Source organism: Streptomyces sp. NPDC002125 (genome assembly GCF_053593715.1).
Genome location: NZ_JBSFDD010000006.1, coordinates 279,229 through 335,593, shown reverse-complemented (window position 1 = coordinate 335,593; position 56,365 = coordinate 279,229). Strand labels below are relative to the sequence as shown.

The window sequence follows — 56,365 nt, the reverse complement described above, 5'->3', positions numbered from 1 at the left end:
GGTTCGGGTCCGCTGCTGGCGGCGGTGGCATCCACCGCGCTGCCCGCCGCGCTCACCAGGGGGCTCCACCTGGACGGGCTCGCGGACACCGCCGACGGGCTCGGCAGCGCGAAACCCGCCGAGGACGCGCTGCGGATCATGAAGCGGTCGGACATCGGCCCGTTCGGCGTGATCACCCTGCTCTTCGTGCTGCTGGCCCAGACCGCCGCGCTCTTCGAGCTGTACGGCCGGGGCTGGGCCGAGGGCGCCCTGGGCACGGTGACCGCCGCCGTCACGGCCCGGCTCGCGCTCACGCTGGCCTCGCGCCGCGGCGTCCCGCCCGCCCGGCCGGAAGGACTCGGCGCGGCGGTGGCGGGCACCGTCCCGCCGGCCGGCGCGGCCGTGGTCGCCCTCGCGGTGGCCGTGTGCTGCGCGGGGGCGGGAGCGCTGCTGGGCGGCCCCGGCGGCGCGCTGCACCACTGCGCCGCCGCCCTCGCGGGTGTCGCGGCCGCGCAGCTGATGCTGCGTCACTGCGTACGGCGCTTCGGCGGGGTGACGGGCGATGTGTTCGGTGCACTGGAGGAGACGGCGGCCACGGCGGCCCTGTTGGCCCTGACCCTGGGTTAGAAAGGGTCCGGCCCGGAGGCGGGGCACCCGCCCCCGATGCCCCGGACGGCCTGCCCCCGTGAGCCGGGCGCACGGGCGCGCGTAGGCTCGTTCCCGGCACATTGCGGCGGCGTCTACGATGCGCCGGGCACGGTCGGCCCACCCCTCGACCGGCACATCACTCAACGGAAGCGAGAAATCACCACCGTGACAGCTCTCACTCTCAGCACCTCAGGTGCGGCGACGCTGCGCGCCGACGCACTCGTCGTCGGCATCGCCAAGGGCGCCAAGGGCCTGGTCGTCGCACCGGGCGCCGAGGCCGTGGACAAGGCGTTCGACGGAAAGCTCGCCACCGTCCTGGAGACCCTGGGCGCCTCCGGTGCCGAGGGCGAAGTGACCAAGCTCCCCGCGCCGTCCGGCCTCAAGGTCCCGGTCGTCGTCGCGGTCGGCCTCGGTCAGGTCCCGGCGAAGGACGACGCGTACGACGCCGAAGCGCTGCGCCGTGCCGCGGGCAGCGCCGCGCGTGCGCTGAAGGGTTCGAAGAAGGCCGGCTTCGCGCTGCCGACGGAGTCCGCCGAGGACGCCGGGGCCGTCGCGGAGGGCGCCCTGCTGGGTGCGTACGCCTTCACCGCCTACCAGGGCGGCGAGAACAAGCTCGCCCCCAAGGCCGCGAAGTCCGCCAGGAACGACGCGAAGCTGCCGCTGGCCGAGGTCGCCCTGCTCGGCGCCAAGCCGCGCGACAAGGCGTTCAAGGCCGCCGCCGAGCGTGCCGTCGCGGTGACCGAGGAGATCAACCGGGCCCGCGACCTGATCAACACCCCGCCGAACGACCTGTACCCCGAGTCCTTCGCCGCCGTGGCCACCGCCGCGGGCAAGGAGCACGGCATCAAGGTCCAGGTCCTGGACGAGAAGGCGCTCGTCAAGGGCGGCTACGGCGGTCTGCTCGGCGTCGGCCAGGGCTCCACGCACGGCCCGCGCCTGGTCAAGCTGGCCTACACCCACCCCAAGGCGGAGAAGACGCTCGCCCTGGTCGGCAAGGGCATCACCTACGACTCGGGCGGCATCTCGCTCAAGCCGGCCGGGCACAACGAGACGATGAAGTGCGACATGAGCGGCGCCGCCGCCGTGTTCGCCGCCGTCGTCGCGGCCTCCCGCCTCGGCCTCCAGGTCAACGTCACCGGCTGGCTGGCGCTCGCCGAGAACATGCCGTCCGGCAACGCGACCCGCCCGGGTGACGTGCTGCGCATGTACAGCGGCAAGACCGTCGAGGTCCTCAACACCGACGCCGAGGGCCGGCTCGTCCTCGCGGACGCGCTGACCCGCGCCTCCGAGGAGAAGCCGGACGCGATCGTCGACGTGGCGACCCTGACCGGCGCGATGGTCCTCGCCCTGGGCAACCGCACCTTCGGTGTGATGTCCAACGACGACGCGTTCCGTACGTCGGTCCACGAGATCGCCGAGGAGGTCGGCGAGGCGTCCTGGCCGATGCCGCTCCCCGCGGACCTGCGCAAGGGCATGGACTCCCCGACGGCCGACATCGCCAACATGGGCGAGCGGATGGGCGGCGGCCTGGTGGCCGGTCTGTTCCTCCAGGAGTTCGTGGGCGAGGGCATCGCCTGGGCGCACCTGGACATCGCGGGCCCGGCCTTCCACGAGGGCGCGCCGTACGGCTACACCCCGAAGGGCGGCACCGGCTCCTCGGTCCGCACCCTGGTGCGGCTGGCGGAGCGCACCGCGGCCGGCGACCTCGGCTGACCCGCGCCCCGGCGTCCGCGCGGCCTCCGCGCGTGACGTTCGCTCACGGCGTTCGCGCGTCGTGCACGGCCCCGGGCATACGTCCGGGGCCGTGGGCGTTCACCCCAGTGGCCCCGACCGGCTTTTTTCCGGAAATCTGTACGCATCGGTAACCGTGCGGGGCCGGTCTTTGTCGTGCCCGGAGCAGGGGCCCGCGTCCCGTCCGCCCGCAACAAGTGCGAAGATGGGTTCTCGGCAGGACAGGGCCCCCACCACAGGGCCGAATAACGCAAGCGGCCGAACACCAGCCGACCGGCCGGTCACACCCCAGCGACGGGGCCCGGCGTACGGCGCACATGCATGGAGGACGTGACGTGGCGAACGACGCCAGCACCGTTTTCGACCTAGTGATCCTCGGCGGTGGCAGCGGCGGTTACGCCGCGGCCCTGCGCGGAGCTCAGCTGGGCCTGGACGTCGCACTGATCGAAAAGGGCAAGGTCGGCGGCACCTGCCTGCACAACGGCTGCATCCCCACGAAGGCGCTGCTGCACGCCGGCGAGATCGCCGACCAGGCCCGCGAGGCCGAGCAGTTCGGTGTGAAGGCCACCTTCGAGGGCATCGACATGGCGGCCGTCCACAAGTACAAGGACGACGTGATCTCGGGCCTGTACAAGGGTCTCCAGGGACTCATCGCCTCGCGCAAGGTCCACTACATCGAGGGTGAGGGCCGGCTCTCGTCGCCCACCTCGGTGGACGTCAACGGTCAGCGCGTCCAGGGCCGGCACGTGGTACTCGCGACCGGCTCCGTGCCGAAGTCGCTGCCCGGCCTGGAGATCGACGGCAACCGCATCATCTCCTCGGACCACGCGCTGAAGCTGGACCGCGTGCCGAAGTCCGCGATCGTCCTGGGCGGCGGCGTCATCGGCGTCGAGTTCGCCTCGGCGTGGAAGTCCTTCGGCACCGACGTCACCATCGTCGAGGGCCTGAAGCACCTGGTCCCGGTCGAGGACGAGAACAGCTCGAAGCTTCTTGAGCGCGCGTTCCGCAAGCGCGGCATCAAGTTCAACCTCGGCACCTTCTTCGACAAGGCCGAGTACACGCAGGACGGCGTGCGCGTCACCCTCGCCGACGGCAAGACCTTCGAGGCGGAGGTGCTGCTGGTCGCGATCGGCCGCGGCCCGGTCTCGCAGGGCCTGGGCTACGAGGAGGCCGGCGTCGCGATGGACCGCGGCTACGTCCTCGTCGACGAGTACATGCAGACCAACGTGCCCACGGTCTCGGCCGTCGGTGACCTCGTCCCGACCCTCCAGCTCGCGCACGTCGGCTTCGCCGAGGGCATCCTCGTGGCGGAGCGCCTGGCCGGTCTCAAGACCGTGCCGATCGACTACGACGGCGTGCCGAAGGTGACGTACTGCCACCCCGAGGTCGCCTCCGTCGGCATCTCCGAGGCCAAGGCCAAGGAGATCTACGGTGCGGACAAGGTCGTCGCGCTCAAGTACAACCTCGCGGGCAACGGCAAGAGCAAGATCCTGAAGACCGCGGGCGAGATCAAGCTCGTCCAGGTCAAGGACGGTGCCGTGGTCGGCGTCCACATGGTCGGTGACCGTATGGGCGAGCAGGTCGGCGAAGCCCAGCTGATCTACAACTGGGAGGCGCTGCCGGCCGAGGTCGCGCAGCTCATCCACGCCCACCCGACGCAGAACGAGGCGATGGGCGAGGCGCACCTGGCCCTGGCCGGCAAGCCTCTCCACTCCCACGACTGATCCAGTCCCGGGGACAACCGACCACTTCCGCACTTTCGTAAGGAGCAACTGAAACCATGTCGGTTTCCGTAACCCTTCCGGCGCTCGGCGAGAGCGTCACCGAGGGCACTGTCACCCGTTGGCTGAAGGCCGAGGGCGAGCGCGTCGAGGCCGACGAGCCGCTGCTCGAGGTCTCGACCGACAAGGTCGACACCGAGATTCCCGCACCCGCCTCCGGCGTGCTGGCCTCCATCAAGGTCGCCGAGGACGAGACCGTCGAGGTCGGCGCCGAGCTGGCCGTCATCGACGACGGTTCGGGCGCGCCCGCCGCCGAGGCGGCTCCGGCCGCCGAGCCGGCCCCGGCCCAGGAGGCTCCGGCGCAGGAGGCTCCGGCGCCCGCCGCCGAGGCCCCCGCGGCCGAGGCCCCGGCCCCCGCCGCCGCTCCGGCCGGTGGTGCCTCCGGCACCGACGTCACCCTCCCGGCGCTCGGCGAGAGCGTCACCGAGGGCACCGTCACCCGCTGGCTGAAGGAGGTCGGCGAGGAGGTCACGGAGGACGAGCCCCTGCTCGAGGTCTCCACGGACAAGGTCGACACCGAGATCCCCGCCCCGGCCTCCGGCGTGCTGCTGGAGATCGTCGTCGGCGAGGACGAGACCGCCGAGGTGGGCGCCAAGCTCGCCGTCATCGGCGCTCCCGGTGCCGCCCCGGCCGCCGCTCCGGCCCCCGCCGCCGCTCCGGCTCCGGCCCAGGAGGCTCCGGCCGCTCCGGCTCCGGCTCCGGCTCCGGCTCCCGCTCAGGCGGCTCCGGCCGCTCCGGCCCCGGCTCCCGCCGCCCCTGCTCCGGCCGCTCCCGCCCCGGCGGCGCCGGCTCCGGCCGCCGCCGCTCCGGCTCCGGCCGCGACCGCCGGTGACGACGGCGCGTACGTCACGCCGCTGGTCCGCAAGCTCGCCGCCGAGAACGGCGTCGACCTGGGCTCGGTCAAGGGCACCGGCGTCGGTGGCCGTATCCGCAAGCAGGACGTCGTCGCCGCCGCGGAGGCCGCCAAGGCCGCAGCCGCTCCGGCTCCGGCCGCCGCCGCTCCCGCGGCCAAGGCCGCGCCGAAGCTGGAGGCGTCGCCGCTGCGCGGTCAGACGGTCAAGATGACCCGCATGCGCAAGGTCATCGGCGACAACATGATGAAGGCGCTGCACTCGCAGGCCCAGCTGACCTCGGTCCTCGAGGTCGACATCACCAAGCTGATGAAGCTGCGCAACCAGGCGAAGGAGTCCTTCGCCGCCCGTGAGGGCGTCAAGCTGTCCCCGATGCCGTTCTTCGTGAAGGCGGCGGCCCAGGCGCTGAAGGCCCACCCGGTCGTCAACGCCCGGATCAACGAGGACGAGGGCACCATCACGTACTTCGACTCGGAGAACATCGGCATCGCCGTGGACGCCGAGAAGGGCCTGATGACCCCGGTCATCAAGGGTGCGGGCGACCTGAACATCGCCGGTATCGCCAAGAAGACCGCCGAGCTGGCCGGCAAGGCCCGCGGTGGCGGCCTCACCCCGGACGACATGTCGGGTGCGACCTTCACGGTCAGCAACACCGGTTCGCGCGGTGCGCTGTTCGACACGGTCATCGTGCCGCCGAACCAGGCGGCCATCCTGGGCATCGGCGCCACCGTCAAGCGTCCGGCCGTCATCGAGACCGCCGAGGGCACCGTCATCGGCGTCCGCGACATGACGTACCTCTCGCTCTCCTACGACCACCGTCTGGTGGACGGCGCGGACGCCGCCCGTTACCTGACCACGGTCAAGGCGATCCTCGAGGCGGGCGAGTTCGAGGTCGAGCTCGGCCTCTGAGCAGTACAGCTGTAACCAGCCTCACCAGCGGCGCCCCCGTCCGGAACACCTCCGGGCGGGGGCGCCGCCGTATTGTCTAGACACCACCGGTCACCTCCGGCCGCCGCGTCGGCCCCGGCAGCACCGGTTCGCCCTCGAAGGAGCACCTCATGACCCCGCCCGTCGTCCACTCGCTGCGCGAACAGATCCGCGAGCACATCGTGGAAGGGATAGTCAGCGGGCGCTGGAAGCCGGGCGAGCGGATCGTGGAGCGCCGTATCGCCACCGAGCTGGAGGTCAGCCAGACCCCGGTGCGCGAGGCGCTGCGCGAGCTGGAGACGCTGCGGCTGATCGAGTCGGCGCCCAACAAGGGCGTCCGGGTGCGCAATCTCACCGCGGCGGATCTGGAGGAGAGCTATCCCGTACGGGCCGGGCTGGAGCAGATCGCGGCGGAGCTGGCGGCCCCGGCCCTCGCCGAGGACTGCTCGGCGCTGACCCCGCATGTGACGGCCCTGTACGAGGCGGACCGGCTGGCCGACGGCGAGGCGCAGGTGCGGCACACGGTGGCCTTCCACCGGGAGATGGTGCGGGCCGCCGGGAACGCCGTGCTGCTGCACACCTGGGAGGGACTGGGCATCGAGGTGTTCACGGCCCTGTCGATCCGCTGGCTGGGCACGGTGCAGAAGTCGTACGCGGAGGAGCACGAGGCGCTCATCGAGGCCTTCCAGCGGCGCGACCCGCAGATCTCCGTGCTGGTGAAGCAGCACGTCCTGGGCTGCGCGCCGCGCGCCTGAGCACGGTTCGGGCAGGGCGCCCATCTGCGTCGCCGGGTGCTCGACCGTGCAGGTCAGCGCCCGTTTCGCCCCCTTGATCCCGTCACTCCGTGCCCCGTTTCGAGGCACCGCATGCCACTTTTCTTCATATCGAGAAGTTTTCCCCTTCACCCTTTGATCGATCATCGATCGGCGACTTACAGTTCATCCGCGGGCCCACCGGCCCGATCGCCCTGTCCTGCCAGTCAGGGCCTTCTCCACCCCCTCCCACTCCGGAAGGCGGCGATCATGACCGACCCCGTAGCAAAGCTTCCGAGCGAGCTCGACCAGCTCCCGGACCGCGACCCCGAGGAGACCGCCGAGTGGGCGGCCTCCCTGGACGCCGTCACCAAGGCCGCGGGCCCGCACCGCGCCGCGTACCTGATGCGGCGTTCGCTCCAGCACGCGGAGGGCGCCGGTATCGCGCTGCCCAAGCTGCTGGAGACCGATTACGTCAACACCATCCCGACCTCCGCCGAGCCCGCGTTCGACGGCGATCTGGAGATGGAATCGAAGATCACCGCGTGGAACCGCTGGAACGCGGCCGCGATGGTCACCCGGGGAGCCCGGTACGGCGTCGGCGGGCACATCGCCACCTTCGCCTCCGCCGCGTGGCTCTACGAGACCGGCTTCAACCACTTCTTCCGCGGCAAGGAAGGTGACGGCTCCGGCGACCAGCTCTACATCCAGGGCCACGCCTCGCCCGGCATCTACGCCCGCGCCTTCCTCGACGGCCGCATCAGCGAGCAGCAGCTCGACAACTTCCGCCAGGAGTCGGGTGGCAACGGCCTGCCCTCCTACCCGCACCCGCGGCGGCTGCCCTGGCTGTGGGAGTTCCCCACGGTGTCGATGGGCCTCGGTCCGCTCTCGGCGATCTACCAGGCGCGCTTCAACCGTTATCTCGCGAACCGCAACATCAAGGACACGTCGAACTCGCACGTCTGGGCCTTCCTGGGCGACGGCGAGATGGACGAGCCCGAGTCGACCGCTGCCCTCGCCCTCGCGGCCCGTGAGCAGCTCGACAACCTGACCTTCGTCATCAACTGCAACCTGCAGCGCCTGGACGGCCCGGTCCGCGCCAACTTCCGCGTGGTCCAGGAGCTGGAGGGCGCCTTCCGGGGCGCCGGCTGGAACGTCATCAAGACGCTCTGGGGCAACGCCTGGGACGAGCTGTTCCAGCTGGACACCACCGGCGCGCTGATCCGCCGGCTCCGCGAGGTCCCGGACGCGCAGTTCCAGACGTACGCGACGCGCGACGTGGCCTACATCCGTGAGCACTTCTTCGGCGCCGAGCCCGCCCTCGCGGAGCTCGCGAAACTCCTCAGCGACGCGAAGATCGCCGAGTGTTTCTACAGCTCCCGCGGCGGCCACGAGGCCCGCAAGGTGTACGCGGCCTACCGCGCGGCCGTGGAGCACAAGGGCGCGCCGACCGTGATCCTGGCCCAGACGGTCAAGGGCTACACGCTCGGCAAGGGCTTCGAGTCCAAGAACGCCAACCACCAGATGAAGAAGCTGTCGATCGACGAGTTCAAGGGCATGCGCGAGCTGCTCGGCCTCCCGATCCCCGACAGCGCCTTCGCGGACGGTCTCGTCCCCTACGGCCACCCCGGCGCCGACTCCCCCGAGGTCCGCTACCTCCAGGAGCGCCGTGCCGCCCTCGGCGGTCCGGCCCCCGCCCGCCGGGTGCACGCGGTGGCGCTGCCCGAGCCGGAGGAGCGCGCCTTCAAGGCCCTGTACAAGGGGTCGGGCAAGCAGGAGATGGCGACCACCATGGCGTTCGTACGCCTGGTGAAGGACCTGATGCGGGACAAGGAGACCGGCAGGCGCTGGGTTCCGATCGTCCCGGACGAGGCCCGTACCTTCGGTATGGAGTCGCTGTTCCCCTCGGCCGGCATCTACTCGCCGCTCGGCCAGACGTACGAGCCGGTCGACCGCGACCAGCTGATGTACTACAAGGAGGCCAAGGACGGCCAGATCCTCAACGAGGGGATCACCGAGGCCGGCGCCATGGCCGACTTCATCGCCGCCGCCACGTCGTACGCGACGCACGGCGAGACGATGATCCCGTTCTACATCTTCTACTCGATGTTCGGCTGGCAGCGGACCGGCGACCAGATGTGGCAGCTCGCCGACCAGCTCGGCAAGGGCTTCATCGTCGGCGCCACGGCGGGCCGTACGACGCTGACGGGTGAGGGCCTCCAGCACGCGGACGGCCACTCGCACCTGATCGCGTCCACGAACCCGGCGTCGCTCAACTACGACCCGGCGTTCGCGTACGAGATCGCGGTGATCGTCAAGGACGGTCTGCGCCGGATGTACGGCCCCGAGGCCGAGAACGTCTTCTACTACCTGACGGTCTACAACGAGCCGAAGCAGCAGCCCGCGATGCCCGAGGGCGTCGAGGAGGGCATCGTCAAGGGCCTGTACCGCTTCAAGGAGGGCACGCCGGCGTCCGCGGACGCCCCGCGCCTCCAGCTGATCGGTTCGGGCACGGCGATCCACTGGGCGCTCAGGGCCCAGGAGCTGCTGGCCGCCGACTGGGGTGTCACGGCCGACGTCTGGTCCGCCACCTCGTGGGGCGAGCTGCGCCGCGACGCGCTGGAGTCCGACGAGGCGCTGCTCCGCGGTGAGGAGCGCGTGCCGTACGTGACGCAGGCGCTCTCCGGCGCGCCCGGCCCGGTCCTCGCGGTCAGCGACTGGATGCGCGCGGTCCCGGACTCGATCAGCCAGTGGGTGGAGCAGGACTGGTCCTCGCTGGGTACGGACGGCTTCGGCCTCTCCGACACCCGTGAGGGCGCCCGCCGCCACTTCGGCGTCGACGCCGAGTCGGTCGCGGTCGCGGCGCTGGCGCAGCTGGCCCGCCGTGGCGAGATCCCGGCCTCCAAGGTCAAGGAGGCCCGGGAGAAGTACGGCATGTGACGTGCCCGGCGGGGCGGGTACCGGGGCTGTCCCGGTACCCGCCCCGCCGTCGTCGCCGGGCACGCCCCCACAATGGGGTGCATGCGCGCTGCCCGGCTCATCAAGATGGTGCTGCTCCTGCAGTCCCGCCCCTCCATGACCGCCGCCGAGCTGGCGGGGGAGCTGGAGGTGTCGGAGCGCACCGTGACCCGGGACGCCCAGGCGCTCTCCGAGGCGGGCGTGCCGGTGTACGCGGAGCGCGGCAGGGCGGGCGGCTACCGGCTGGTGGGCGGCTACCGCACCCGGCTGACCGGGCTGGCCCGCCATGAGGCCGAGGCCCTGTTCCTGTCCGGGCTGCCGTCCGCGCTGCGCGAGATGGGGCTCGACGACGCCGCTTCGGCCGCCCGGCTGAAGGTCTCGGCGGCCCTGCTCCCCTCGCTCCGGGACGCCTCGCACACGGTGGCCCAGCGCTTCCATCTGGACGCCCCCGGCTGGTACCAGGAACCGGTCACCCCCGAGCTGCTGCCCGCCGTCGCGGAGGCCGTCTGGGACGACCGGCCGGTCCGGGCCCGCTATCGGGGGCCGTCGGGCGAGGTGGAGCGGCAGCTGCTCCCGTACGGCCTCGTGCTGAAGGCCGGGGTCTGGTACCTCTGCGCCCGGGCCGGGGACGACTTCCGGGTGTACCGGATCGACCGGTTCACCGCCGTCGCCGCCTCGGAGACCCGCTTCGTACGGGACGAGGACTTCGACCTGCCGCGCTTCTGGGAGGAGCGGGCCGAGCAGTTCGCCCGGTCGATCCTGCGCACGGAGGTGACCGTACGGCTGTCGGAGGCGGGGGCGCGGCGGCTTCCGCACACCATGGACAGGGCCGCGGCCGACGAGGCGCTGGCCGGGGGCCCCGGTCCGGACGCGGACGGGCTGCGCACGGTGGTACTTCCGGTCGAGTCCGAGGAGGTGGCGTACGCCCAGCTGCTCACGCTCGGGCCGGAGGTGGAGGTCCTCGCACCCCCCTCCCTGCGCGAACGCTTTGCCGATACCGCCGAACGGCTGCGCGAGCTCTATCGCTGAAGTGGCCCGGAAGTGATGCCGAAGGCTTCATTTCGGTGTCTGGGCGTGCGTGGCCCCCCGGCGGGGCAGATGCTGGACCAGTGATGGACGAGACGGAGTTCTGGGAGATCATCGACAGCACCCGCGAGGCCGCCGACGGCGACCCCGAGGACCACGCCGATCTGCTCGTGGAGCGGCTGGTGCGGCTCGATCCCGACTCCGTGCTGGACTTCGCCCGACATTTCGAGGCCCGCTACAACCGCGCGTACCACTGGGATCTGTGGGGTGCGGCGGCCGTACTGCTGGGCGGGGCGAGCGACGACGCGTTCGACTACTTCCGCTGCTGGCTGATCGGGCAGGGCCGGGAGGTCTTCGAGGGCGCGGTGCACGATCCGGACGCGCTCGCCGAGCTCCTGGACGACTTCGACGACGAGCTGGACGGGGACGGCGAGGATCTCGGCTATGCCGCCGACGAGGCGTACGAGCAGCTCACGGGGGTGGTCGCCCCCGACCTGGGGCTGCCGCCGCAGGCCACGGAACCCGCGGGCACGCCCTTCTCCTTCGACGACGACGCCGCGCTGGCCGAGCGGTTCCCCGCGCTCTGGGACCGCTTCGGCCCGGCCTGAGGCTCAGTCCGTCAGCGAACGGCCCATCAGCACGTCGTCGACGTACCGCCCGCCGAGGAAGAACTCCCCGGGCAGTACGCCCTCGACGGCGAAGCCCTCCGCCGCGTAGAGCGCCCGCGCGGGGGTGTTGTGCCCCAGCACCCGCAGCGTGAGCCGCGCCGCGCCCTGGCCGCGCGCCTCGGCGTACGCGGCGCGCAGCAGCGCACGGGCGACCCCGTGGCGGCGCGCCCACTCGGCGACGGCCAGCCCCTGTATCTGGCGTACGTGTGCGTTGCAGGCGAGCGGGGTCGGCCGGGCGAGCCGTATGTATCCGGCGACGCGCGGCCCGCCGGGGCCGGTGTCGGCCTCGGCGAGCAGGAACTCCTCCGGCCGGTGGAGCGCGTCGAAGAAGGGCTCGTAGGGCGGCACCGGCCTCGGCTGCACGGCGTGGAGGGTCGACCAGGTGGCCCGGTCGAGCTCGCCCAGCGCGTGTTCGTCCTCGGGCACGGCGGGGCGGACGGGGCGGAGGGACCGGATCTGTGGCGCGGACATGCGCGCCACTGTGTCATGCGTGTCCCGTGTGGCCGGGGGCGCATGGGGCAGGATGGTCGCCATGCTGCGTTCCCGTATCGCCGTCACCGGATCGACCGGACTCATCGGAGCCGCGCTGGTGCGCTCGCTGCGAGCCGACGGGCACGAGGTGGTGCGCCTCGTGCGCCGCCCGGCCTCCACCGGCGACGAGGTGGAGTGGGACCCGAAGCGCCAGTACGTCGATGTGGCGGGCCTGGTCGGCTGCGACGCGGTCGTGCATCTCGCGGGGGCGGGCGTCGGGGACCACCGCTGGACCGAGGAGTACAAGCGGGAGATCCGCGACAGCCGGGTGCTGGGCACGGCGGCCGTCGCCGAGGCCGTGGCCTCCCTGGACACCCCGCCGAAGGTGTTCCTGGCCGGTTCCGCCGTCGGCTTCTACGGGGACACCGGGGACCGCGCGGTCGACGAGAGCGCGCCGCCCGGCGACGGTTTCCTGCCATCGGTGTGCGTGGAGTGGGAGGAGGCCACGGCTCCCGCCGAGGAGGCGGGCGTCCGGACCGTCCACGCCCGCACCGGTCTGGTGGTCTCCCGCAAAGGCGGGGCCTGGGGGCGGCTCTTCCCGCTCTTCAAGGCCGGGCTCGGCGGACGCATCGGGGACGGCCGGCAGTACTGGAGCTTCATCGCGCTGCACGACCACATCGCGGCGCTGCGCCACATCCTGGACACCGAGACCCTGTCGGGTCCGGTGAATCTCACCGGCCCCTCCCCCGCCACCAACGCCCAGGTGACGGCCGCGATGGGCCGGGTGCTGCGACGTCCGACGCTGTTCACCGCGCCGGCGCCCGCGCTGCGGGTCGCGCTCGGGGAGTTCGCCGGGGACGTGCTGGGCAGCCAGCGGGTGCTGCCGGGCCGGCTCATGGAGTCGGGCTTCGCGTTCGCCTTCCCCGGCATCGACGACGCCATCCGCGCCGCGCTGCGCTGACGCCGCCCGTCCACGCGGCGGAGGCCGCGAGCGCCCGCCCGGCCCCCGCGCCGGGCCGCCGTGCGACCCCGTGCTCCGGTGCCCTGGGTGCGTGCGACTGCGCGGGACTCGGCCGAACACCTAGCCTCGACCCGAACTCGGGCATTCCGGGGGCCTGTTGGGGGCAATAGCTCCCCACCAGTCGCACCGACTCGGGGAGGGGCACGTGCTCACGGCACACACAGCAGACCACGCGGATGTGGTCGTCATCGGGGCCGGGGTCGCCGGCCTGTCGGCCGCCCACCAGCTCATCGACGCGGGACTGAACGTCAGCGTCCTGGAGGCCGCCCCGCATGTGGGCGGCCGGATGGCCACCCACGACGTGGACGGTTTCCGGCTCGACCACCTGGGCCCGCTGCTCAGTTCCGCGTATCCGGAGCTGGACGCCACCCCGGGCCTGGAGGGCCTGGTCCTGCGGGACTTCGCCCCCGGGGTGCTCGTACACAGCGGGGGGCGGCAGTATCGCGCCGGGGACGTACGGAGCGCGCGGGGCGCACTTCGAGCCGTACGCTCCCGACCGAGCGCCCCTCGCGCGCCCCTGGGCGGGGCGATCGAACAGGCCAGACTCGGCGCCTGGCTGGCCCGGCTCGCGGCCGTCCCGGAGTCCCGCATCGCGTCGCGTCCCGACGGACCCGCGCTCACCGCCCTGTCCGCGCGCGGCCTCTCCCCCAGGAGCCTCGGCGGATTCGTGCACCCGCTGCTCTCGGCGCTGCTCGCGGACCCGGGGCTCGACACGTCGAGCCGCGTCGCCGAGCTCACCCTCCGGGACTACGCACGCGGCCGGCTCTGTGTGCCCTCGGGCGGTTCCGCGACGCTGCCCGGGCTCCTGGCGGCCTCGCTGCCGCCCGGGACCGTGCGCACCGGGGTCCATGTGACCGCCGCCGACATCACGTCCGTACGCACCAAGGAGCACGGCGAGCTCGGCTGCCGGTCGCTGCTGCTGGCGACCGGTGCGGGGGCCGCCGCCGAGCTGCTGCCGGGGCTCCGGATGCCCACGTTCCAGCCGGTGACCGTGCTGCACCACACGGCTCCCCAGGCCCCGTCGACGGGGGCACGGCTGCTGCTGGACGCGGACCGCTCGGGGCCGGTCTCGCACACGGCCGTGATGAGCGAGGTCGATCCCTCGCGGGCCCCTGCCGGGCGGTCCCTGATCACCTCCACGGTGCTCGGCCCGCCGCCGCCGGACCTCGACCGCTCGGTCCGCTCCCACCTCGCCGCGCTGTACGGCACACCCACGCACGACTGGGAGCTGCTGGCGGCCCATCAGGACCCGGAGGCCGTCCCCACGATGCCGCCGCCGCACGATCCGCGCCGGCCGGTCCGGCTGCTCGCCGGGCTGTACGTCTGCGGCGACCACCGCGACACCAGCACGGTCCAGGGGGCCCTGCGCTCCGCCAGGCGCGCGGCCTCGGCGATCCTCGACGACCTGGGGGTGGGGCCGCGGCACGGCGACGGGCCTGTGCTGCGCGTCGCGGCGTAGGAGGGTTCAGCCCAGCGCGGCCACCCGGTCGCGGTATCCCCGCACGGCGGTGGCGTCCTTGTACGGCTCCAGGCGGCGCTCGAAGTCGCGTACGTACTCGGTCGCCCGCACCGACCGCATCTCGGCCGCCTGCTGGGCCGCCTCGGCGCCCAGCAGGCACGCCTGGTCGAGCTCGCCGAGGCCCAGCCGCGCGGAGGCGAGCACCACCCGGCAGAACAGCCTGCTCCGGGCGTACACCGGCGCGCGCAGCTGGAGCGAGCGCTCGGCGTGCTGGGCGGCGACGCGGTACTGCTGGAGGTCACGGTGGCAGTGGCCGAACTCGTCGGCGAGCTGCGCCTCGTCGAAGTAGCGCGCCCAGTAGGGCACGTCGTCGCCGGGCCGGGCCGACTGCAGGGCGCGTTCCGCCCGTACGAGCGCGGCGACGCAGGCCCTGGCCTCGCCGAGCACCCCGTGCCCGCGCGCCTCGACGGAGTGCAGCAGGGCCATGACGACGGGCGGCGCGGAGGAGCCGATGCCCTGCTGGGCGACGCGTGCGAGCTGGACGGCTTCCCTGCCGTGCCCCAGATAGACCGCCTGACGGCTCATCGTGATCAGGACGAACGCGCCGTACCCCCGGTCCGCTGCGGCCTGGGCCAGCCGCAGCGCCTGGACGAAGTAGCGCTGGGCGAGGCCGTGCGCGGCGATGTCGTACGAGGTCCAGCCCGCGAGCCGGGTGAGATCGGCGGCGGCGGAGAACAGCCGGCGGCCCGTCGCCTCGCTGTAGCTGCCGCGGAGCATGGGTTCGGCCTCGTGCTCCAGATAGCGGACGAGGGCCTGCCTGGCGTGACCGCCGCCGTAGGTGTTGTCCAGCGTGCGGAAGAGCTCGCCCACGGAGCGCAGAGCGGCGACGTCGCCGCTGCCGACGCGCTGGCCGGTGCCGCGTTCGGTCTGCCGCTGGCGCGGGACGCCCAGGGGCGGTGCCGCGGCGGGCGCGGGCGGACGGGACGAGCCCGGCCCCCGGGTGCCGCCCGCCCTGACGCCCTGGAAGCCCGCTCCGGCGGGCGCACCGGGCGCCTGCTGGACGGGCGAGCCGTTGGCCCGCTGGAGCCCGTGCGGCGCCCGGGGCCCCGGCGTGTCCGAGGACGCGCGCGGGGCGGGCAGGCCGTTCGCGCGGTCCGGCGGTTCGCCCCGGCCGACCCATTCGTCGGCCCGTCCGATCAGCCAGTCCCGGCTGGGGACGACCAGCCCGGCCGGGGTGAAGGCGATCTTGCGCAGTTCGGCGTGGCTCCCGGAGTCCTTGCGCCACAGCCCGCTGACGATGTCGACGGCCTCCGCGGGCGTGGCCGCGAACTCCAGACCGGCGTAGACGGGCGCGCACGCGTCCAGCCCCAGGTCCTGGGCGGAGAGCCGGCGTCCCAGCCTTCTGGTGAAGACCTCGGCGATCAGCGCGGGGGTGGTGCCCCGGGGCTGCTGGCCGCGCAGCCAGCGGGTCACCGAGGTCTTGTCGTATCGCAGATCCAGCCCGTGTTCGAGACCGAGCTGGTCCACCCGGCGGGCCAGCCCGGCGTGGGAGAACCCGGCTTCCGCGATGAGGGCGGCGAGCCGCCGGTTCGGGGTTCGCTGCGGAGGTCGTTCCGACATCAGCTGTAAGGTCTCCTGCCTTCGGCGCCGGGCGGGCAGCCCTTACGGGCTCCCCCACGAGTGGGAGCGGGCGAGCCCGTCATGGAACGGCGCGAACTTAACCGCCCCGGCGGCGACGCCAGCGCCCTTCGCTCCACGTTCATCCGATCGTGTGAGGATTTGCGGTTCGCTGACGAAGGTCCGGTGAACGCACCGGCCGGGCTCCACCTGCCGGACCCGCTTCCCCGGAGCGGTCGTACAGTGGCTCCGGGCGCATATCAGTGCAAGGTGACGTGGCTCCGGGGAGGCTCCCCGGCCCTCCGGCACCGCGAGTAGGGAGGCACCCGAGTGAGTGAGCTGCGGTTCGACCGACTGGGCTTCGGCACGGAAGCGGTCGACTACCAGGAGGCATGGCAGAAGCAGCGCGAGGTGCACGCCGCCCGGTTCGAGGACACCGTCCCCGACACCTGCCTGCTCCTCGAGCACCCGCCCGTCTACACGGCGGGGCGGCGCACCGCCGACAGCGAACGCCCGCTGGACGGCACCCCCGTCATCGACGTGGACCGCGGCGGGAAGATCACCTGGCACGGCCCCGGTCAGCTCGTCGGCTACCCGATCATGAAGCTGCCCCGCCCGGTGGACGTGGTGGCCCATGTCCGCCGCCTGGAGGACGCGCTGATCCTCACCGCCGCGGAGTTCGGCGTGGAGACCACCCGGATCGAGGGCCGCAGCGGCGTCTGGGTCCTGGGCGACCCGGTCGAGGACCGCCCGGCGCTCGGCGGGCTCTCCCTGGACTTCGACCCCCGGCTGCACGACGAGGAGTTCGACGCCCGGCTGAACGGCCCCGAGTACGCGCCGTCCAACGCCGGCCAGCGCCGCGAGGACCGCAAGCTGGCCGCGATCGGCATCCGGGTCGCCAAGGGCGTGACCATGCACGGCTTCTCGCTGAACGTGAACCCGGACAACACCTGGTTCGACAGGATCGTGCCGTGCGGCATCAGGGACGCGGGTGTGACGTCGCTCTCCAACGAGCTGGGCCGCGAGATCACGATCGACCAGGTGCTCCCGGTCGTCGAGAGGCACCTGCGGGACGTCCTGGAGAACGCCGCGCTCGCGCCCCGCGTCATCGAGTCCCCGGAGACCGCCACCGCCTCCGCCTGAGACGCCTGTCCGAGACACCTGCACGAGCCACGGGAATAGGCCCTGTCGGCCACAGGTTGGGCAGACGTAAGACCGTTCTAACCACGGGCGTACCCTGGTGTTCGCCGAAGATTCCAATGCAGTAGAAGCTAAGGGGAGTGCCGGAGTGTCCGCTGTCGCACCCGACGGACGCAAGATGCTGCGTCTTGAGGTCCGGAACAGCCAGACCCCCATCGAGCGCAAGCCCGAGTGGATCAAAACCCGGGCGAAGATGGGCCCCGAGTACAACCAGCTGCAGAAGCTCGTGAAGAGCGAGGGTCTGCACACGGTGTGCCAGGAAGCCGGCTGCCCCAACATTTTCGAATGCTGGGAGGACCGCGAGGCCACCTTCCTCATCGGCGGGGACCAGTGCACACGGCGCTGCGACTTCTGCCAGATCGACACGGGGAAGCCCCAGGCCCTGGACCGTGACGAGCCCCGCCGCGTGGGCGAGTCCGTCGTCACGATGGACCTGAACTACGCCACCATCACCGGCGTCGCACGCGACGACCTGGAGGACGGCGGCGCCTGGCTGTACGCGGAGACCGTGCGCCAGATCCACGCGCTGACGGCGGAGCGGGAGGCGGGCGCGACCAAGGTCGAGCTGCTGATCCCCGACTTCAACGCGGAGCCCGAGCAGCTGGCCGAGGTCTTCTCCTCGCGCCCGGAGGTGCTCGCGCACAACGTCGAGACGGTGCCCCGGATCTTCAAGCGGATCCGCCCCGGCTTCCGTTACGAGCGCTCCCTGGAGGTCATCACGCGGGCCCGCGAGGCCGGCCTGGTGACGAAGTCCAACCTGATCCTCGGCATGGGCGAGACCCGCGAGGAGGTCAGCGAGGCGCTCCAGGACCTGTACGACGCGGGTTGCGAGCTCATCACGATCACGCAGTACCTCCGCCCCTCCGTGCGCCACCACCCCGTCGAGCGCTGGGTGAAGCCGCACGAGTTCGTGGAGCTGAAGGACGAGGCCGACGCGATCGGTTACTCCGGCGTCATGTCGGGTCCGCTGGTGCGTTCCTCGTACCGCGCCGGACGCCTCTTCCAGCAGGCGATCGAGCGGCGCGGCGCGACCGCGCACACGGCTCCCGCCGTGTGAATCCGCGCACAAGAAGCTACTGAGCGGTAATAGCTGCGACGACGCGGCCCGTACGGCTCCCGCAGGTCGGGGGCCCGTATGGGCCGCGTCGGCGTGCGCGGCACCGAAATCAGGGTTTCATTGGTGTTTGACCGACCGGTCATGCACTGGTAACACCGAGCAGTGACCCTAGGTACATACGCGGTGGCTCCCACAGCCGCCGTCGTCATTGCTTCCCGCTACTCAGTGCGCGCCGGGCGCGCGCATCCGCTCCGAGGGGGAACACCCACGATGCACGCCGCACCGGTACGAGCCAACGCCATCCCGACCGTCGCCACCGCGCTCCGCGCCGTCGAGTCGCTGCTGCTGAGCAGCGGCCAGCGCACGGCCCGCCAGAACGCCTGGACCGCGGTCCTGGAGGACCGTCGCCGGGCCAAGGACCGGGTCGAGGCGGAGCATGTGCTCCGGGCTGTGGCCGACCACCGTTCATAGGTCACTCCCGCGCCACGTAAACTTCTGTACATGGCGAGGAAGGCAAACACTGAAGGCGCGGACAGCGCCGAGAACGCGGGGCGGCTCAAGCAGATCGCCCTGACCTACAAGATGACCAGGCGGACGGACCCCAAGGTGGGTCTTGTCATCGCGGGCGTGGGAATCATCACCTTCGGTGTCCTCCTCGGGATCGGTTTCCTGATCGGCCACCCCGTCTACGCGGGCATCCTGGGCTTCGTCCTGGCACTCCTCGCGATGGCGATCATCTTCGGGCGGCGTGCCGAGCGCGCGGCCTTCGGGCAGATGGAGGGACAGCCGGGCGCCGCAGCGGCCGTGCTGGACCGGGTGGGCCGCGGCTGGACCACGACCCCGGCGGTCGCGATGAACCGCAGCCAGGACGTCGTCCACCGGGCGGTGGGCAAGGCCGGCATCGTGCTGGTGGCCGAGGGCAACCCGAACCGGGTGAAGAGCCTGCTGGCGGCCGAGAAGAAGCGGATGGCGCGCATCGTCGTCGATGTGCCGGTGCACGACATCATCGTCGGTGACGGCGAGGGCCAGGTGCCGCTGAAGAAGGTGCGCACCACCATGCTGAAGCTTCCGCGGGTCCTGACCGGCCCGCAGGTGACCGCGGCCAACGACCGGCTGCGGGCGATGGGCGACCTGATGAGCAACATGCCGCTGCCGAAGGGCCCGATGCCGAAGGGCATGCGGATGCCGCGCGGCGGGAAGATGCGCTGACCCGGTTCCCCGGAACATGACATGAGAGCGGCCCCGGACGATTTCCTCGTCCGGGGCCGCTCTCTTCTGTTCGTACGCTCCCGGTGTGCGTGCGCAGTCTCGCGTACGCCGGGAGTTCTCCGTCTGTCCCTACGCCCGGATTCCTCCGTGCGCTCAGATACGGACCTGGACCGCGCGGGCCAGCCGGTCGTGCAGGCCGCGGCCGTCGCGGTCCCAGACGACGGCGGGGATCACCAGGCCGAGCAGCACGGTCCGGACGACGACGCGTACGACGCCGAGCCGCCCGCCGTCCTCGCCGATGACCCGCAGGCCCAGAATCCGCTTGCCCGGTGTGGAGCCCACCGTTCCGACCGTCAGCAGGCTCATGACGAGGAAGACACCGAGCGCCCAGTTCCCCGCCGCCTGCTGGTCACCGGCTGCGAGCAGCCCGTATGCGATCAGCATGCACAGGGCCCAGTCGATGAAGAGGGCCCCGAGGCGACGGCCGAACGAGGCGACAGACCCCGGGCCCTCCTGGGGCAGACCGAGGCGCTCGCCCCGGTAACCGAAGTCGGCGCCCATCTCCTCGGCCGCCGCGCGCGGCCCCGAGAGCCACGATCCGATTGCTTGCCTGTTGTCCACCCGTCCACGGTACTGCGCCCGCGTTTGCACCTGTCCGGGCGGGGCACCGAACAGGGCGTTGAGGTGTCGCCCACAGCCGCCCCGGTTAACTTGGGCGAAACAAATGGGTCATGCTTGAGAAATCCCGTCTGCCTATGGTCGGGTCCAGCGTGTGCCACCGCACTGGCCGCACAGAGAGCTACAACCCCGCCCTTTCCCGGGTCGGGAGTAGGAGGAGTTGGATGTTCCAGAACGCCGACGAAGTCCAGAAGTACATCGCCGACAACGACGTCAAGTTCATCGACGTCCGGTTCTGCGACCTGCCTGGCGTGATGCAGCACTTCACGATCCCGGCAGCGACCTTCGACCCGGCCGAGGAACTGGCTTTCGACGGCTCGTCGATTCGCGGCTTCCAGGCCATCCACGAGTCCGACATGGCGCTCCGCGCAGACCTGTCGACGGCCCGTGTCGACCCGTTCCGCCGCGACAAGACGGTGAACGTCAACTTCTTCATCCACGACCCGATCACCGGCGAGCAGTACAGCCGTGACCCGCGGAACGTGGCCAAGAAGGCCGAGGCGTACCTCGCCTCGACCGGTGTCGCCGACACCGCGTACTTCGGCCCCGAGGCGGAGTTCTACGTCTTCGACAACGTCCGCTTCCAGACGTCGGCGAACGAGAGCTTCTACCACATCGACTCCGAGGCCGGCGCCTGGAACACCGGCGCGGTCGAGAACAACCGGGGTTACAAGGTCCGCTACAAGGGCGGCTACTTCCCGACCCCGCCGGTCGACCACTTCGCCGACCTGCGCGCCGAGATCTCCATGGAGCTGGACAAGAACGGCCTCCAGGTCGAGCGCCAGCACCACGAGGTCGGCACCGCCGGCCAGGCCGAGATCAACTACAAGTTCAACACGCTGCTCGCCGCGGCCGACGACCTGATGCTCTTCAAGTACATCGTGAAGAACGTCGCCTGGCGCAACGGCAAGACCGCGACCTTCATGCCGAAGCCGATCTTCGGCGACAACGGCTCGGGCATGCACGTCCACCAGTCCCTGTGGTCCGGCGGCTCCCCGCTGTTCTACGACGAGCAGGGCTACGCGGGCCTCTCGGACATGGCGCGCTACTACATCGGCGGCATCCTGAAGCACGCCCCGTCGCTGCTGGCGTTCACCAACCCGACGGTGAACTCCTACCACCGCCTGGTCCCCGGCTTCGAGGCCCCGGTCAACATGGTGTACTCGCAGCGCAACCGCTCCGCCGCGATGCGCATCCCGATCACGGGCTCCAACCCGAAGGCGAAGCGCGTCGAGTTCCGCGCCCCGGACCCGTCCTCGAACCCGTACCTGGCGTTCTCGGCCCTGCTGATGGCCGGTCTGGACGGCGTCAAGAACAAGATCGAGCCGCCGGAGCCGATCGACAAGGACCTGTACGAGCTGGCTCCCGAGGAGCACGCCAGCGTCCAGCAGGTCCCGACCTCGCTCCCGGCCGTCCTCGACGCCCTTGAGCAGGACCACGAGTACCTCCAGGCGGGCGGCGTCTTCACGCCGGACCTGATCGAGACGTGGATCGACTACAAGCGCACGAACGAGATCGCCCCGATCCAGCTTCGCCCGCACCCGCACGAGTTCGAGCTCTACTTCGACCTCTAGATCGCGGTAGTTCTCAGGCACACGACCGAGGGCCGCCGTCCCGTGACCGGGACGGCGGCCCTTCGGCGTGCGCGGGGTCCGGCGGCCCGGGACCGCCGAGGTGTCACGCGGGGCCCGGGGGCAGGTGGACGGTCATGATCAGGTGGCAGGGCCCGGTGCCCGATCCGCGGTAGGTGTGCGTGTGGTCGGCGTCGAAGGTGGCGGTCTGCCCCGCCACGACGGAGTGTTCGGCGCCGTCCACGACGAGCACCATTTCTCCGGCGGTGACGCTGACGGTCTCCACGACTCCGGCCTGGTGGGGGTGGCTGGGGTACTCCTCGCCCGGTTCCAGCGTCCAGCGCCAGACCTCGGTGGCCGCCGGGCCACTGGTGGTCAGCATCAGCCGGGCCTCGCTGCCTCGTTCGCCTCTCCACAGGGGCATGACGGTGTCGGCGCTCACCACCCGGACGCGTTGCCCGGGGTCGCCCTCCACCAGCAACGACACGGAGACACCGAGGGTGTCGGCGAGGCGCACCAGGGTGGCGAAGTTCGGGTTGCCCTGGGCCTTCTCCAGGGCGACCAGGGCGCCCTTGCTGACCTTGGCGCGACGGCCGAGCTCGTCCAGTGACAGGCCGGCGCGGGTACGGGCCGCGCGGACGTTGTGGGCGAGCGTCCGCAGCGCCGCCTGGGCCTCGGCCATCGCTGTCACCTTTCGAGCGGTGGGTCATTTCAATGCACCGCACAGTCGTTCAGTTGAACGAAGCGGTCGGTACGTTGTATGGTGTGGTCGTTCCATTGATGGTAAGGGATGTACCACCCGTGATCGCTCTGCTGCTGGCCCTGGGCAGCTCCCTGGCCTACGGATGCGCCGACTTCCTCGGAGGTCTCGGCGCCCGCAAGGCCCACGTCCTGCGTACGGTGATGATCGCCGCTCCGGCCTCGCTCACCGTGGAGCTGCTGCTGTGGCCCTTCCTCGGCGCCTCCTTCTCGGCCGCGACCCTCGGCTGGGGTGCGGCATCCGGCGTGGCGTCGGCCGCCGCGTTCGCCCTGCTCTACCGCACGCTGGCGATCGGCCCGATGAACGTCCTGTCCCCGGTGACCGCGCTGGTCTCGGCGATGCTGCCGGTCGGCGTGGGTCTGGCGCAGGGGGAGCGTCTCGGGGCGGCCGGGCTGATCGGCCTGCCGCTGGCGCTGGCCGCGGTGGTGCTGGTCAGCGCCGGGCACGGCGCCGGCGGTGCGCGCCCGTCACGCACCGCGCTGCTGCTGGCCCTGGGCGCCGGGGCCGCCATCGCCCTGCAGCTGGTCTTCCTGCACCAGGCGCCTTCCGACAGTGGCGTCGGCCCGCTGATCGTCGGGCGCGCCGTGTCCTCGGCGGTCACGCTGGCCGCCGCCGGCCTGATGTTCCGGCGGCTGGGCGCGGAGAAGCCCGCGTACGCGATCTCGGCGGCGGCCGGCGTGCTGGACTCGGTGGCCAATCTGCTCTTCCTGGTCGCCGCCCGCAGCGGTGACCTGGCGGTCGTCGCCGTGATCACCGCGCTGTACCCGGCCGGTACCGTCCTGCTCGCCCGGGGTGTCCTGGCCGAGCGCGTCCATCGCGGCCAGCTGATCGGCCTGGGCACCGCCGCCGTCGCCGTCAGCCTCCTCGCCCTCACCTGACCCCGCAGTCTCACCCGACCCCGCAGTCCCTGCCCCCCGTCTCAGCCCGCTTCACCGGAACGGACCCCCTTCCCGATGAACACCTTCCGCCTCAGCCCCGCCGTCGCCGAGGAGTTCCCCGGCACCCTGATCGCCGTCGTCACCGCCACCGGCCTGCGCGGCCACGAGGACTGGCCCGCCACCACCGCCGCCCAGGAGGACCTGGAGCGGCAGCTCGCCGACGGCACGTGGCAGCCCGCCGACGAGAGCGACCCGCGCGTCGAGGCGTGGCACACCGCCTACCGCTCCTTCGGCACCAACCCCCGCCGCGTCCGCCCCAGCGTCGACGCCCTGGGCCGCCGCCTCGCCAAGAAGGGCTCCCTGCCCCGGATCAACCCGGCCGTCGACTCCTACAACGCGGTCTCCGTCCGTCACGGGCTGCCCGCCGGCGCCTTCGACCTCGGCCGTGTCACCGGCGACGTGGAGATCCGTCACGCCGACGGCACCGAGTCCTTCACGCCGCTCGGCGAGCCCGACACGGTCGAGAATCCCAAGCCCGGCGAGATCATCTACACCGACACCACCGATGTCCTCACCCGGCACTGGAACCACCGCGACGCGCACCGCACCCGTGTCACCGAGGACTCCACCCACGTCGCCTTCGTCCTCGAAACCCTCCACGGCACCCGGGACGGCCACCTCGTCGAGGCCGCCGCCGCAGAACTGCGGGAGCTGCTCGCCGGGCACTGCGCCCTGAGCACCGTGCACCTTCTCAGCCCCGCACACCCGCGGATCACCGTCTGAGATCACGCCCCGCGCGTCATCGCGGAGGTCCGGCACGGCACTACCGGGAGCCGGCCCACGCCGAGAAGATCCGGGAGATGCCGGCCCGCACGGCGCCGCGGCGGGTGAGGACGGCTCTGTCGACGCCGGAGAAGAGGGCCGCGAGCGCGATGTCGGCCGGAACGGCCTGGCCCGCGGGGCGCACCGTCAGCTGCTTCCGCTTCCCGAAGCCGGACTGCGTCACCGTGACGACGGCGCCCGGGCTCTCGCTGTCCGCCGACCTGGTGAGGACGTAGTCGCGGCGGTTGACCGCGGTGAGCCGGTACCGGTCGCCCAGGTACCTCATGTGCAGGGAACGCCCGCGGCGGGTCGGCGCCCACCGGTTCCTGCTCAGGTGCACCACGGCGTCGCCCACCCGGAGCGAGGCTCCGTTCAGGGTCGGCCGGGCGAGCTCGTCCATGTGCACGCCGCGCGACTCGAAGGTGGCCACCGGCAGGAACCCGCCGCGCGCCTCAGCCCTGCCCGCCTGCGGAAGGTGCGGCGGGACCGGGTACCTCACCTGTATGTCGCCGAACTCCGGCGACGTCCCCCGCCAGCCGGAGAACGGCCGCTCGCGCGGGGGACGTTCGGTCCAGGGGTGCAGGGTGAACGAGGCGGCCGTGGTGTGCATGTGTCTCTCCCCCGTCGGTCGCCGGCTCGGCGAGCCGACGGGGCAAAGATACGTGCGCGTTCCACGACGCCGGCGGCTCGGGTCAGTCCGTCAGCAGCTCCCGCAGCTCCGCGACCGCCTCGCGGAGCCGGTCGGCGAAGGCGTCCATCTGGCCGGCCACCGCGCGCGGGGTGCTCAGGTAGAGGTTGAAGCGCTCCGGCAGCAGGACGTACGCGACGCCGATGCAGCGGCTGCTGGTGGAGCCGAAGCCGAAGTACTGGATGTTCTCCGACGGCGCCGAGCTGGTGCTGAGGTAGTCGTCGCGCATGGTCAGCCAGCCCGGGGAGCGGTACAGGGCGGGCTGCGCGGTCACACCGAGCTCGTCACCGCGGCGGCGCTGGATCAACTCCAGTTCCCAGAGGTGCTGTTCGGGGGCCTCGCCGGCCTGGCACTCCTTGGCGCGGGCCACATGGGCCCCGGCGGCGGCCCGGAACGCGGCGCGGCGGGCGTCGCGGCCGGCCGAGGGGTCGTCCATCGCCGCGACGAAGGCGGGCATCTCGGGGGTGACGACACGCATCGCCTCGGTGCGGCCGTGGCGGTACTGGCGGGTGGCGATCGACTCGTACGTGGCCCCGAGGTGACCCTTGGCGCGCTGGTGGGCCAGTTGGTAGGCGGCCTGGACGAAGGCGTCCGGGGAGACTCCGAGGGCCTTGGCGGCGGTGCTGCCGAAGTCGTCGAACGACACGGTGCTGGTGGCGGTGTCGTTCCCGTACGCCTCGAACGCCTCGGCGGCGGCGCGCACCTGGGCGCGCAGGGGCTCGTCCAGTGCGAAGGAGAGCGGGTGCGGGACGGGTACGCCCTGCCCGCGTGCCCCGGAGGCCCGGGAGTGCTCGTCGGGCGAGGTGCCCAGCAGCGCGTCGGTGAAGCTGAGGATGGTCGTCCCGTCCAGCTCGCAGTGCTCGACGTTGATGCCGGCCCGGCCGTCGGCGAAGACGACGAAGGAGACGGCCTTGTCGAACCAGCGGTTGCCCCGGTCGCCGTACAGCAGCTCGTCGCAGGCGGCCTGGGTGTCCCCGGGTGCGAAGTCCTCCAGGCAGACGCAGAAGAGGGCGGTCTCGATGTCGTCCAGGGTCCGGGCGTTGCCGGGGTGCGAGGCGAGCAGGGACTGCCGGGCGTCCGCCCACTCCGCGCGGGCCATCGTGGTGAGGTGGCCCGCCCGGTCCTCGTCGGGCGTAAAGACATCGGCCTTGGCCACCGCACGCAGCCCGGCCTCGATCTCGTCGAGGCTGTGCGGGACGCCGTCGGGGCCGAGCACGTCGAGCCGGAACGCGGTCCCCCGGAAGAGGACCACGATGTGCCGTGCGGTGGACGGACCGGGTTCGCTCTCGCTGTACGGGGCGCGCACACCGTCCAGGGGCACGCCAGGGATGCGGGTCGTGGAGAAGAGGTAGGCGTTCTGCACCATGGACTGCGGCACGCCGCGCTGCTCCACCGGCGCGATGAGCCCTTCGTCGAGCCGCCGCTTGTAGTGGAGCGCCCCCGCCACGAGCCCCGCCGCCCGGTCGAGCTGGCCCTGCCCGGTGTCCTGGAACAGGAAGAAGAAGTTGGCGTTGAGCGCGATCCGGTCCCGCCTGCCGAGGTAGCGGTACGGCCAGAAGGTGTCGAGCCAGCTGTGCACGCCCTCCGTCGCGTCGTACTCCTCCAGTGCCGCGTGCAGCCTCCGGCCGGGGCCGTCGGGCCGGAGGAACGCGGCGACCTCGGCCTCGGTCGCCGCCAGTTCCCCGGCGGTCAGCAGGGGGGCGCACCAGGCGAGGAATCTCTCGCAGCTCGCCTCAAGTGGCGGCAGCGGCACGCGCGGCAGGCTTCCCTCACGGGCGAAGGTGGCTCCGGCTGCTGCTTCCTGGCTGAGGTTCAACGCGGCTCTCTCTTCTCGGTCGGTGGGGCTGGGGGCTGTTACCGCTGCGGGGGCCTGGAGAGGTAGAGCTGAGCGTAGAGCCAGCCGTCCTCCTCCAGGCCGCTCGCGTCCACGTCCGCCTCGGCCATGCTGTCCAGGACGAGCCGCTGTTCCCTCGGGCCGGCGAACCGCCGCTGCTTGAAGACCTCGTCCACCCGGGTCGTCCGGTAGCCCAGATCCGCCAGGGCGTCCTCCACGGGGCCGAAGGGGAACATCCGCAGCACGAAGTGGGCCATCCAGGGCAGGCGGCCGTCCTGGGCCCGCACGACGCGGGTGAGGGTGCGCTCGGTGACGTAGCCGACGCAGCCCGTCGAGATCACCAGGTCCGTACCCGCGAGCGTGGCGCGCTGCTCGGGGGTGGGGTCGTCCGCCTCCAGGTCGGCGTGGACGGTGTCGTCGAGGAATCCGGCCTCGCGCGCGTAGGCCAGGGCACTGGTGGAGGCGTCCAGGCCGGTGAAGAGCAGGCCGTGCGCGGGGCTGCGGGAGCGCGAGAGGTCCTGGTCGCGGGCCAGGAGTCCGGCGCGGGTCGCGGGGCCGGTGCCGTCGTAGCGCGCGTACAGCTCGTCCATGGTGATGTCGTACTTGAGCAGGGCCGCGTTGATCCCGTACGAGCAGCCGATGTCCAGCACCCGGGGGACGGCCACCCGTTCCGTCTCCCGGTACTCCTTGATGAGCTTGTCGAACCAGGGCTTGGCCAGTTGGGGCACGCGGTAGCCGAGCGGGCGGAGCACCTGGAAGTAGGTGCGCGGGTCGGGCGCGGTGTAGATGTGTTCCAGCGAGACTTTTCCGGACGCGTCGAAACGCAAGGGGCTTCTCCTCGGTGGGTCGCCTGGCGGTGGACGGCCTGGACCGTGCGTCAGTCGAGCAGTCGGTCGCCCCGCACGGCGCGGCCCTCCGCGGCCAGGTGCGCGGGCAGGACGCGGCCGAAGAGCTGCCGGGTCCTGGAGACGCTGCCGATGACGCCGGGGCGCTCGCTGTAGGCGAAGATCGCGCTGTGGCGTGCCAGAGCGCCCCGGACGGGGCTGACCCGGTGCAGCGAGTAGCGGCCCTTGAACAGCTGGAGGTCGCCCGGCCTCAGGGGCAGACGCCGGGTCAGGTGTCCGCCGCGGCCGTCCAGGACGTCCCGGACGTCGTCGAAGCGCTCGTCCTCGGCGGACCTGATGTTCGGGCAGTACTCGAAGGAGCCGCCCTCCTCCGCGCCCTGGGTGAGCATGCTGACCGTGTACTCGTTGGTGTCGAAGTGCCAGGGGTGCTCCATGCCCGGCCGTACGACGTTGAGCACGAGCCCGGAGAGCGGGTCCGCCAGCTCGTACAGGCGCGGCAGTCCGAAGCAGTCGGCGACGAAGCGCTGGAACGACTCATGGGCGTACAGCCTGCTGATGAGGGCGTCAGCGGGGACCCGGTCGCGGGCCACGAAGGCGTTGCCGCGCTCGAAGGTGCGCCGGCCGGGGTGGCCGTCGGGCAGGTCCGTGTCCACGTCGATGTTGTAGACGTTGACCGTCTCGACGTCGAAGTACGCCTGCGGGGCGATGGCGGCGCACTCCTGGCGCAGGACCTCGTGGAGGGCGGGCCTGACGAAGTCGGGCAGTACGGTGCAGCCGGTGCCGGCGAGCTCCTCCCTGGCCCGCGCCACCACGGCGCGGGTCCGCGTGTTCTCCGGCTCCGTCAGGGGGTAGTGGTCCGTGTCGACCACCTGGTCGAGCGTGATGGCTTGCAGAGTGCTCATACGACCCTCTCCACGCGCACGTCGGTAACTCAACTGTCGAGTAACAGAGTTGAAGCTCCCACAGCACCGCCGCGTTGTCTGTGACACGTCACACTTCCGTGGGGTGCGCACGACGGCCAGGGGGCCGTACCGGCCGGTGCGGGCCGTGCGCCGGTCAGGCGAGGTCGATCACGGGCCGGAAGGTGAAGTCCTCGAACATGTCCTCCCCCTCCGGTCCGCCGAGGAATTCGGCCGTGGAGGGGTTGCGGTTGGCGGTGGCCAGCGGCAGCCATTCGAGCAGGGTCCCGTAGCCGCCGCAGACCGCCTCTCCCCCGTCCCCGCCGTATACGAAACCGGGGTCCGAGGTCATCTCCGCGCTGTCGTAGACATCGAAGGCGATACGCAGCCCGAAGGCGTTCGGCAGCCGGTGCGGGCCGGTCCCCTCGCCGTACGGGGAGGCGCCCGCCGGGCAGTCGTCGCCCCAGCGGAACAGCGTGGCGGCGCCGGCGCCGCAGGCGTGCTCCCACTCGTCGGGGTGCGGCAGCCGCAGGCCGCGCTCGGCGAGCAACGCGGGCACCAGGGAGGGGATTTCGGGGAGCTTGACGGGCTCCACCGCCATCAGCACGGTGGGCAGGACGACCGTGCGGCGGGGAGTCATCACGCGGGCGAGGAGGGCGCGCGGGTCCTCCTCGAAGCCGAAGCCGCCGGCCAGGCTCTCCTCCTGGTACGAGAGGAGCTGCCCGGGGAGCGGCTGCCAGGCGTCCACGTCGAAGCCGACGGTCACCTCGCCGCCGGGTATCAAGGCGTACCGCTCGCCGTCCCGTTCGATCACGGCCCGGTGCGGAGCGCCGGCGGGGGCGGCGTCCAGGCTCAGAAGACGGCCGCCCGCCCGGCGGGCGGCCTCGTCGGCGTACCTCCCGCACGCGGCGGGGTCGAGGCCGCGCCAGTGGGCGAAGGTCAGTTCGGCGAGAGACATGGCGTGCAGTCTCGCATCCGCCTCCCACAGCGGGGCGCGCGCCTGTGCCCCCGGGCCCAGGAGCCCGGGGGCACAGGCGCGCCGGGTCAGCGGCCGTAGCGGATCAGGGCGCGGACCATGCGGCAGGTGGTGTCGGACGGCGGGTGGATGGCGAGGCGGGCGGCCGTCGCGCGTATCCGGGCGTTGTCGGCGCTCGACGGCTGGTACACGCCGGTGTCGAGCAGGGCGATGGCCAGACGCATGGCCTTGAGGCGGCGGTTGTGCGAGACATACCACTCGCGGGGACGGCCCGCGGGGAGCGGCTTCTTCCGAAGGGGCTGGTGGAGCGGCTCGGTCGTGGCTGTGGCAACGGCCATCGGCAACCTCCTGGCGCGGTGGTGGAACCCTCACGAACTGCCTCCATTTTACCGCCCCCCACTGACAATCACCCCTGGCCAGAGGCCCTTTGGAGAATCCCTCCCGTACCCTGGGCCCCATGGAGATCTGGATCAATCCCGCCTGTTCCAAGTGCCGCAGCGCGGTGAGCCTGCTGGACGCGGAGGGGGCCGACTACACCGTCCGCCGCTACCTGGAGGACGTGCCTTCGCCCGAGGAGATCCGGGCGGTGCTCGGCCGACTCGGACTGGAGCCGTGGGACATCGCACGGACCCAGGAGGCGGAGGCGAAGGAGCTCGGACTCAAGGACTGGCCGAAGGACGAGGCGTCGCGCGAGCGGTGGATCACGGCGCTGGCCGGACACCCGAAGCTGATCCAGCGCCCGATCATCACGGCGCAGGACGGTACGGCCGTCGTGGCGCGGACGGACGAGGCGGTACGGGACGCGATGGGCCGCTGAGGAAGTCCTCCATGCGGCGGCCGGTCTCGGCGGCACCGGGGACTCCGAGCGGCAGGGAGTGATGGGTGGCGTCCGCGACCGTCGCCGTCTCGGCGTGCGGGAGCAGCCGGCCGGCTGCCGCGGCGACCCTCCGCGCGTCGTGGGCCCGGCTGTTCGCGGCGAGCAGGACGAGGGTCTCCGGCTCCAGGCCCCGCAGTTCCTCGGGCGAGGGCCTCGGTCCGGTGACAGGACGGGCCGTGGGGAAGCCGGCCGCCTCGTCGCGCAGCCGTGTCCAGGCGGGGTCGAAGGGCGCGCCTGCCGTCTCCCAGGCCAGGAAGGCGCGGGTACGGCGGACCGTGGGGCGCAGCAGCATCGGCAGCGCGCGCAGCAGATAGGCGGGGCTGAAGCCTCCGAAGCACCCGGTCGGGTCCACCAGCACGAGCCGGCTGACACGCCGGGGCGCGTGCAGGGCGTACCGCAGGGCGATCCAGCCGCCGTACGAGTGGCCGCAGAGCGCGGCGGACGGCACGTCCAGCCCGTCCAGTACGGCGTCGAGCCATGCCGCCAGGTCGGCCGCCGAGCGGAGCGGGCGCTCCCCCGTCGTGCTGCGCCCCGGCTCGCCGACGAGATCGACCGCGTGGACGCGATGGGTCAGCCCGAGACGGGCCGCCTGGACGTACCAGACAGCGGAGGGGACTCCCCCGCCGGGCAGCAGGACCAGGGGCGGAGCCCCCTCGGGGCCGCAGCTGTTGACGTGTGTGGCGCCGTACGGGGTCGGGACCAGGGACGGGACCGTCCCGGTGGGCCAGTGGGCGGCCAGGACCTCGTCGTACGCGGCGAGGAATGCTGGCGGAACGGACTGGGGTGCGTGCGTCATCGATCGCCTCCTGACCCTATTTTATCTCGCTGAGCGAGATAAAATAGGGGCGTGACCGAGATAGAGGGGCCGGACGGCCCGGAGATGGCCACGGTGCATCTGCTGCGCCGGGTCGCGGTCGAATTCGGCCTGCGGCAGGCCGAATTCGCCTCCCGGAACGGCATGCACCCCACCGACGTACGCGCGTTGGTCTGTCTGCTCGACGCGAGCCGCTCCGAGACGCCCGCGACCGCGGGGTGGCTGGGCTCGCAGCTGGGGCTCAACTCCGCGGGCACCACCGCGCTCATCGACCGGCTGGTCCGCCTCGGCCACGTCACCCGCACCCGGGACGCGCTCGACCGCCGGCGGGTGCTCCTCACGGTCGACGCGCGGGCGGTGGAACGGGGGCAGGAGTTCTTCGGGCAGCCCCTGGCGCGGATCGCCGATGTCCTGCGCACCTTCGACGACCGGGAGGCGGCGGCCGTACGCCGTTTCCTCCTGGAGGCTCACACCGCGCTGGCCGCACACCCCGACTGACCCGGCCGGCCGGGATCACCCGGCCCGGAGCGGACGGGGGCGGCTCGCCGGGCGGGGGCGGAACCGACGGCACACGCGCCGTGGGAGGACCGAGGGCGCACGCGCCCCCTCAGCGGTTCTGCCGTTCGGCCTTCTTCCGGAGCGCGATGCGCCGCTTGCGCAGGTCCGCCTGGCGGCTCCGGCTCGCCCTGCCCGCGGCGGTCCGCGCCCGCTCCTCGGGGCTCTTCCTCTTCCGGCGCCCGATCAGGAGGAGCCCGCCGAACAGCATCACCAGGATCAGGACGACGAGGATGCCCAGGAACACGGCCAGCCCGCCCGGCAGGTGACTGAAGTCGTAGTCGCGGTACGTCCTGTTGTTCACCGTGCCCCCGCTTCGCCTGATCTCCGGCCCGTGCGGCCCGGATCTCGTCACCCTGACCCGCCGTTCGGGCCCGCCCCTCGCCCGCCACCCTAACCGGCCGTTCCGGCCCGTCCCAGGGAACGGGCGTGGGGATCAGGCCCGGCCGAGCCCCGCCTCGGCCTCGGCGAGCACCTCGGTCAGCCGTGCCCCGAACCGCACGTCGCAAGGGTGCGCGACGCCCGTACGCGCCGCTTCGGCCAGAGCGTCCACGGCCGCCGCGAAGGCGCCGAGCGCGTCACCGCCGCCCGGGGGAAGGGCGGACACTCCCCGCTCGCCCCGGAATTCGACCTCGGTGCCCACCGCGCCCGGCGGCGCGTCCAGCGCGAGCGTCACCGTGCTCGACGCGCCGGAGGTGTGCCGGAGCAGCAGCTGCGTGGTGTCGGCGGGCCCCCGGGCCGCGACCACCTCCGTCACGTCGCCCAGGACCGGGATCAGGACCGAGAGGGCGTGCGGGCCGACATCCCAGAGGGCGCCCTTCTCGCGCCGCCAGGGCGAGTCGGCGAACTCGCTGCGCGCGCCCGGCGCGAACAGTGCGCCCATCCACAGGGCACGGGCGGTGAACCAGCCGCCCGCGGCGGCCTGTTCGGCGATCCAGCCTGCGGTGCCCGCGGCGAAGCGGAGCGTACAGAAGACCACGGAGGCGACCTGGGCCCGCTCGGCGGCCCCGGCGACCTCCCGGGCGCCGGCCGCGGTCGTGGCGACCGGCTTGTCCAGCAGCAGATGGCATCCGGCCGCCGCGGCCCGCACGGCCAGGGCCGCCTGGACGTCCGGCGGCACCGCGAAGGCCACCGCGTCGCTCGCGGCCAGGAGCGCGTCGAGCCCCTCGTCGCCGGTGTACGCCTCGGTGCCGTGGGCGGCGGCGAGCGCCCGGGCGGCTTCGGGGCGGCGCCCCCAGACACCGCTGAGCACGGCGCCGGGGTGGGCGGTGAGCGCGGGGGCGTGGGTCAGGCGCGCCCAGGGGCCCGCCCCGACGAGGGCGGTACGGAGCGGTGTGCCGGGGCCGGCGGCGTGTGTGGTCATGCCCGCCAGTGTGCCGGGGGCGGCGCCGGGGCGCGGACCGTATCCGATGCGACGCGGGCTGAGACGGCCCCGGACAGCGCAGACCTGGCGTCCGACACCTTCGGGAAACCTCGGTAACACGGGGTTCACATTCGGGCAACGGTCGGGAAATCGCACCTTGCGAAGCTGCGCACCATAGACCGCAGCACCCGCAAAGGATGGCGTCCGTGACCTTCAAGGCTGAGTACATCTGGATCGACGGCACCGAGCCGACCGCCAAGCTTCGCTCCAAGACGAAGATCATGTCGGGGACCCCCTCGCAGGACGTGGCGGATCTGCCCATCTGGGGCTTCGACGGTTCGAGCACCAACCAGGCCGAGGGTCACGCGTCCGACCGGGTCCTCAAGCCGGTCTTCACCTGCCCGGACCCGATCCGCGGCGGCGACGACGTCCTGGTCCTGTGCGAGGTCTTCAACATCGACATGACTCCGCACGAGTCCAACACCCGCGCCTCGCTGCGCCCGGTCGCCGAGCAGTTCGCGGCCCAGGAGCCGATCTTCGGTATCGAGCAGGAGTACACCTTCTTCGACGGACACCGTCCGCTCGGCTTCCCCGAGGGCGGCTTCCCGGCCGCGCAGGGCGGCTACTACTGCGGTGTCGGCGCGGACGAGATCTTCGGCCGTGACATCGTCGAGAAGCACCTCGACAACTGCCTGAAGGCGGGTCTCGGCATCTCCGGCATCAACGCCGAGGTCATGCCCGGCCAGTGGGAGTTCCAGGTCGGCCCGCTGTCCCCGCTGGAGGTCTCCGACCAGCTGTGGATCGCCCGCTGGCTGCTCTACCGCACCGCCGAGGACTTCAACGTCTCCGCCACCCTGGACCCGAAGCCGGTCAAGGGCGACTGGAACGGCGCGGGTGCGCACACCAACTTCTCCACGAAGGCCATGCGCGAGGGCTACGAGGCGATCATCACGGCGGCCGAGTCGCTGGGTGAGGGCTCGAAGCCGATGGACCACGTCAAGAACTACGGCGCGGGCATCGACGACCGCCTGACGGGTCTCCACGAGACCGCCCCGTGGAACGAGTACAGCTACGGCGTCTCCAACCGCGGCGCCTCGGTCCGCATCCCGTGGCAGGTCGAGCAGGACCAGAAGGGCTACATCGAGGACCGCCGCCCGAACGCCAACGTCGACCCGTACGTCGTCACGCGGCTGATCGTCGACACCTGCTGCACCGCGCTGGAGAAGGCCGACCAGGTCTGATCCGCCACCGATCCGGTACGAAGGGGCGTCCGCATGCCGGGCGCCCCTTCGGCGTGCCCGGCCTCCGCGACGGCCGGGAAGGACGGTACGGAGGGGGCGGGTGAGGAACCTGACACAGAGGTCCGTATCGACGGGTGAGAGACCTCTCCTGCACGGCGCCGATCTCTGCTTCAATGGGGGCATGGCCAGCTTCCAGTACACCGCGTCGGGTCGCAGCGACCTCGAGCCGTTCTGGCCCTCTCGTCAGCATCATGACTTCGACCGGGTGTGTTGCCGCGCGTGGAACGCGCAGGCCCTCTAAAGCCGCCTCACACCGGCCTTCGGTCCGCGCGCACGACGTACGTCCTCGACGACTCCTCGCGCGAAAGAGCTGACCCTCATGGCGAACACCCGTACCTTCTCCACCGCGTCCGCCGCCACCGCGGCGTCCGCGGTGTCCGCTGCGGCCACCACCACCGCCCGCAACACCCTGTCCCCCGGCCGCCACCGGCTGCGGGCCGTCGACCGTGACGAGGTCGTCGAGCTCCCGGACGTGGCAGGCTTCCTCCCGCCGGGCGCCACCTGGCTGCCCGCGCCCGCGCACACGCTGCCGGCGCTGCCGGGCCGGCCGCCGATGGTCGGTTACCTGGTGCTCGTGCCCGCCGACCAGCAGCCGGCCCTCGCCGGAGCGGTGGCCTCCGCCCAGCACCGGGAGCTCGTGCCGGGGCTCGTGGCGGAGCCGGCGCCGGAGGCGTCCGCGCCCGCCGGTGCTCCGGCGGGCGGTCCCGTGCAGATCGACTCCACGCGTCGCACCGCGGCCGTGGACGGCGTCGCCCTCGACCTCACCTACCTCGAATTCGAGCTGCTGGCGCACCTCGTGGCGCATCCGCACCGGGTCCACACCCGCGACCAGCTGGTGACGACGGTCTGGGGCTACGGGCACGTGGGCGACGGACGCACCGTCGACGTCCATGTCGCCCGGCTGCGCCGCAAGCTGGGCGCCGAGCACCGCCGGTCGATCCAGACCGTGCGGCGCGTGGGCTACAAGTACACGCCCTGACCTCACACCGCAGGGACACGAGGCCCCGGGACACGCTCCCGGGGCCTCGCCGCGTCCGGGCCGAGGTGGTGCCAGGTACACCCTCACGCCGGGTGGTGAAACGGCTGCCGGTGATCCCCGTGCCCGGGGGAGACTGGGCGTCGACCGGATCCGCTGGGGGCCCGGCGAGGGGAGGCGGCTTCATGGGATCGGCGAAGAACCGGGTACGGAACGCGCTGGTGAGCGGCGGGCGGGCGTTCCTGCTCTCTTTCGAGAGCATCGTGGGTTCGGCCGCTCTCTTCATCCTGTCGCTCCTCTCCTTCACCTTCATCCTGCTGGGCGTGGGCCTGGTCACGACTCCGTGGCTCGTGGACGTGGTCCGCAAGCACGCCAACCGGCGCCGGCTGCTCGCGGCCCAGTGGTGCGACGTCCGCATCCCGGTCCCCTACCGGCCGTTCCCGAAGGATGTGCGCTCCGGCTTCACCGGGCAGGTCGAGCGCACCATGCTGCTGCTGAAGGACCCCGCGACCTGGCGGGACCTGCGGTGGCTGCTGCTCGACATGACCGCGGGCTATGTGGTGCTGTTCCTCTCCTTCGCTCTGCTGCTCTACCCCCTGGAGGGCATCGTCCTGGCGGCGGGCCTGTGGCGGGTGTTCGAGGACGACGCGTACTGGTACACCTTCGTGCCGGTCAGCAGCCAGTTGACGGCTCTGGCGGCGGCGCTGCTCGGCATCGTGATCTTCCACCTCGGGGTGTGGTCGAGCGGACGCCTGCTGCGGCTGCACTTCGTGATCGCCCGGTCGGCCCTGGCGCCCACCCCGGAGGAGCTCGCGCAGCGCATCGACCGGCTCACCGAGACCCGGCACGAGGCCGTGGACACGGCGGCGTCCGAACTGCGGCGCATCGAGCGGGATCTGCACGACGGGGCGCAGGCCCGGCTGGTCGCCATGGGCATGAACCTCGGCACCATCGAGGCGCTGATCGAGAAGGACCCCGCCGAGGCGAAGAAGCTGCTGGCGATGGCGCGTACGTCCTCCGCCGAGGCACTGACCGAACTGCGCGATCTCGTACGGGGTATCCACCCGCCGGTCCTCGCCGAACGCGGGCTGGGCGACGCGGTGAAGGCGCTGGCCCTGCGCCTGCCGGTCGCGTCGGAGGTCACGGTGGAGCTGGACGGGCGCGCCGAGGCCCCGGTCGAGTCGGCGGCGTACTTCGCCGTCAGCGAGACACTCACCAACGCGGTGAAGCACGCCGAGGCCGACCGCGTATGGGTGGACATGCACCACGCGGAGGGCATGCTGCGGATCGCCGTCACCGACAACGGCAGGGGCGGTGCGGCCGTCGGCGGGGGCTCGGGACTGAGCGGAATCGAACGCCGACTGGGTACATTCGACGGCGTACTGGCCGTCAGCAGCCCTGCGGGCGGCCCCACCATGGTGACCATGGAGATCCCTTGCGCGTTGTCCTAGCCGAAGATCTCTTCCTGCTCCGCGACGGGCTCGTGCGCATGCTGGAAGCCTACGATTTCGAGATCGCGGCGGCTGTCGAGACCGGGCCCGAACTGACCAGAGCACTGGCCGAGTTGAAGCCGGACGTCGCCGTGGTCGACGTCCGGCTCCCGCCGTCCCACACGGACGAGGGCCTGCAGTGCGCCCTGACGGCACGCCGCGACCGGCCGGGGCTCCCGGTGCTCGTCCTCTCGCAGCACGTGGAGCAGCTGTACGCCCGTGAGCTGCTGGCGGACGGCAACGGCGGCATCGGCTATCTGCTGAAGGACCGGGTGTTCGACGCGGACCAGTTCATCGACGCGGTGCGCCGGGTCGCCGGGGGCGGGACGGCGATGGACCCGCAGGTCATCTCGCAGCTGCTGTCCCGGCGTTCGGCGGACAAGCCGATGGGCGGGCTGACCCCCCGGGAGCGGGAGGTCATGGAGCTGATGGCCCAGGGCCGCTCCAACGGGGCGATCGCCTCGCAGATGGTGGTCACGGAGCGGGCGGTGGCCAAGCACACCTCGAACATCTTCGCCAAACTCGGTCTTCCCCCGTCGGACGACGACAACCGCCGGGTGCTCGCGGTGCTCGCCTACCTCGACCGGGGCTGACCGCGCACCCGCCTTCCGGTCCCGGGGAGCGCGACCCCGGGCCCGGATGGCTCGGCCAGGCAATTCCGCGGCGGTCTGAACGGGTGGGGCCGCCGGTCCGTATGGGACGTCACGCTTCCGATTCGGAGCACTCGAAGCGGACTCGAAGCGGAGGAGTTCCATGGGACGCACATCGCGCAGGAAACGTTCGACTCTGGCCAACCGGGCGATCGTCGCCTCGGCCGCGCTGATCCTGGGGGGAGGTGGGCTGGTCGCCGTCAATGTGTACGCGAGTGCCGGAGAGGGCGCGTCCGGCCCGCCTCGCGGGGAGTTCCAGGCCGCGGGCCGCCAGATGTCCACCATCGACTGCCCCGACGCGGGGATCGCCCTGCCGGGGATACCGGAAGGGGCGCGGCCGGAGGTCGACCGTGAGCTGGCCGCCATGGATACGCAGATCACCGAGGCCTACCGGCAGTTCGCGGACCGCAGGGAGCAGATCGCCCGGGACCCGGGCCTCGCGGGGAACGCCGTTCTGGGCCCGCTGAGGAACAAGCGGGCCGCCAGCCTCGACCGGATCGGGATCGCGGTCGAACGGGTCTCGGGCGAGCGCCCACAGGGCCTGGACGGGCTCGCGGGCTGCGGCCTGCGGGCGGACGACGAGGCGGCCCCGCCGGAGGAGGGCCAGCCGGAGGAGGGCCAGGCTCAGGAGGACCAGGGCGACGGCCAGGGCCAGGGGCCCGGGGAGGCCGCCGACCAGGGGCAGGGCGAGGGGCAGGGCGGGGACCAGGGCGAGGAAGAGGGCGAGGGCGACGGTCAGGGCGGGCAGGGCAACGGTCCCGAGGCCTCCGACTTCGTCGACATCGAGTCCGTCCAGCCGAACGCCGACCGTCCCCGCAATCGCGGCGGCGCCTCCCGGGGCACCTTCCGCACCGACTGCGGCCGCAACGAGAACGGCAAGTTCAACCCGGACAACGTCATCGCCGCCCCCGGTGTGAGCAACGGCGCGCACCACATGCACGACTACATCGGCAACCAGGCGACCGACGCCTTCTCCGGCGACGACGAGCTGGCCGCAGGCGGGACCACCTGCCGGAACCAGGGCGACAGGTCCACGTACTACTGGCCGGTGCTGCGCCTGCAGAACGGCCAGGACGAGAGCGACGTGGACGCGGACGGCGGCGGGAAGGACCAGAACACCGGGGAGATCCAGACGCCTTCCCAGGTCACCCTGAAGTTCGTCGGCTCCCCCACCGGGAAGGTCACGGCGATGCCCCGCTTCCTGCGGATCATCACCGGGGACGCCAAGGCGTTCACCAACGGCGACGCCAACGCCAACGCGTCCTGGAGCTGCACCGGATTCGAGAACAGGCAGCTGAAGGACAAGTACCCGATCTGCCCCGAAGGCAGCCAGGTGGTGCGCACCTTCGCCTTCCAGAGCTGCTGGGACGGGCGGAACACCGACAGCGCGAACCACCGCACCCATGTGGCCTTCGCCCAGGACGACGGGCGGTGCCCGCAGGGCTTCAGGGCCATTCCGCAGCTGGTGCAGCGCATCGTGTACGACGTCCCGCCGGGCCCGGGCTTCGCCGTCGACTCCTTCCCGGAGCAGCTGCACAAGCCCGTCACGGATCACGGTGACTTCATCAACGTCTTCGACGACAGGCTGATGAGGAAGATGGTGAGCTGCATCAACGGCGGACGCTCCTGCCGCTGAGCCGGCGGCCCCGGCGGCGGTGTCCGCCTCACGAACCTGCGCGGTCAGCTCCCGTGGTGACCGGAGTGCCCGTCCTCGCTCCCCCCACCCCCACCGTTCCCGGTGTGGTGCGGCGAGGCGGTCTCCACCGTCCCCCCGAGCCGGCCGCGCAGCGCCGCGACCACGTCCGGATCGCCGACGGCGACCCACTTGCGGCCGACCAGATACGAGCCGCCGTAGTCGTTGGCCTCGTTGAGCCACTCCCGCTGGCCCCGGTCGGTCGCGAAGGTGGCGAGCACCCAACGCCCGTCCTTCGTGGTGCAGTTGGCCTGCCTGAGCTCCTCGGCGTCGGTCTGCACGTTCGGCTCGCAGTCCGCCTTCGACGCGAGCTGCTCCAGGGTCCCGCTCGCGGTCGTCGGCACGGCGGGCCCCTCGTCGCCGTCCGCTCCCCCGCCGCACCCGGTGAGCAGGGCAAGCCCCGCCAGTACGGCCGCAGTTGCCCGGCGGGCCCGCGCTCCTCGCCACTCCAGCTGCTCCACCATCCGGCCATGGTGCCCCGTCCCCCCGCGGCGCGGGGGGCGAACGCGGGAACCTCCTCGGTCGCCCCGGGGCGCGCACGCCGGAGTGACCATCGCACCATTCGCTCGTTCTGCTGAACATGCCCCCACTGCGAGCAGTACCGCCTCCCGCCGGCCGCCCGTTCGCGGGGCGGCTCGCCGGGAAGCGGGCCGAGAGCGAGCCCGCCGAGCACTACGCGCGGCTGGTCCGGATCGCCTATCTCGTGCTGGCGCCCTCCCGGGGCCGCAACCGCCGGGTGCTGTCCGCCCACTGGCTGGCCCAGCGGGCGCTGGCCGGGGGCCAGGGGCCCGAGCCGGGGCGCGCGTACGCCCATGTGCGGCTCCAGGTGGTGCGTTCCGCGCTGGAGGCGGGGCTGCCGCTGTTCCGGCTCGCCCGGCCCCGGCGGGCCCAGTTCCCGCCGCTGGTCCCGCAGGTGTGGGGGCTGCGGCTGTTCCCGCACTCCTGCGGGGCGGACGAACTGGCCCTGGAGCAGGCGCTGGCCGGGGTGTCGGGGGCGTGCAGGGCCGCCCATGTGCTGCGGGGGCTCGAAGGGCTCGACGACGCCGAGGTGTGCCGGGTGCTCGACGCGGCGGGCGTCACCGACCCGCGGGCGGCGCTGCTGGAGGCGGATGTGCTCACGGCGCCCCACGCGCTGCTGGCCTCGCCGGAGTTCGACCCGTGCTCCTTGCAGGTCCGCCCGGCCGACCCGGTCCGGCGCCGGCGGCGCGGGCGCACCCTGCTGGCCGCGTGCGCCGCGCTGCTGGTCTGCGGGACGCTGCTGCTGATGCCCGGGGACGGCCTGGGAGGGCCCGACGCGGTGTCCGGGCCGCGCTACTCCCGCCACCACACCGCCGAACAGGCCCTGGATCCGGGTGAGCTGCGCCGGGTTCCGGCGAACCTCTGGCGCGGCTCGGCCCGGAGGGACTTCACGGTCTGGCCCACGCGCGGCGACCGGACCGGGGACACCGGGCTGCTGGGCCGCGCCCTCGCCGCCTGGGCGCGGCCCGGGGATGCGGTGGTCTCGTCGGCGACGCCCGGGACGCCCGACGGCCCGCCGATGGGCCCGCCGCAGCTGCTGTACGCGGGCGAGGTCGGCCAGGCGGCCGTGGTGCTCTTCCACGACGGGCTGCGCGTCGTGCGCTACGCCGAGGCGCGCAACGCCGATCCGTCCCGGGGTGCGGTGCTGGACTTCGCCCGGGTGGACGGCGCGGACGCGGTCACGGCGAGCGCGCTGGTGGTGCAGCGCCGCGAGGGGCGGGTCCGCTATCTGACGGCGCCCTGGGTGCGGGAGGTCGCCGTACGCGATCTGCTGGCGCCGCGCGGGGCGGCGCTGCCGCTGCGCCGGGACGGTGCCGGGGTGACGGACCCGCTGGCCGGGCCGGTGCGTGTGCGGGGCGGTACGGACGCGGGTGCGCGGGACTGCCGTTCCTGGCCGGCGCTGGAGGTGCGGGACGGCTCGGCGGCCCGGCTGATGACGGATCTGGGCGAGCTCACCCCCGTACGCCTGACCTCGGGCGCGCCGTCCGCCCCGCACGACGTGGCGGGCGCGGCGGAGCGGGAGAGCTGGGCGCGCACCGCCTGCCTGCTCCCGGCGGTGCGGTCCAACGGCGTGCGTACGGTGAACTCCTGGCCCTACGCGAAGCAGCGGCTGCCCGAGGGCGAGGGGGACGCCTGGTGGTTCTGCACCAGGGCGGACACCTGGCGGGGCACGGGGAGCAGGGTGCTGGCGCAGTTCCAGGCGCCGCCCGAGGTGTCGGGCGGCGACGGGGCGCCGGGTGCGGTCGCGGCCCGCGCCGAGGACTCCCCGGACTGCGGGATACGCAGGCCCCGGGTGCTGGCGGGCGTGCTGTGGAAGTCGGACGGCGGCCGGTGGTACGTACTGGCGGCGGGCTCACGGCAGTTCGCGTCCCTGACGGCGACGGGCGGGGTGCGGGGCCGGGCCGAGGGGCGGCTGCTGGCGCTGCCCGCCAGGGAGGGTGACCGGGCACGGCTGGACGGGCTGCTGGAGGACGGCAGCCGGGTGGGCGCGCTGCACTGAACGCCTTCGGTACGGGCGGGGAACTGCCTGGTGGGAGTGCGCCGGAGGGCCTCGGTCCCGCCCCGGTTAGGCTGTCCGGCATGACGACCGGTGTGCGGCGCAGGATGGGCGTCGAAGAGCGCAGAGCACAGTTGATCGGCGTCGCGCTGGAGTTGTTCAGCCACCGCTCGCCCGACGATGTGTCGATCGACGAGATCGCGGCGGCTGCGGGCATTTCACGTCCGCTCGTCTATCACTACTTCCCGGGGAAGCGCAGCCTGTACGAGGCCGCGCTGAAGCGGGCCGCCGACGAGCTGGCCGCCCGCTTCCTGGAGGCGCACGAAGGGCCCCTGGGGGCGCGGCTGATCCGGGTGATGCACCGGTTCTTCGACTTCGTCGAGGAGCACGGGCAGGGCTTCGCCGCGCTGATGCGGGGTGGCCCCGCGGGCGGTTCGTCCACGGCGAACGCCCTGGTCGACGGGGTGCGGCAGGCGGCGTACACACAGATCATCGCGCACCTCGGTGTCCCGCACCCGCCCGCGCGGCTGGAGCTCGTGGTGCGGTCCTGGGTGTCGCTGGCGGAGTCGACGGCCCTGCTGTGGCTGGACGGCAGGTGCATCCCGCGCGCCGAGCTGGAGTTGCAGCTCGTGCACGACTTCGCGGCGCTGGCGTCGGTGAGCGCGGCGTACGACCAGGAGATGGCCGGGATCATGCTGCGGGTCTTCGCCCAGGAGCCGGCGGACGGGCCGTTCGACGAGCTGCTGAAGCGGCTCGCCGTCCTGGCGCCCGCCGCGCCGGGTGTCCCGCCGCAGCGCCGGCCCGTTCAGCCCTTGCGGTAGGAGGCGTCCAGGTCCCGGATCTCCGCCGAGGCGTGCACGCTGAGGCCGTCGACGGGCTTGAGGTGCCCCGCGAGCAGCTCGATGACGGCCTCCGTCAGCTGCGCCTTGATCTCGGGGGTGCGTCCGGGCAGCATCGCGATGGCGACGTTCACGACGGCGTCGCCCGTCCCCGCGTCACCGGCGACGAAGGTCTCGGCGCGGCGGAACCGGGTCTTGCAGGCGGCGGTCTTCGTGGACACGGTCTCGGCGACGAGCGGGTGGAGGGCCAGGGCGAAGCCACGGCGGTCGAAGCTGTCGTCGAGCTCGGCCGAGTAGTCGACGGTGATCTGTGGCATCGAGCGCTCCTGTGGGCGAATGCGGTACGGGTACGTATACGTGTACGGCGTGCATGCACGTGTACGGCTTCAGCTTCGCGTGATCGCGCCGTCCGCACAAGGGAGCCCCGCCGCGCGGCCCGTCCGGCGGAAAGGGGCCGGCCCCGGCCCCGCCCCCTCTCGGGGTGCGGGGCCGGGGCCGGCCGGGGCGCGGGGTCTCAGCGCAGGCTGTAGACGGCGACCGTGCGGCCCGGGACGGTGAAGCTGCCCGAACCGGTGTCGTACGACGCCTTCTTGACCGTCGCGTCGGAGCCCGACGCCTGGACCGGGTGCAGGGCGTATCCCTTGCCGGCCAGCTCGGGGACCTTCTGGCTCTGCGTCGCCGGGGTGGCGTTCATGACGACGACCAGCGAGCCCAGCCGCATCGTGATGACCCCGGGGGTCTCCTGCTTCCCGGACAGCGGGAAGGAGAGGGTGTCCTGCACCTGTGCGGTGGTGGAGAGACCGAAGTCCTTCTCCGTGGTGCGGATCGTGAGCAGGTCCTGATACGCGGCGGACGCGCCCGTGATCTGCGCGCACCCGGGGGTGAGCGCGGCGGAGGTCAGCAGCGGCTTGCCGTAGGACCACTTGTCCTTGTTGTCGGCGGCCGGGGGCAGCCCCCGGCCGAAGCCGTTGCCCTTGCGGCAGTCCCAGTGCAGCGCGTTGAACCAGTCGCCGCTGTCGTAGGAGTTGCGGTCCAGCGACTTGGAGCGCAGCAGGTCGGTGCCCGCCTGGGAGAGCGAGGGCCCCTGGGAGAGCGCCGCCGTGGCCATCGCCAGCACCTGCATGCGGGCCCGTTCGGCGGCCGTGGTGTCCACCGGGAGCTTGAAGGCGAGGGCGTCGTAGAGGGTCTCGTTGTCATGGGCGTCGGCGTAGGCGAGGGCGTCGCCGGGCGCGGCCGCGTATCCGGCGGGCGCCCCGTTGTAGTCGACGGCCGAGCCCTTGACCGTGCGGCCCTGGGTGTCGGTGAAGGTGTAGTCGGCGAGGTTGCCGGTGAGGCCGACCTTGATCAGGTCCTGGTAGTGGAGCAGCCGGGCCTTCTGTTCGGCCTCGGTGCCGTTGGCCGCCGAGGTGTTGGGGTCGGTGTAGAGGCCGGAGGCGAAGCCCTGGACGCGCGGGTCCTCGTCGAAGGGGCCGCCGCCGCGCACGGCGTCACGGGCCCGGTCGGAGAAGGTCGCGATGCCGGTGCCGGCCATGTTCTTCTGGGTGGCCTGGACGAAGCGGGCGTCGTCGGCGATCTCGCCGAAGTTCCAGCCCTCGCCGTAGAGGATGATCTTCTTCCCGTCGACGCCGTCCTTGGCGACGGTGAGCTCGTCGAGGGCCTCGCGGACCGCGAGGATGTTGGCCTTGGGGTGGTGTCCCATCAGGTCGAAGCGGAAGCCGTCGACCTTGTACTCCTTGGCCCAGGTGACGACGGAGTCGACGACGAGCTTGCCCATCATGGTGTTCTCGGGCGCGGTGTTGGCGCAGCAGGTCGAGGTGGCGACGGTGCCGTCCTCCAGGAGCCGCTGGTAGTAGCCGGGCACGATCCTGTCGAGGACCGACTTGTCGTCCTGGCCGGAGGCGACGGTGTGGTTGTAGACGACGTCCATGACGGTCCGCAGTCCGGCCTTGTTGAGCCCCTGGACCATCTGACGGAACTCGGTGGTGCGCTTCGTGCCGTCGGGGTCGGAGGCGTAGGAGCCCTCGGGGACGGTGTAGTGCAGCGGGTCGTAGCCCCAGTTGAAGGCGTCCTTCGCGGCGGCCTTCGTCACACAGGCCTGCTGCTCCTCGGAGTCGGGGGCGTAGACGGAGAGGTCGCAGGCTGGCTTCTGCTGGTCCGACTTCTTCTCGGGGATCGTCCCGATGTCGAAGGCGGGCAGCAGGTGCACATAGCTGGTGCCGGAGTCCGCGAGCTCCTTGAGGTGCTTCATCCCGTCGGAGCCGGTGTCGGTGAAGGCGAGGTACTCACCGGGGTGCTTCGAGGTCGTGTCGGTGACCGAGAAGTCACGGACGTGCAGTTCCTGGATCTGGGCGTCCCGCATCGGTACGGCGGCGGGCTTCTTCAGGGCGGACCAGCCGCTCGGCGCGAGCTTCGGGTCCTCCAGGTCGACGACGAGGCTGCGGGCCGAGTCGGCGGTCAGGGCGGTGGAGTAGGGGTCGGTGACCTTGTTGGTGACCAGCTTCTGGACGCTCGGCGCCCACACCTGGACGGCGAAGCGGTAGGGCTTGCCCGTCCAGGACTTCTTGCCCGTCACCGACCAGACGCCGGTGCGGTCGTCGCGCCGCATCGGGACGGTCTTCCCGTCGAGTTCGAGCGAGACCGTGCGGGCGGTGGGCGCCCAGACGGAGAGCGTCGGGCTGCCCTCGCGGAAGACGGGGCCGAGGGCGGCGCCGCTCGCGGCCTTCCCGTACAGGTCGTCCAGGACACCGGCCGTCTGTACGCCGGTGGCGGCGAGCAGGGCGCCGTTGGCGGCGCGCTGGGTGGCGATCAGCTGGCCCCGGAGGGACTCGCGGACGCGGTCGCGGTCCCGGGTGTCGACGGTGAAGGCCGGATAGTCCTTGAGGTGCGGGTACTTCGCCTTCTGTGCGTCGGTGAGCGCGGTGGCGCCGAGCCGCAGCCACTGCCCCTCGTCGGAGAGGGCGCCGTCGACGACGGAGATCCCGCCGTTCTTCGCGTAGACGAGCTGCTGGCTGGTGGCGTCGGTCGCCTTGACCTTCCAGACGACCGTGTTCGCGTCGATCCACTGCGCCTCGGCCTTGGTGAGGTCGGGTGTGGGCACGCCGCCGGCCTGGGGCAGGAGGTAGCCGGGCTTCCCGCCGAGCATCCAGACCTCGTGGCCGTACGAGGCGATGTCCAGGGACTGGTCGCTCGGGAGGTCCTTCTCGTCGCCCTTGTGGAGGATGTAGCTGAGCGAGGTGGCGCCGTCGGTGAGCGGGACCTCGAAGGTCACGCCGTACGCGTCGGTCTTCACGGGCTGAAGCGGCTTGGCCCAGTCCGTGGGCGAGGCCGCGCCGGTCCAGGTGTGCAGTCCCCAGCCGTCGTAGTCGCCGTCGGCGCGGTGGTAGTGCAGGACGGCCTTGGTGGTGTCCTGCGGCGCGGTCTCGGGTGCCTCGGTCTCCTGTCCGTCCTTGCCCTGCTCGACCCAGACCTGACCGGTCTTCGCGAGGTCGACGGTGCGCTCGGGGCCGTCGGCGGTGCCGGCCTTCTCGACCGTGTACGGGACGGAGGAGGTGCCCTCGTCGAGGTCGATCCAGGCGAAGGCGCCGTAGGCGTCGCGGCCGATGAAGTCGGCGGTCCTGCCGCCGGACTTCAGCTGCCAGCCCTCGTAGTCGCCGTCGGCGCGCTTGTAGTGGACGACGGCCTGGTCGCGGTCGACGGCGACGGGCTTCTGCGCGGGCGGGGCCTGGCCCGCGGTCGTGGAGGCGAGGGCACTCGCGGTGCGTCCGGCGCGGTCGACGACCACGGCCTTGTAGCGCAGCGGGGTCCCGGCCTTCACCGAGCTGTCGATGTGCTGGGTGACCTTGTACGGGGCGTGGTCGGCGGAGCCGAGGGTGGTCCACCTGCCGTCGCCGGTCTGCGCGGCGAAGACGACGCGGTTGAGGTCGCCGCCGTCCACGTCGGCGGTGAGTTCGACGGTGCCGGTGGCTCCGGCGGCCGGGGCCTTCAGGGTGAGCGAGGGCTTGGCGGCGGGGCTGCCGAGCTGCTTGTCGGCGCGGAGCACGATGCTGGACAGCGCGGGCACGGTGACCTCGACGGTCTTGTCCGCACCGCTGCGGACGGTGCCGGAACCGCCGTACAGCGTGCGGAAGTTCATGCCCGCGGACTCGGTGGCGAGCTCGACGGTCCTCGCCTCGGTGCCGTTGTTGGTGGCGACGAGGTATTCGTAGGGCCGCTTGGCGTCCGTGCGCGAGAAGGCGTAGACCGAGTCCTTGGCGTAGCGCTCGGTCTGGGTGCCGTCGCGCAGGGCCGGGTGCTCCCGGGTGAGCTTCGACAGGGCCGCTATGGAGCGGTAGACCGGGTGCGTGGTGTCGTACGCGTCGGAGGCGTGCGTGCGGTCGGTGCCGAGCTGGTCGTCGTCGAGGTAGTCGGCGGTCTTCGACGCGAAGAGCGTCTGGCGGGCGTCCTTGTCGCCGCCCGCACCGGTGAAGCCCTGCTCGTCGCCGTAGTAGATCACCGGGTTGCCCCGGCCGAGGAACATCAGCTCGTTGGCGAGGCGGGCCCGGTCCAGGAGCTCGGCGTCGGAGGCCTTCGGGTTGTCCTGCTTCAGGAAGGTGCCGATCCGGCCCATGTCGTGGTTGCCGAGGAAGGTCACCTGCTCGTAGGCGTTGGCCTTGTCGGTGGTGTAGCGGTAGTCGTCACCGTAGACCGCGGCGAGCTTGGAGGCCGGGGCGCCCTGGGAGGCGTACTGCCGGGCGGCCTCCTGGAAGGGGAAGTCGAGCGTCGCGTCGAGCCTGCCCCGCGTCACATAGGGCGAGGTGATCGCGGTGTCGGCGGAGTAGACCTCGCCGAACATGAAGAAGTCGTCCCGGCCGTGCTTCGCCGCGTAGCCGTCGAGCGCGGTGGCCCACTGGGTCCAGAAGTCGAGGTCGACGTGCTTGACGGTGTCGATGCGGAAGCCGTCGATGTCGAAGTCGCGGACCCACTTCTCGTAGATCTTCTCCATGCCGGAGACGACCTCGGGGCGCTCGGTCCACAGGTCGTCGAGGCCGGAGAAGTCGCCGTACTCGGTGGACTCGCCCGCATAGGTCGAGTCACCCCTGTTGTGGTACATCGTGGTGTCGTTGAGCCAGGCGGGGACCTTCTCGCCCGTGTTCTGCGGGGTGTACGGGAAGGAGTCCTCGTCCACCTCCTCGACGCCCCGGGTGTCGTCGAACGGCCTGCCCTGCTCGTCGAGGTACGGGAAGGCGCCCTTGGGCTTGTAGCCGTACTTCTTCTCGGCGTAGTCGACGGTGTCGGCGGTGTGGTTGGTGATGACGTCGAAGAAGACCTTCATGCCCTTGCCGTGGGCCTTGTCGATCAGCTTCGTGAGGTCGGCGTTGGTGCCGAAGTGGGGGTCGACCTGGGTGAAGTCGGTGATCCAGTAACCGTGGTAGCCGGCCGAGGCGTTGTCCCCTGTGCCCTGCACGGGACGGTTCTTGAAGATCGGGGCGAGCCAGATCGCGGTGGTGCCGAGCCCCTTGATGTAGTCGAGCTTCTGGGTGAGGCCCTTGAGGTCCCCGCCCTGGTAGAACCCCTTGTCCGTGGGGTCGAAGCCGGTCTCCAGCCGCGAGCCGGTCAGACCGCCCCGGTCGTTGGAGGTGTCGCCGTTGGCGAAACGGTCCGGCAGCACGAAGTAGAACTGCTCGCGGGTCAGGTCGTGCCTGGCCGGCTCCTTGGCGAGGGCCGCGTCCGATGGCGGGGCGGGAGGTCTGGGCGCGGCGGACGCGGTGGCCGCCGGTACGACGGGCAGCAGCGCAGCGCACAGTGCGGCTACGGCCCCCCGCCGGAGGGTGGTTCGGGACACGGGAGGGTTCTCCTCGGCTTTCGGGGATCAGGCTGGTGTGGAGCGGTGCGGGCCGGGGACGCTCACCCTCGCGTCCCCGGCCCTGGTGGTGTGTGCGGTCAGCTGCGCCAGACGTCGGCGGTCAGCGTGACCTTGCCGGAGGCCGGCACGGTGGCGGTGCGGTTGGCGCCGCTCTCCCAGGTGACGTTGCCGCTCGCGTCCTTGCGGATGTACTTGTATGCGAAGGACGTGCCCGCGGGCAGGGCGACATCGAGCTTCCAGACGGGGTACGTCGCCGGGTCGAGCTTGAGCGCGCTGCCGGGGGCCCAGTTGCCGAGCGCGGCCTGGTCGCCGGTCACGTAGATGTTCTGGCCGAGCTGGGTGGTGGCGTTGACGCCGAAGGAGGCGCCGGAGTCACCGGTGCCGGGGCCCGGGTCGGGGGTGGTGCCGCCGCCGGTGCAGGTGCGGGCGCCGGTGTGCAGGGCGAGTGCGGTGTTGGCGCCGAGGGTGGCGGTGAACTGCCCTGAGCTGTTGACCGTGACGCCCTTGCCGGTCTGGACGTCGCAGTAGTCGCCGGCGGGCAGCGAGGTCTGGAAGGTCCGGCTCAGCGAGGAGCCCTCGTGGTTGATGGCGACGTACGCCTTGGAGCCCCGGCCGAAGGCGATCTGGTCGCCGCCGTTGTCCCACCAGTTCGTGACGGCCTGGCCGCGGGCGGTGTTGCGGAAGCCGACCATGGAGGAGATCTCGCGCCAGGCGTGCTGGCACTTCCAGCCGTCGCTGTAGCAGGCGTTCACCTGGCCGCCGTTGGGCGGTCCCGCGTCCTTGTCGGACCACTCGTAGCCGGAGTGGACGTCCGGGGAGCCGTAGGGGTAGGCCAGCATGAAGACGCTCGCGAGGGTGTAGTTCGCGCCGTCCTTGTAGTTCAGGGTGTCGCCGCCGCGCTCGGTGTCGTGGTTGTCGACGAAGACGGCGGACCTGCCGGACTCCATGAAGCCCCAGCCCTCGCCGAAGTTCTTCAGGTTGGCGAGGTTCTCGTTGTTGAAGACCTGCTTGAGGCTGCGGCCGTAGCGGAACTCCTGGACGTCGCCGCTGCCGAGGTACTCGGAGGGCGAGACGGCCTCCCCGGCTCCGTATATCGCCTCGTGCTTCCAGTACACACCGGTGTTGCTCAGCCTCGACTTGATGTTGGCGAGGTCGGCGGCCGGCATGTGCTTGGCGGCGTCGATGCGGAAGCCGTCCACGCCGAGGGAGAGCAGGTCGTTGAGGTACCCGGCTATCTTCCCGCGTACGTAGTCCTCGCCCGTGTCCAGGTCGGCGAGACCCACGAGCTCGCAGTTCTGGACGTTGCCCCGGTCGCCGTAGTTGTTGATCTGCGACTGGCAGTCGTTCATGTCGTTGACCGAGTAGAGGCCCGGGTAGTCGTACTTGGTGTACGAGGAGCCGCCGGTGCCGGTGCCGGACCCGGCCGACATGTGGTTGATGACCGAGTCCGCGATGACCTTGACGCCCGCGGCGTGGCAGGTGTTCACCATGTTCGCGAAGGCCGTACGGTCACCGAGGCGCCCGGCGATCTTGTAGCTGACCGGCTGGTACGAGGTCCACCACTGGCCGCCCTGGATGTGCTCCTGGGGCGGCGAGACCTGGACGAAGCCGTAACCGGCGGGGCCGAGGCTGTCCGTGCATGCCTGGGCCACGGAGCTGAACTTCCACTCGAACATCACCGCGGTGACGTCCTTCTCGCCGGGCGGCGCGGCCTGTGCCGTACCGGCGGCGCCGAGCCCGGCGGGGAGGGCGAGGACTGCGGCACCCATGGTGAGGGCGAGCGCGCCAGACAAGGGTCTGCGTGCCATGACTTTCCTCCTGCGGTGGGGGAAGTGCGGGGATGGCGGAGCAGCCTCACATGGCAACGCGCCGTGCCCTCAAGGCTCATGAAGCTTCTTGCAGCAAGGATGCAAAAGCCCGTGCGCAGCAGACCGTACGAGCCTGGCCTGTCCCGGTCAACCCCCTGGACACGACGCGATTACGTCCCGCTCACATCCTCGAAATACTGGAGATTTCTTCCTGCAAGGACTTACGCAAGATATTGCGGTCCTGTTAAGTTCGTAGCGACTCCGGCCCGGTCGGCCGGGGGTCCGGTCCGCCGGATCCCACGCGCCCGGCCGACCGGGCCGGTCACGCCAAGGAGAGGCCCCGACGTCGCTTCCCCGCCGGCCCAATCCTGGGCCGACCGACGGGCCTCTCCTGCGCGTTGCCCGGCTATGCTCACCGTCCCATGAGCACCGGACGCCCCCTGCGCACCCGTGAACGGGTCTTTGTACGCATAGCCGTCGTCTTCGTCCTGCTCGTCGCGCTCGGCGGCGGAATGGGCCTGGCCGCCGAGGGATTCGAAGGCCGCACCGCCCTGCGGGACGGCCCCGTCGGTGCCCTGGCCCCCACCGACCGCGACTGCGGCAAGGAGTCGTGCAGCTGGATCGGCACGTTCACCAGCGCCGACGGCACGGTCACCGAGCGGGACGTCGACCTGCGGGACGATGTCGACGTCAGCCGCGGCGAGGCGATGCCGGGTGCGATCGACGGCGTACGGCTGGCGGAGGACACCGGGACCGCTTACACCGCCGACTACGGCTGGCGCGCACCGATCGCGAAGGGCGCCACGCTGGCCGTCGTGGGCCTGGCGATCGCGACGGGCCTGATCCTGATGCTGCGCCGCCGCCGGGCCGCCGTGTCACCCTGAGGCAGCCTTCACGGCAGCGCTCTTCAGCCTCGGGCCCCGCCGGCCCTGAAGCGGCGCCGGTACTCGGTCGGTGTGGTGTCGAGTCTGCGGCGGAACGCCCTGACGAGGGTGTCGACGGTGCCGAATCCACACAGGGAAGCGATGTGTTCGATCGTGGAGTCGGTGGTTTCGAGCCGGCTCCGCGCCACCTCGACACGGGCCGATTCGACGTAGGCGTGCGGGGTCGTGCCGAGTTCGGTCTTGAAGATCCGGGTGAGCTGCCGGTCGCTGATGTGGGCGTGTCCGGCGAGGTCCGCGACGGTGAGCGGCTCGCCGATGTTGCGCATGACGTGGAGGCGGAGGTCCTCGATGCGCCGCGTCATGGACGGCTGTTCCAGGGGAACGCTGAACTGGCTCTGACCGCTCGGCCGTTTCAGATACATCACGAGTTGCCGCGCGACGCTCAACGCGACGGCTTCTCCCAGGTCGTCGGCGACGAGGGCGAGTGACAGATCGAGGCAGGCGCTGATCCCCGCACCGGTCCACACGTCGCCCTCGCGGATGAAGATCGGATCGGCGTCGACCTCGACGGCCGGATGGTCGGCGGCGAGCTGCTGGGCGGTGGACCAGTGGGTGGTGGCGCGTCTGCCGTCGAGGAGCCCGGCGGCTGCCAGGATGTGCGCTCCGACGCAGACGGAGGTGATCCGCCTGCTGCGCGGGGCGAGTTCCTTCACCCGTGCCACCACGCTCGGGTCGGTGAGCGGGTGCACGCGGCGACGGCTGTCGACCTCGACCGCGCCGGGCACGATCAGGGTGTCGATGCTCGTCGTGGACAGATCGCCGAAGGTGACGTCCGGGAGGACGCGCACCCCGGCACCGGTGGTGACCGGGTCCATGGTCTCGGCGGCGAGGACCACGTCGTAGCCCGCCGCCTCGTCCGATTCGCGGCGTGCGAGGGAGAACACCTCCGGGGGGCCTGTGACATCGAGCAGGTCCACTCCGTCGAAGAGGACGATGACGATCAGCCGTCGGACGGTACTCATGGGACTCCCGGGGCCGGTCAAGTCGATGTCGGTTTCTGCAGGTTAGACGACATTGCCGACACGCAGTGGTGGCCATAGCGTCATTGGTGCAGGTCATCGCCCCGGTGAGCTGCCCCGACACTCGATCCCCAGGTGGTTCCCCATGCCCAGAACGACGCTGCGCCGACTCAACGGTCTCGACGACACCCCCGCGAAGCTCGCCGCATCGACCCTGGTTCTCGTCGACTACCAGAACACCTACACGACCGGCGTGATGGAACTGGACGGCTGGCAGCCCGCACTGGAGGCCGCTGCCGAGCTGCTGGCACAGGCACGCCAGGAGGGCACCAAGGTCATCCATGTGATCAACGACGGCGGCGAAGGCACCCCGTACGACATCCGGGCCGAGATCGGCCGGATCCACGCCGCTGTCGCGCCGGCCGACGGCGAGACCGTGGTCGTGAAGAAGGCGCCGGACGCCTTCGTCGGTACGGACCTGGGCCGGCATGTCGACGACGCGGGCAACAGCGATCTGGTCATCGCCGGGTTCATGACGCACATGTGCGTCGCCTTCACGGCCCAGGGCGCCTTCCTGCGCGGCAACCGCCCCACGGTCGTGGCCGACGCCTGCGCCACCCGGGCGCTGCCGGTCGTCGGCACCGAACTGGACGCCCGCCAGGTGCACTACAGCGCGCTCGCCACCATCGCCGACCTGTACGGGGTCGTCGTTCCGTCCCGGAAGGAGCTCGCCTGAGGAGTGCCCACCCCTTGCCCGCCGGACGCCCCTGGCGCACGGCGGCCCGGCTCAGTAGGTGTACCCCGGCCAGTGCGGGTCCTCCCAGCGGGCGGGGCCGGTCAGACCGAGCAGCCGTACGCTGTGGAGCAGTTCCGGCGAAGCGCCCTGGGAGCGGAGGCGCGCGGGTGCGTGGCCGGCCAGCCAGGCACACAGTCCCCCGGAGCGGGCGGTACGCGAATATGCCCTGCTCCTCCCGCCGGTGCCGCATCGGCGTGTGCCGACGCGGCACGGGTCACCGCCCGGCGGGCACCTCCTCGTCGAAGATCTCGAGGCGAGATGTGATAGGGCCGACCGGCCATCAGGCGCCTTCGCTGTTCGCCGGCCGGGCGGAGTCCAGCCAGTGCGAGGCGACCGGCACCGGGACAGCGTCATGTCGGTCGCCGGACAGCTCTTCGGTGAAGATTTCGTCACCTGTGTCGGCGACAGCTGCGCGAACCAGCCACTGGCTCAGCAGTTCCGGATCGGTGCAGGCCGTGACCTTGTCGCGGGTCCAATCGCTGATCTCGATGCCACGTGCGCCAAGGACGCGCAAGACATCTTCGGCGCCCCTCTGAGCACGTCCTTCGTCACGGATTTCCTCGGAGAGCGGCGAGGTGTAGAAGGAGAGATCCACGGCCACCAGGTTCCTCCACTGTTGTGCAGCCGGGCGGTTACCCAGGCCTTGTGCGATGAATTCGACGACGGGTCCAGCGATCGCTTCCGGTGTGTCGCGCAGGGCGACGGACATCGTCTTCAGTATCGCATCGACGTCCGGATTGTCAGCGTGTGTGATAGCAGCGAGTGTGGCGAGAGGCAGGTCCTTGCGGGCTTCGGCCACGTTCGTGATGACGGGCATGTTGTGGGGGCCCGCCACGAGAGGCCGGGTCGTGACGGTCGGCCATCCGGGCAGGCCGATGGTGATCGGTCGAGCCGCCCACGTTGCCGTCGCGTGGTCCTGGCAGATCACGAGGAGCAGCACCGGGAGCCGGTACTTGTTGTTGAGGTAGGTGACGTAGTACGGCCAGCTGGCTGTCTTGCCGGGGTCCTTCTTCCCCTGGGCTTCGACGACGAGAAGGAAAGGGCCGCCGTCCTCCGTCACGATGCGCAGGAGCGTGTCCACGCGCCGTTCGAGCGGTTCGGTCTCGGTGAGGTCGACGGTCAGCGGCGCTGCCGACACCAGGGGCGGCAGAGCGAGCCCGAGGACGTCGGAGAGCTGGGAGATGAGGTCCGGGAATTCCTGGAAGATTCGGTGCATCGCTTCGTGCGGTGCGCTGACCATGGGGTTCCATTCTGGATCAGGCGGCTGCGGGCAGGTCGGTGCGGCAGTCGCGGCAGTGGCCGGGGTGGCGCGAGCGGAAGGCCCGGTCGCAGCGGTCACAGTTCTGGAGCGGGATGACGATCACTCCGGGGCGTACGGGGGCCAGCTCGTGGGTGCCGGGGAGCGGAGGCGGCAGGAGCGCCGTGATCCGGTGCCGCAGGAGCTTGGCCGGGTGCTTGAGCGGGACCGGCAGGTCGTGGGTCAGGGCGCGGCGGACGGCCTCCGGGTCGGCGTCCCGCTCCAGCCAGGTGACGACGCCTGGCGCGAGCATCTCGATGTCCCTTTCGGAGAGGACCAGTTGCGGCGCGTGGCGGCGCAGGTCGGCGAGGATCGCGGCGGCCGTCCGCTGAAGCTCCGGGGTGAGCGCCTGCGGCTGCGGAAGCGGCGGGAGCGGCACCGTACGGGCCGTCGGGGACGGCACGGGGACGACCTCCGGCTGGTGTTCCGGCGCGGCTGGTGCGCACTGCGTCTGCGGCGCGGGCGTGGGGGCGAACACCGGCTCGGGCGCCGCCGTACCGCGTACGACCCGGGGCCGAGGGGCAGCGGGTGCGGCAGCGGCCTCCGCGCCCGGCTGGTTGAACGAGACCGTGCGGGTCACGATCCGGCCGTCTGCGAGGCGTACGCGGCTGCGGTGCAGATAGCCCACCGCCTCCAACTCCCTTAGGGCGGCGGCGATCCGGGTCTCGCTCTCCGGGAAGCGGCCCGCCAGATGCTTGATGCCGACCTTCGCCCCGGCGGGCAGCGACTGGATGTGCACGGCGAGGCCGATCGCGACGAGGGAGAGGCCACGGTGCTGCGCCAGGTGGTTGCCGATGACGGTGAAGCCTCCGGCATGCCGGACGTTGCTGTGGATCACGCCGGACGCAACCGGCTGGGCGCACGGGGGCGCGGTAATCTGCTCGGTACCCATCAGGAAGCGCTTCTTCCTCGGTGGTCAGGCCCTCGATCGGGATGCCAGTCCTGTCGGGGGCCGTCTCATGTCTGTGGCGGTCGGGGCGAGCATATGCCCGACAACGCATGCCAAATCCAGCTCAGTTGCCTTATGTCACCCGAGCGAGTGACGAAACGCGCATGACGGCGGGTTGGGGTGGGAAGGGTCATTTTCCCGAGTTCTTTCAAAGCATTTAGCGTCGCGGACCACCACGTCGCGGCCCACCGGGTCGCGGCCGTCCGCGACCCGGTGGCGGCGGTCACCGTACGAGGTCGATCTCGGCCCAGACCGTCTTGCGCGGCACCGGTCCCACATCCACTCCCCACCGGTCGGCCAGCGCCCCGACGATCAGCAGACCCCGCCCGGACTCCGCCTCCTGCGCGGGCACATCAACAGCTCCGGGCACGGGCGGGAGCAGCTCGCCCCGGGTGTCGGTCACCTCGATGCGGAGCAGACCGCCTGGATGGACGGCGAGGTCCAGCTTGAAGTCCCGGCCCGGTACACGGCCGTGCAGAGCGGCGTTCGCGGCCAGTTCGGCCACGATGTGCACCGCCGGCTCCGTGGGCAGCCCCCAGTCCCCCAGGTGCGCCGCGGCGAGCAGGCGGGCGAGCCGGGCGCCCCTACGCGTGGGAGAGAGCAGTACGGCGAACTGCCGTACCGGAGCGGAATGTTCGGTTCGGGTGATTTCTAGGGTCACATCACGCAGCGTGGCTGTTCTTGCTTACCGTGAAGAGGAACAATCCGGTTACGTACGGTGATTGTCCGGTCCTTGTCCAGTGCTGTCCCGACTGTCCGGGGTGACTCGCCGGGGACGACAGAGGTTGGTGCGAGAACGGCAGGCGCGTCGGAAGTGGGGCACGGATGAACGTGGATGAGGCTGGGACGACCGGGAACGACGGAGCCGACGAGCCCGGCTGGGAGGTCGATCCCGACGACGAGTCGGGGGCGGCGGTGGTCGCCTCCGTGGGCCGCCAGATCAAGGCATGGCGGGAGGCGGCAGGCATGCGAGCCGGCGAGTTCGGAACCGCCATCGGGTACGGCGAGGACCTGGTCTACAAGGTGGAGGGAGGCAGGCGTATCCCCCGGCCGGAGTTCCTGGACAAGGCGGACAAGGTGCTGGGAGCGGGCGGGAAGCTCGCCATGTTCAAGAAGGAGATGGCCGAGGTCCGTTACCCGAAGAAGGTGCGGGACCTGGCGCGCATGGAGGCCCGTGCGGTGGAGATCAGTGTGTTCTCATGCCACGGCGTGCACGGGCTTCTACAGACGGAGGAGCACGCACGCGTGTTGTTGGAAGCTCGCCAACCCGCCTACTCGCAGGACGAGGTGGAGCGAGGCGTATCAGCACGCATCGGACGTCGTTCCGTCTTCGAGCGGGAGCCGGCACCCACCCTCAGCTTCGTCCAGGAAGAGGCTTCACTCCGACGCCC

Annotated in this window: 50 protein-coding genes (2 of these 50 running past the window's edge); 29 read left to right on the top strand and 21 right to left on the bottom strand. The window is 71.8% G+C overall.

The annotated features are described in order from the left end of the window. The 8 genes from ACWCQM_RS14115 to ACWCQM_RS14080 all read left to right on the top strand — a co-directional run. Positions 1-606: the 3' portion of an adenosylcobinamide-GDP ribazoletransferase gene (locus ACWCQM_RS14115; protein WP_450915546.1), read on the top strand. 177 nt of this gene lie to the left of the window's left edge; only the last 606 of its 783 coding nucleotides appear in the window; the start codon falls outside the window, past its left edge; the stop codon is at positions 604-606. Positions 607-792: 186 nt separating this feature from the next. Continuing rightward, complete coding sequence (locus ACWCQM_RS14110; protein ID WP_450915545.1) at positions 793-2,340, top strand: leucyl aminopeptidase; 1,548 nt, start codon at positions 793-795, stop codon at positions 2,338-2,340. A 353-nt stretch (positions 2,341-2,693) separates the two neighbouring features. Continuing rightward, complete coding sequence (lpdA, locus tag ACWCQM_RS14105) at positions 2,694-4,082, top strand: dihydrolipoyl dehydrogenase (protein ID WP_450915544.1); 1,389 nt, start codon at positions 2,694-2,696, stop codon at positions 4,080-4,082. A 56-nt stretch (positions 4,083-4,138) separates the two neighbouring features. Then, positions 4,139-5,899, top strand: coding sequence for a 2-oxoglutarate dehydrogenase, E2 component, dihydrolipoamide succinyltransferase (gene sucB / locus ACWCQM_RS14100; protein ID WP_450915543.1), 1,761 nt, complete (start codon positions 4,139-4,141; stop codon positions 5,897-5,899). Between the two features lie 149 nt (positions 5,900-6,048). Continuing rightward, positions 6,049-6,672, top strand: coding sequence for a GntR family transcriptional regulator (locus ACWCQM_RS14095; protein WP_450915542.1), 624 nt, complete (start codon positions 6,049-6,051; stop codon positions 6,670-6,672). Between the two features lie 267 nt (positions 6,673-6,939). Further along, a complete protein-coding gene (aceE, locus tag ACWCQM_RS14090) occupies positions 6,940-9,609 on the top strand; it encodes a pyruvate dehydrogenase (acetyl-transferring), homodimeric type (protein ID WP_450915541.1) in 2,670 nt (889 codons plus the stop codon). A gap of 81 nt (positions 9,610-9,690) precedes the next feature. Then, positions 9,691-10,656 carry a helix-turn-helix transcriptional regulator gene (locus ACWCQM_RS14085; protein ID WP_450915540.1) on the top strand — a complete coding sequence of 322 codons (966 nt, stop codon included), beginning with the start codon at positions 9,691-9,693 and terminating at the stop codon, positions 10,654-10,656. Between the two features lie 83 nt (positions 10,657-10,739). Continuing rightward, positions 10,740-11,261, top strand: coding sequence for a DUF4240 domain-containing protein (locus ACWCQM_RS14080; protein WP_450915573.1), 522 nt, complete (start codon positions 10,740-10,742; stop codon positions 11,259-11,261). A gap of 3 nt (positions 11,262-11,264) precedes the next feature. On the opposite strand, the gene ACWCQM_RS14075 is transcribed toward ACWCQM_RS14080, so the two are convergent. Continuing rightward, positions 11,265-11,792 (bottom strand): N-acetyltransferase family protein, encoded by a 528-nt coding sequence (locus tag ACWCQM_RS14075; protein ID WP_450915539.1) that lies wholly within the window; start codon positions 11,790-11,792, stop codon positions 11,265-11,267. A 61-nt stretch (positions 11,793-11,853) separates the two neighbouring features. Here ACWCQM_RS14075 and ACWCQM_RS14070 point away from each other — a divergent pair, with 61 nt between their 5' ends. Then, positions 11,854-12,753 carry a TIGR01777 family oxidoreductase gene (locus ACWCQM_RS14070; RefSeq protein WP_450915538.1) on the top strand — a complete coding sequence of 300 codons (900 nt, stop codon included), beginning with the start codon at positions 11,854-11,856 and terminating at the stop codon, positions 12,751-12,753. Between the two features lie 205 nt (positions 12,754-12,958). Further along, on the top strand, positions 12,959-14,272 hold the full coding sequence (locus ACWCQM_RS14065; protein WP_450915537.1) for an NAD(P)/FAD-dependent oxidoreductase: 1,314 nt from the start codon (positions 12,959-12,961) through the stop codon (positions 14,270-14,272). A 6-nt stretch (positions 14,273-14,278) separates the two neighbouring features. Here the strand turns inward: ACWCQM_RS14065 and ACWCQM_RS14060 are convergent, their stop codons facing one another. Continuing rightward, complete coding sequence (locus ACWCQM_RS14060; RefSeq protein ID WP_450915536.1) at positions 14,279-15,892, bottom strand: regulator; 1,614 nt, start codon at positions 15,890-15,892, stop codon at positions 14,279-14,281. A 327-nt stretch (positions 15,893-16,219) separates the two neighbouring features. Between ACWCQM_RS14060 and lipB the strand changes: the two genes are divergently transcribed. The 4 genes from lipB to ACWCQM_RS14040 all read left to right on the top strand — a co-directional run bounded on the left by lipB (position 16,220) and on the right by ACWCQM_RS14040 (position 19,355). Then, positions 16,220-17,032, top strand: a complete 813-nt coding sequence (lipB, locus tag ACWCQM_RS14055) for a lipoyl(octanoyl) transferase LipB (protein WP_450915535.1) — start codon at positions 16,220-16,222, stop codon at positions 17,030-17,032. A gap of 145 nt (positions 17,033-17,177) precedes the next feature. Further along, entirely contained in the window at positions 17,178-18,146 is a 969-nt protein-coding gene (gene lipA / locus ACWCQM_RS14050; protein ID WP_450915534.1) for a lipoyl synthase, read from the top strand. Positions 18,147-18,416: 270 nt separating this feature from the next. Beyond that, a complete protein-coding gene (locus ACWCQM_RS14045) occupies positions 18,417-18,617 on the top strand; it encodes an SCO2195 family GlnR-regulated protein (RefSeq protein WP_267076138.1) in 201 nt (66 codons plus the stop codon). A 30-nt stretch (positions 18,618-18,647) separates the two neighbouring features. Further along, positions 18,648-19,355, top strand: a complete 708-nt coding sequence (locus tag ACWCQM_RS14040) for a DUF4191 domain-containing protein (protein ID WP_267076137.1) — start codon at positions 18,648-18,650, stop codon at positions 19,353-19,355. A gap of 153 nt (positions 19,356-19,508) precedes the next feature. Here ACWCQM_RS14040 and ACWCQM_RS14035 read toward each other — a convergent pair whose 3' ends face one another. Then, positions 19,509-19,976, bottom strand: a complete 468-nt coding sequence (locus ACWCQM_RS14035; protein WP_450915533.1) for an RDD family protein — start codon at positions 19,974-19,976, stop codon at positions 19,509-19,511. Between the two features lie 221 nt (positions 19,977-20,197). On the opposite strand from ACWCQM_RS14035, the gene glnA reads away from it, so the two are divergent. Continuing rightward, positions 20,198-21,607, top strand: coding sequence for a type I glutamate--ammonia ligase (gene glnA, locus ACWCQM_RS14030; RefSeq protein ID WP_073747604.1), 1,410 nt, complete (start codon positions 20,198-20,200; stop codon positions 21,605-21,607). A 103-nt stretch (positions 21,608-21,710) separates the two neighbouring features. On the opposite strand, the gene ACWCQM_RS14025 is transcribed toward glnA, so the two are convergent. Further along, positions 21,711-22,286, bottom strand: coding sequence for a helix-turn-helix domain-containing protein (locus ACWCQM_RS14025; RefSeq protein WP_450915532.1), 576 nt, complete (start codon positions 22,284-22,286; stop codon positions 21,711-21,713). A gap of 119 nt (positions 22,287-22,405) precedes the next feature. Between ACWCQM_RS14025 and ACWCQM_RS14020 the strand changes: the two genes are divergently transcribed. Then, complete coding sequence (locus ACWCQM_RS14020; protein ID WP_450915531.1) at positions 22,406-23,242, top strand: EamA family transporter; 837 nt, start codon at positions 22,406-22,408, stop codon at positions 23,240-23,242. 75 nt (positions 23,243-23,317) lie between these two features. Beyond that, a complete protein-coding gene (locus tag ACWCQM_RS14015; protein ID WP_450915530.1) occupies positions 23,318-24,025 on the top strand; it encodes a B3/B4 domain-containing protein in 708 nt (235 codons plus the stop codon). Positions 24,026-24,065: 40 nt separating this feature from the next. Here ACWCQM_RS14015 and ACWCQM_RS14010 read toward each other — a convergent pair whose 3' ends face one another. The 6 genes from ACWCQM_RS14010 to ACWCQM_RS13985 all read right to left on the bottom strand — a co-directional run bounded on the left by ACWCQM_RS14010 (position 24,066) and on the right by ACWCQM_RS13985 (position 29,644). Beyond that, positions 24,066-24,674, bottom strand: a complete 609-nt coding sequence (locus tag ACWCQM_RS14010) for a hypothetical protein (RefSeq protein ID WP_450915529.1) — start codon at positions 24,672-24,674, stop codon at positions 24,066-24,068. Between the two features lie 82 nt (positions 24,675-24,756). Continuing rightward, positions 24,757-26,568: a choline/carnitine O-acyltransferase gene (locus ACWCQM_RS14005; protein ID WP_450915528.1), complete on the bottom strand. Its 1,812-nt coding sequence runs from the start codon at positions 26,566-26,568 to the stop codon at positions 24,757-24,759. Positions 26,569-26,606: 38 nt separating this feature from the next. Next, the gene (locus tag ACWCQM_RS14000) at positions 26,607-27,413 is read right to left on the bottom strand and encodes a class I SAM-dependent methyltransferase (protein WP_450915527.1); all 807 of its coding nucleotides are present in this window, start codon (positions 27,411-27,413) and stop codon (positions 26,607-26,609) included. Between the two features lie 50 nt (positions 27,414-27,463). Continuing rightward, on the bottom strand, positions 27,464-28,333 hold the full coding sequence (locus ACWCQM_RS13995; RefSeq protein WP_450915526.1) for a HalD/BesD family halogenase: 870 nt from the start codon (positions 28,331-28,333) through the stop codon (positions 27,464-27,466). Between the two features lie 154 nt (positions 28,334-28,487). Then, positions 28,488-29,288, bottom strand: coding sequence for a hypothetical protein (locus ACWCQM_RS13990; protein ID WP_450915525.1), 801 nt, complete (start codon positions 29,286-29,288; stop codon positions 28,488-28,490). A gap of 86 nt (positions 29,289-29,374) precedes the next feature. After that, positions 29,375-29,644 (bottom strand): hypothetical protein, encoded by a 270-nt coding sequence (locus ACWCQM_RS13985; protein ID WP_073747596.1) that lies wholly within the window; start codon positions 29,642-29,644, stop codon positions 29,375-29,377. A 119-nt stretch (positions 29,645-29,763) separates the two neighbouring features. Here ACWCQM_RS13985 and ACWCQM_RS13980 point away from each other — a divergent pair, with 119 nt between their 5' ends. Beyond that, a complete protein-coding gene (locus ACWCQM_RS13980; RefSeq protein WP_450915524.1) occupies positions 29,764-30,123 on the top strand; it encodes an arsenate reductase family protein in 360 nt (119 codons plus the stop codon). Here the strand turns inward: ACWCQM_RS13980 and ACWCQM_RS13975 are convergent. Next, complete coding sequence (locus tag ACWCQM_RS13975) at positions 30,053-30,979, bottom strand: alpha/beta fold hydrolase (RefSeq protein WP_450915523.1); 927 nt, start codon at positions 30,977-30,979, stop codon at positions 30,053-30,055. The two genes, ACWCQM_RS13980 and ACWCQM_RS13975, sit on opposite strands and share 71 nt — an antisense overlap. Before the next feature lie 84 nt (positions 30,980-31,063). On the opposite strand from ACWCQM_RS13975, the gene ACWCQM_RS13970 reads away from it, so the two are divergent. Next, complete coding sequence (locus ACWCQM_RS13970; RefSeq protein WP_450915572.1) at positions 31,064-31,495, top strand: MarR family winged helix-turn-helix transcriptional regulator; 432 nt, start codon at positions 31,064-31,066, stop codon at positions 31,493-31,495. Between the two features lie 109 nt (positions 31,496-31,604). Here ACWCQM_RS13970 and ACWCQM_RS13965 read toward each other — a convergent pair whose 3' ends face one another. Further along, entirely contained in the window at positions 31,605-31,856 is a 252-nt protein-coding gene (locus ACWCQM_RS13965) for a hypothetical protein (protein ID WP_450915522.1), read from the bottom strand. Positions 31,857-31,988: 132 nt separating this feature from the next. Continuing rightward, positions 31,989-32,915 carry a Gfo/Idh/MocA family protein gene (locus tag ACWCQM_RS13960; protein WP_450915521.1) on the bottom strand — a complete coding sequence of 309 codons (927 nt, stop codon included), beginning with the start codon at positions 32,913-32,915 and terminating at the stop codon, positions 31,989-31,991. A 206-nt stretch (positions 32,916-33,121) separates the two neighbouring features. Here ACWCQM_RS13960 and glnII point away from each other — a divergent pair, with 206 nt between their 5' ends. The 5 genes from glnII to ACWCQM_RS13935 all read left to right on the top strand — a co-directional run bounded on the left by glnII (position 33,122) and on the right by ACWCQM_RS13935 (position 38,968). Next, positions 33,122-34,156, top strand: coding sequence for a glutamine synthetase (glnII, locus tag ACWCQM_RS13955; protein ID WP_450915520.1), 1,035 nt, complete (start codon positions 33,122-33,124; stop codon positions 34,154-34,156). 379 nt (positions 34,157-34,535) lie between these two features. Continuing rightward, positions 34,536-35,195 carry a winged helix-turn-helix domain-containing protein gene (locus tag ACWCQM_RS13950; protein ID WP_450915519.1) on the top strand — a complete coding sequence of 220 codons (660 nt, stop codon included), beginning with the start codon at positions 34,536-34,538 and terminating at the stop codon, positions 35,193-35,195. Positions 35,196-35,377: 182 nt separating this feature from the next. Continuing rightward, positions 35,378-36,643, top strand: coding sequence for a histidine kinase (locus tag ACWCQM_RS13945; RefSeq protein ID WP_450915518.1), 1,266 nt, complete (start codon positions 35,378-35,380; stop codon positions 36,641-36,643). After that, positions 36,628-37,275 carry a LuxR C-terminal-related transcriptional regulator gene (locus tag ACWCQM_RS13940; protein ID WP_450915517.1) on the top strand — a complete coding sequence of 216 codons (648 nt, stop codon included), beginning with the start codon at positions 36,628-36,630 and terminating at the stop codon, positions 37,273-37,275. The genes ACWCQM_RS13945 and ACWCQM_RS13940 overlap by 16 nt, the downstream gene beginning before the upstream one ends. A 160-nt stretch (positions 37,276-37,435) precedes the next feature. Then, entirely contained in the window at positions 37,436-38,968 is a 1,533-nt protein-coding gene (locus ACWCQM_RS13935) for a DUF1996 domain-containing protein (RefSeq protein WP_450915516.1), read from the top strand. Positions 38,969-39,012: 44 nt separating this feature from the next. On the opposite strand, the gene ACWCQM_RS13930 is transcribed toward ACWCQM_RS13935, so the two are convergent. Continuing rightward, positions 39,013-39,489: a hypothetical protein gene (locus ACWCQM_RS13930; RefSeq protein WP_450915515.1), complete on the bottom strand. Its 477-nt coding sequence runs from the start codon at positions 39,487-39,489 to the stop codon at positions 39,013-39,015. A gap of 116 nt (positions 39,490-39,605) precedes the next feature. On the opposite strand from ACWCQM_RS13930, the gene ACWCQM_RS13925 reads away from it, so the two are divergent. Next, a complete protein-coding gene (locus tag ACWCQM_RS13925) occupies positions 39,606-41,543 on the top strand; it encodes a hypothetical protein (protein ID WP_450915514.1) in 1,938 nt (645 codons plus the stop codon). 80 nt (positions 41,544-41,623) lie between these two features. Further along, positions 41,624-42,361 carry a TetR/AcrR family transcriptional regulator gene (locus tag ACWCQM_RS13920; RefSeq protein ID WP_450915513.1) on the top strand — a complete coding sequence of 246 codons (738 nt, stop codon included), beginning with the start codon at positions 41,624-41,626 and terminating at the stop codon, positions 42,359-42,361. Here the strand turns inward: ACWCQM_RS13920 and ACWCQM_RS13915 are convergent. From ACWCQM_RS13915 to ACWCQM_RS13905, 3 genes are all read right to left on the bottom strand, one after another. Continuing rightward, positions 42,346-42,696 (bottom strand): 5-carboxymethyl-2-hydroxymuconate Delta-isomerase, encoded by a 351-nt coding sequence (locus ACWCQM_RS13915; RefSeq protein WP_450915512.1) that lies wholly within the window; start codon positions 42,694-42,696, stop codon positions 42,346-42,348. The two genes, ACWCQM_RS13920 and ACWCQM_RS13915, sit on opposite strands and share 16 nt — an antisense overlap. 197 nt (positions 42,697-42,893) lie before the next feature. Next, positions 42,894-48,200, bottom strand: a complete 5,307-nt coding sequence (gene pulA, locus ACWCQM_RS13910; RefSeq protein ID WP_450915511.1) for a pullulanase-type alpha-1,6-glucosidase — start codon at positions 48,198-48,200, stop codon at positions 42,894-42,896. Between the two features lie 98 nt (positions 48,201-48,298). Continuing rightward, positions 48,299-50,029 carry a carbohydrate-binding module family 20 domain-containing protein gene (locus tag ACWCQM_RS13905; protein ID WP_450915510.1) on the bottom strand — a complete coding sequence of 577 codons (1,731 nt, stop codon included), beginning with the start codon at positions 50,027-50,029 and terminating at the stop codon, positions 48,299-48,301. A gap of 422 nt (positions 50,030-50,451) precedes the next feature. Between ACWCQM_RS13905 and ACWCQM_RS13900 the strand changes: the two genes are divergently transcribed. Further along, on the top strand, positions 50,452-50,913 hold the full coding sequence (locus ACWCQM_RS13900; protein ID WP_450915509.1) for a hypothetical protein: 462 nt from the start codon (positions 50,452-50,454) through the stop codon (positions 50,911-50,913). Positions 50,914-50,936: 23 nt separating this feature from the next. On the opposite strand, the gene ACWCQM_RS13895 is transcribed toward ACWCQM_RS13900, so the two are convergent. Further along, positions 50,937-51,935, bottom strand: a complete 999-nt coding sequence (locus ACWCQM_RS13895; RefSeq protein WP_450915508.1) for a GlxA family transcriptional regulator — start codon at positions 51,933-51,935, stop codon at positions 50,937-50,939. A 142-nt stretch (positions 51,936-52,077) separates the two neighbouring features. Between ACWCQM_RS13895 and ACWCQM_RS13890 the strand changes: the two genes are divergently transcribed. Further along, complete coding sequence (locus tag ACWCQM_RS13890) at positions 52,078-52,668, top strand: cysteine hydrolase family protein (RefSeq protein WP_450915507.1); 591 nt, start codon at positions 52,078-52,080, stop codon at positions 52,666-52,668. A 340-nt stretch (positions 52,669-53,008) separates the two neighbouring features. Here ACWCQM_RS13890 and ACWCQM_RS13885 read toward each other — a convergent pair whose 3' ends face one another. The 3 genes from ACWCQM_RS13885 to ACWCQM_RS13875 all read right to left on the bottom strand — a co-directional run bounded on the left by ACWCQM_RS13885 (position 53,009) and on the right by ACWCQM_RS13875 (position 55,635). Then, on the bottom strand, positions 53,009-53,968 hold the full coding sequence (locus tag ACWCQM_RS13885) for a hypothetical protein (protein WP_450915506.1): 960 nt from the start codon (positions 53,966-53,968) through the stop codon (positions 53,009-53,011). A 16-nt stretch (positions 53,969-53,984) separates the two neighbouring features. Beyond that, a complete protein-coding gene (locus ACWCQM_RS13880; RefSeq protein WP_450915505.1) occupies positions 53,985-54,917 on the bottom strand; it encodes a helix-turn-helix domain-containing protein in 933 nt (310 codons plus the stop codon). Positions 54,918-55,197: 280 nt separating this feature from the next. Beyond that, positions 55,198-55,635 (bottom strand): ATP-binding protein, encoded by a 438-nt coding sequence (locus ACWCQM_RS13875; RefSeq protein ID WP_450915504.1) that lies wholly within the window; start codon positions 55,633-55,635, stop codon positions 55,198-55,200. A 164-nt stretch (positions 55,636-55,799) separates the two neighbouring features. On the opposite strand from ACWCQM_RS13875, the gene ACWCQM_RS13870 reads away from it, so the two are divergent. Next, on the top strand, positions 55,800-56,365 hold the 5' portion of the coding sequence (locus tag ACWCQM_RS13870; RefSeq protein WP_450915503.1) for a helix-turn-helix domain-containing protein. It continues 310 nt past the right edge of the window; 566 of the gene's 876 nt are visible here — the first part of the coding sequence; it begins with the start codon at positions 55,800-55,802; its stop codon lies beyond the right edge, outside the window.

Bases quoted from the DNA above. Each gene is read 5' to 3' on its own strand.
- sucB (WP_450915543.1), top strand. From the start codon at position 4,139: ATGTCGGTTTCCGTAACCCTTCCGGCGCTCGGCGAGAGCGTCACCGAG.
- ACWCQM_RS14095 (WP_450915542.1), top strand. From the start codon at position 6,049: ATGACCCCGCCCGTCGTCCACTCGCTGCGCGAACAGATCCGCGAGCAC.
- aceE (WP_450915541.1), top strand. From the start codon at position 6,940: ATGACCGACCCCGTAGCAAAGCTTCCGAGCGAGCTCGACCAGCTCCCG.
- ACWCQM_RS14085 (WP_450915540.1), top strand. From the start codon at position 9,691: ATGCGCGCTGCCCGGCTCATCAAGATGGTGCTGCTCCTGCAGTCCCGC.
- ACWCQM_RS14080 (WP_450915573.1), top strand. From the start codon at position 10,740: ATGGACGAGACGGAGTTCTGGGAGATCATCGACAGCACCCGCGAGGCC.
- ACWCQM_RS14075 (WP_450915539.1), bottom strand. From the start codon at position 11,792: ATGTCCGCGCCACAGATCCGGTCCCTCCGCCCCGTCCGCCCCGCCGTG.
- ACWCQM_RS14070 (WP_450915538.1), top strand. From the start codon at position 11,854: ATGCTGCGTTCCCGTATCGCCGTCACCGGATCGACCGGACTCATCGGA.
- ACWCQM_RS14060 (WP_450915536.1), bottom strand. From the start codon at position 15,892: ATGTCGGAACGACCTCCGCAGCGAACCCCGAACCGGCGGCTCGCCGCC.
- ACWCQM_RS14045 (WP_267076138.1), top strand. From the start codon at position 18,417: ATGCACGCCGCACCGGTACGAGCCAACGCCATCCCGACCGTCGCCACC.
- ACWCQM_RS14040 (WP_267076137.1), top strand. From the start codon at position 18,648: ATGGCGAGGAAGGCAAACACTGAAGGCGCGGACAGCGCCGAGAACGCG.
- glnA (WP_073747604.1), top strand. From the start codon at position 20,198: ATGTTCCAGAACGCCGACGAAGTCCAGAAGTACATCGCCGACAACGAC.
- ACWCQM_RS14025 (WP_450915532.1), bottom strand. From the start codon at position 22,286: ATGGCCGAGGCCCAGGCGGCGCTGCGGACGCTCGCCCACAACGTCCGC.
- ACWCQM_RS14015 (WP_450915530.1), top strand. From the start codon at position 23,318: ATGAACACCTTCCGCCTCAGCCCCGCCGTCGCCGAGGAGTTCCCCGGC.
- ACWCQM_RS14010 (WP_450915529.1), bottom strand. From the start codon at position 24,674: ATGCACACCACGGCCGCCTCGTTCACCCTGCACCCCTGGACCGAACGT.
- ACWCQM_RS13995 (WP_450915526.1), bottom strand. From the start codon at position 28,333: ATGAGCACTCTGCAAGCCATCACGCTCGACCAGGTGGTCGACACGGAC.
- ACWCQM_RS13990 (WP_450915525.1), bottom strand. From the start codon at position 29,288: ATGTCTCTCGCCGAACTGACCTTCGCCCACTGGCGCGGCCTCGACCCC.
- ACWCQM_RS13985 (WP_073747596.1), bottom strand. From the start codon at position 29,644: ATGGCCGTTGCCACAGCCACGACCGAGCCGCTCCACCAGCCCCTTCGG.
- ACWCQM_RS13980 (WP_450915524.1), top strand. From the start codon at position 29,764: ATGGAGATCTGGATCAATCCCGCCTGTTCCAAGTGCCGCAGCGCGGTG.
- ACWCQM_RS13975 (WP_450915523.1), bottom strand. From the start codon at position 30,979: ATGACGCACGCACCCCAGTCCGTTCCGCCAGCATTCCTCGCCGCGTAC.
- ACWCQM_RS13970 (WP_450915572.1), top strand. From the start codon at position 31,064: ATGGCCACGGTGCATCTGCTGCGCCGGGTCGCGGTCGAATTCGGCCTG.
- ACWCQM_RS13960 (WP_450915521.1), bottom strand. From the start codon at position 32,915: ATGACCACACACGCCGCCGGCCCCGGCACACCGCTCCGTACCGCCCTC.
- ACWCQM_RS13950 (WP_450915519.1), top strand. From the start codon at position 34,536: ATGGCGAACACCCGTACCTTCTCCACCGCGTCCGCCGCCACCGCGGCG.
- ACWCQM_RS13945 (WP_450915518.1), top strand. From the start codon at position 35,378: ATGGGATCGGCGAAGAACCGGGTACGGAACGCGCTGGTGAGCGGCGGG.
- ACWCQM_RS13935 (WP_450915516.1), top strand. From the start codon at position 37,436: ATGGGACGCACATCGCGCAGGAAACGTTCGACTCTGGCCAACCGGGCG.
- ACWCQM_RS13930 (WP_450915515.1), bottom strand. From the start codon at position 39,489: ATGGTGGAGCAGCTGGAGTGGCGAGGAGCGCGGGCCCGCCGGGCAACT.
- ACWCQM_RS13925 (WP_450915514.1), top strand. From the start codon at position 39,606: ATGCCCCCACTGCGAGCAGTACCGCCTCCCGCCGGCCGCCCGTTCGCG.
- ACWCQM_RS13920 (WP_450915513.1), top strand. From the start codon at position 41,624: ATGACGACCGGTGTGCGGCGCAGGATGGGCGTCGAAGAGCGCAGAGCA.
- ACWCQM_RS13915 (WP_450915512.1), bottom strand. From the start codon at position 42,696: ATGCCACAGATCACCGTCGACTACTCGGCCGAGCTCGACGACAGCTTC.
- ACWCQM_RS13905 (WP_450915510.1), bottom strand. From the start codon at position 50,029: ATGGCACGCAGACCCTTGTCTGGCGCGCTCGCCCTCACCATGGGTGCC.
- ACWCQM_RS13900 (WP_450915509.1), top strand. From the start codon at position 50,452: ATGAGCACCGGACGCCCCCTGCGCACCCGTGAACGGGTCTTTGTACGC.
- ACWCQM_RS13895 (WP_450915508.1), bottom strand. From the start codon at position 51,935: ATGAGTACCGTCCGACGGCTGATCGTCATCGTCCTCTTCGACGGAGTG.
- ACWCQM_RS13890 (WP_450915507.1), top strand. From the start codon at position 52,078: ATGCCCAGAACGACGCTGCGCCGACTCAACGGTCTCGACGACACCCCC.
- ACWCQM_RS13885 (WP_450915506.1), bottom strand. From the start codon at position 53,968: ATGGTCAGCGCACCGCACGAAGCGATGCACCGAATCTTCCAGGAATTC.
- ACWCQM_RS13880 (WP_450915505.1), bottom strand. From the start codon at position 54,917: ATGGGTACCGAGCAGATTACCGCGCCCCCGTGCGCCCAGCCGGTTGCG.